A 57,671-nucleotide genomic window follows, 5' to 3' on the forward strand; every position below is an offset into this window, starting at 1 on the left:
TCCCTCGACGTCGATCAGGACACGCTCATCCCCGGACCACTGGCACAGGGCGCGTGCCAGTGCCGACAGCACGATGTCCTCGAGGCTGACGCCCAGCGCGGCGGGAGCGGCGTTCAACAGGACCGCGGCCGCCTCCGGGCCGAGCCGCGCGTCGTACCGGCCGGAGACGTCCTGGCCGGTCGCGCCGCGCAGAGCGCTGATGCCCGCGCAGGTCGGCGGCCGGGCCCACCGCTCCAGCTCTGCCGCTGCGGCAGGGCTGCCAGCGTACTCGTGCAGCCGGGTGGACCAGGACCGGAAGGACGTGGTCTTGGGGGGCAGCGCGACCGGACGGTCGGCGAGCACCTGCCGGTAGGCCACCTCCAGGTCGTCGATGATGATCGACCAGGAGACGATGTCGACGACGAGATGGTGGATCGTCAGGAGCAGGCGGCGGCCCCCTTGGTCACCGCAGTCGACCAGCAGCGCGCGCAGCAGCGGACCGGAGTCGATGTCCAACCCGGCCTGCGCGTCGTCCGCGAGTGCCGCCCAGCGCTGCTCGCGGAGCTGCGCCGGAAGGCTGGTGAGGTCCTCGTACCGCACGGCGCATGCCGGATGGTCGGGCAGGATCTCCTGCCGCCATCCGCGCGCGTCGCGGCTTCCGGCCACCATGTCGGCGTCCCGGACGAACCGGCTGCGCAGCACGTCGTGCTGGGCGACGAGCCCGTCCAGCGCCCGCGCCAGGGGTTCCGGTGCCATGTCGCCGACGGCGAGCACGGTCGACTGGTTGAAGTGGTCGGGTACGGGCGGTTCCTCGTCGAGGAACCACCGCTGGGCCGGCGTCAGGGGGACCGCGCCGGTGACTGTCCCCTGTTCGGCGTCCAGGTGTGCCGCCTGGCCGGCAGCGGTCGCGAGCTCGGCGACCGTCTGGTTGTCGAACAGGTTCTTCGGGCTCACCGTGACGCCGATCTTGCGCAGCCGGCTCACCACCCGGATGCTGGCGATCGAGTCGCCGCCGAGCGTGAAGAAGTTGTCGTGGACGCCGACGCGGGCGACGCCGAGGACCTGCGCCCACACGTCGGCGATGGTCTGCTCGACCGCGGTGCGCGGGGCGGTGGCGCCGGGCGCCGTGCCGCCGGCGGGCTCCGGGGCCGGTAGGGCCGCTCGGTCGACCTTCCCGTTGTCGTTGAGCGGCAGGGCGTCGAGCGTCACGAACGCGGCGGGTACCAGATGCTCCGGCAGCCGCTCCCGCAGCCGCGACCGTACGTCCTCGGCAGACAGCCCGGCTGTGTCCTGTGCGACGAGATAGGCGACCAGTCGCTTCTCCCCCGGCCGGTCCTCGCGTACCGAGACCACGGCCCGCGCAATGCCGGGCAGGCGGTGCAGGAGGGCTTCGACCTCGCCGGGTTCGACGCGGAATCCTCTGATCTTGACCTGGTTGTCACTGCGGCCGAGGAACTCCAGGCGGCCGTCCCGGTTCCACCGGGCGAGGTCGCCGGTGCGGTACATCCGGGCGCCGCGAGGCCCGAAGGGGTCCGGGGCGAAACGCTCGGCGGTGGCGGCTGGCTGACGCAGGTAGCCGTGCGCTACACCAGCCCCGGCGACGTACAGTTCGCCGGCGACGCCCGGCGGTACCGGCCGTAGGTACCCGTCGAGCACGTACGCGCGTTTGTGCTCGATCGGACGGCCGATGGGCAGTGACGCCGCTACGGTCTCGGCGACGGCGATGTCGTGCACGGTGGTGAACCCGAGGCTTTCCACCGGCCCGTAGCCGTTGGTGATCCGCAGCCGGGGGTGCCGGGCGAGGGCTCGTTCGACGTGTGCCGGGGACGCCGCCTCGCCGCCGATCATCACGTGGGGCACCTGGCCGAAGACCGGCGAGTTCTCGTCCACCATCGCGTTGAACAGGCTGGTCGACAGTTGCAGCAGCGTCACGTGGTGCCGGGCGCTCAGCTCCTCGATCATGGTCAGGTCAGGGCTCTGTCCGGGCTGCAGCACGCAGGCGCCGCCGTGGAACAGGGCGGAGAACACCTCGAGGGTGAACGCGTCCCACGACACCGGTGAGCACTGCAGGAGGACCTGGTGCGGGCCGTGGTCGAGGTAGGTCCGGGCGGTGTGGGTGGCGACGATCGCGCGGTGCGGCGCGACGACTCCCTTGGGCTGGCCGGTCGACCCGGAGGTGAACATGACCGCGGCCGGGTCGTCGGCCCGCACCGGGAGCAGCGGGCGGCTCGCTGGTGCCTCGTCGCGCGCCGCCGCCTCCGCCGGGTGGTGGAGATGGATCGTCGCCCCGGCGCCGCGTTCGTCCCAGGAGGCGGCGGGTTCGGCGGTCGAGGCGAGCAGGACCTCCACGCCGGCCTGCGCGAGGATCGCGCGGCGGCGGCCGACCGGATGCGTCGGGTCGAGCAGCAGGTACGCGCCTCCCGCCTTGAGTACGCCCAGCAGTGCGGCGATCAGGTCCGGTCCCCGGTCGATGTCGATACCGACCACGTTCCCGTCCCGCACGCCGTGCGCGATCAGCCGGTGCGCCAGGCGGTTCGCCGTCTCGTCGAGCTGGGCGTAGGTCACGACGTCGTCGCCGGACAGCAGCGCGGCGGCGTGCGGCGTGCGGTCGACCTGCGCTTCGAACAGCTCGTGCGCGGTGGACGCGACCGTCGCCCCGGTGCCCGGGTTCCATCGCGTGACGACGGTGTCGTACTCGTCCGACGAGCAGGCTGGCAGCTCACTGAGCCGCGTGTCGGGGCGGTCGGCCAGGATTTCCAGGACACGCTCGACGGCTGCAGCCAGGCGTTGGGCGGTGGTCGCGTCGAACATCGCCGCGTTGTACTCCACCTGCAGGTTCAGTCCGGCCGGGTCGCCCGTCGGTCCGCGTCGCTCCCGGAAGGCGAAGCCGAGGTCGAACTTCGCCGCCGCGTCGGTGTCCGCGAACGCCACAGTGGTCCGCGTACCGGGCAGAGTCAGGGTCTCCCCCGAGTGACCGCCGAGGGTCACCGAGGTCTGGAACAGCGGATGCCGGTACGCCGACCGGGCGGGGTTCAGCTCGTCGACGACCCGTTCGAAGGGGAGGTCCTGGTGTGAGTAGGCGGACAGGTCAGCGCCGCGCACCCGCGCGAGGAGGTCACGCATCGTCGGGTCGCCCGACAGGTCGGTGCGCAACACGAGGGTGTTGACGAAGAACCCGATCAGCGCGTCGAGTGCCTCGTCGGGCCGTCCGGCGACGGGCGTGCCGAGCGGGATGTCGGTGCCGGCGCCGTTGAGGTGCAGGACGGTGGCCACGGCAGCCTGAGCGATCATGAAGAGGGTGACGTTCTCCGACCGTGCCGCCTCGACCAGTCGGCGGTGCAGATCGGCGTTCACCTGCGCGTCGGCCTCGCAGCCGTGTGTGGCGGGGCCTGCCGGCCGGGGGCGGTCGGCCGGCAGCGGGATCTCCTCCGGCAGGTCCGCGAGGTTCTCGCGCCAGAAGGCGAGCTGGGTGGCCGCCAGGCTGTCGGGGTTGTCCTCGTCGCCCAGCATGTCCTGCTGCCACAGGGTGTAGTCGGCGTACTGCACGGGCAGCGGACGCCAGTGCGGGGCGCGCCCTCGGATCCTCGCCTCGTACGCCTCGCCGAGGTCCCCGAGCAGCGGTCGCATCGACAGGCCGTCTGCGGCTATGTGATGCAGTACCAGCAGCAGCGTGTGCTCGGCCGGTCCGCACGTGAACAGCGCCGCTCGCAGCGGAGGCTGGTGCCCCAGATCGAACGGGCGGCGGATCAACTCGGCCAGCTCGGCGTCCAGCTGCTGCGGCCGCGCCTCGTGTCGTTGCATGACCGGGACCTCGGGTAGCGCCTGGACCAGCTGGCAGGGTTCACCGTTGGCGTCGCCGAACACGGTACGCAGCGCCTCGTGGCGGTCGATCACGTCGCGCACCGCTGCCTCCAGCGCGTCGACGTCGGGCTTCCCGGACAGCGCGATCCGCACCGGGACGTGGTAGACGTCGCCGGGCCCCTCGAACCGGTCGATGAACCACAGCCGCTTCTGCCCGGACGACAGGGGAAGAACCGCGGGACGTTCCCGCCGTACCAGTGGCGCGATGCCGTGCCGCGGCCGGTCGAGGCAGCGTGCCAGGTCGGCGACCGTCGGGTGCTCGAAGACGTCGCGCACGGTGACGTGGGTGTCCATGGCCCGCTTGATCCGGGCGACGAGCTTGGTCACCAGCAGCGAGTGCCCGCCCAGGTCGAAGAAGTTGTCCTCGGCGCCGACCTCGGGGACGCCGAGGATGTCGGCGAACAGGCTCCGCAGGACCTCCTCCTGCGCTGTCCTGGCCGGTGCACCACCGGACGTCGTCGCGGCCACGGGCGCCGGCAGCGCGGTGCGGTCGAGCTTGCCGTTCGGCGTCACGGGTAGCTCGTCGACCACGACCACCGCGCTGGGCACCGTGTAGTCGGGCAGAGTGCGGGCCAGGGCCTCGCGAAGTTCGGCGCCGTCGAGGTGGGTCTGCCGGGTCGGTACCGCGTAGGAGACCAGCCGCCGGTCCCCGGGGCGGTCCTCGCGCACGATGGTGGCGGCGCGCCACACGCCGGGCAACGCCTGCAGGGCGGCGTCGACGCCGGCGGGTTCGATACGGTGACCCCGGATCTTCAACTGGTCGTCGGCGCGGCCGAGCAGTTCGAGGTTGCCGTCTCGCCGCCAGCGGCCGAGGTCGCCGGTGCGGTACATCCGCTCGCCGGGGCCGCCGTAGGGGCAGGGCAGGAAGCGTTGCGCGGTGAGACTCCGCTCACCGGCGTACCCGTGCGCCAGCCCGGCCCCGGCCATGTAGACCTCGCCGCTCACGCCGGGCCGGACTAGCTGAAGGTTGCGGTCGAGCAGGTAGATCCGCTTGCCGGACAGCGCCGTGCCCACGGGTACGGGCCCGGCGGTGTCCGCGGGGCGGATGCGGTGGGCGGCGGTGAAGATCATGCATTCCACCGGCGAGTAGCCGTTGACCAGGGCCAGGTCCGGGGCCAGCGTGAGGAGCCGGGCGGCGTGGGTACGGGAGACGGCTTCGCCTCCGGTGAGCACGCAGCGCAGAGTGCCGGTGGTGAAGACCTCCGGGTACTCGTCGACGAGGAAGTTGAGCAGCGAGGCGGAGACGTGCAGCACAGTGACCGCGTGCCGGCGTACGAGGTCGCCGATCAGCTGCGGCTCGGGGCGCTGTCCGGGCTGCAGGACGCAGGTGCCGCCGGAGACCAGCGGGGCGAACAGTTCCAGCAGGAACGCGTCCCACGACATCGGCGAGCACTGCAGCCACGTGTCCCCGGCGGTGAAGGGGGCGTAGTCCTGCCGGGTGAGCGTGGCGGCCAGCGATCGGTGGGTGGACAGCACCCCCTTGGGCCGGCCGGTCGACCCGGACGTGAAGATCACGCAGGCGGTGTCGGCCAGCGTCGGGGATCCTGACCCGTGCAGGTCGCGCGGGTTCCCGCCCCCGTCGCGCGGCTGTCCGTCGGCCCCGACGGTGCTCGGATCGAAGGTGGGGACGTTCGGGTGGTCCAGCCCGGTCGGCAGCGGGCCGTCGGCGACGATCGCCGCGGGGTGGGCGGCGTCGAGCACCCGGTTGAGTCGCTCTACCGGAAAGTCCACGTCCAGCACGGTGAACGCCGCGCCGGCCTTGAGGACGGCGAGCAGGCTGGTCACCAGCAGCGTGCCGCGGGCGGCGTGTACCGCGACGACGTCGCCGCGACGCACCCCGCCGGCGCGCAGGCGTTGGGCGAGACGGTCCGCCGCCGCGTCGAGGTCGGCGTAGCTGGTTCGGACGTCCTGGCACACCAGGGCGGTCGCGTCCGGCGTGCGCGACGCCCAGCCGGCGATCAGCTCGTGCACCAGGGCGAGGGTCGGCTCGTCGGTGTCGTCGCCGAACGCCTCCTCGTCAAGGTCGTCGGGACCGTCGAAGAGCGACTCGGTCTCTGCCGCCACCTCCCGCTGCAGGAGGTCCGCCAGCTCGCTGATCGTCACCGCCCCCGCCGGGAGACCGGCGGCCGGGCCGACGCCGAACTCGGCGGTCAGCCGCTCGACGAGCGCGTCGCGCACCTGGGCCGGATACCGTCCGAGATCGATCGGCTCATGCGGCGCCGTGCCTGGCCGGGCCAGTACCGCACGAACAATCTCGAGGATCGTCAACTCGGCCGCGGTGGTGCGCGACGCGGTCCGGAATTCGGGCGTGTCAAGGTCGGACAACATGCAAGCTCCTCGGTAATCAACCGGACGGGGTGTTGGCGGAGCGGCAACGGCCGGGATCCGCGCCGCGGACGCTGGAGTCCGCTGCTCGCGGGAACGGTCGCCCGCGCGACTCCCGGACGAGGCGGTGCACGCGCCTGGTGAACTGTCGGACCGTCGGCGCCTCGATCAGGACCTGCAGCGGAATCGCCACCCGGAAGCGGTCGCCGCAGCGGTCCACCACGTCGCGGGCGGCGGCGACGGTCCCGCCAAGGGCGAAGAAGTCCTGGTCCGCGGCGATGTCCCGCCGGCTGAGCTGTTCGGCCCACACCGCCGCGATCGCCTTCTCCGCCGGGCTGCTCGGCGATGTCCGCGGTGAGTCGGTGATCGCGGGGCCCCCTGGGATCCGGGGCGGGACACCGGCCGCAACCAGGTCGCTGATCAGCACCGATGGGTCGCCCGCCAGCGCATCGAACACGGCGGTGAGGGAGTCGGCGAGGTGCTGTGCGGTGGCGCGGTCGAACAGGTCGGTGTCGTAGCAGACGCGGGCCACGAGGTCACCGAGCGCGCCGCCCTCGGAGTGCCGGGCGAGGAACGCGAACTCGAGGTCGAACTTCGCGGCGGCCGGCACCACCGAGCCCGACTCGGCAGGTACGGTGCGCACGCCCGCGAGATCCAGCGCCGGCGTGCGTGCGCCGTCATAGGTCAACGACGTCTGGTACAGCGGGTGCCGCGCCGCGTCGCGTGGCGGGTTGAGCTCCTCGACAACCCGCTCGAAGGAGACGTCCTGGTGATCGAAGGCGGCCAGATCCACGGTGCGCACCTGGGCGAGCAGGTCCCGTACGGACGGGTCACCGCTGAGGTCGGCCCGGAGCACCAGGTTGTTCACGAAGAACCCGACCAGACCGTCGAGTGCCTCGTCGCTGCGGCCCGCGACCGGAACGCCGATGGGGATGTCGGTTCCGCCGCCGGCGGCGTGCAGCACGATGACGGCGGCCGCGTGGACGATCATGAACATGGTGACGTGCTCGGCCCGCGCCAGCTCGATCAGGCGCTGGTGGGTGCGCGCCTGCACGCTCACCTCGACGACGGCTTCGACGCCGCCGGGTCCCAGGGCCCGGGGCCGGTCGTAGGGCAGCGGCAGTTCCGCGGGCAGGTCGGCGAGGGCCTCCCGCCAGTAGCGCAGCTGCCGGTTCAACGCGCCGTCCGGCTCCTCTCCGCCACCGTGCAGGTCCTGCTGCCAGAGGGCGTAGTCGGCGTACTGGACCGGCAGCGGCACCCAGTCGGGAGCGGCGCCGGCGGCCCGGGCCGCATAGGCGTGCGACAGGTCCCGGTACAGCGGCCCGGTGGACCAGCCGTCGGCGGCGATGTGGTGCAGCACGATGAGCAGCGCGTGCTCGGTGGGGCCGGTGGAGAGCAGGCAGGCCCGGATCGGTATCTCGTGCTGAAGGTCGAAGACATGACCGGCCTCGTCGGCCAGCGCCGCAGCGCAGTCGGCTGGGGCGATGGCGCGTCGGGTGAGCAGGGGGCGCGCGTCCTGCGGTGGGATCGTCTGCTGGTACGGCTCGCCGTTGATGTCGGGATACAGGGTACGCAGCGCCTCGTGCCGGGCCACCGTGTCTGCCAGCGCCGCCGCCAGCGCCGCGGCGTCCACGGGACCGGACAGCATGGTGACCAGCGAGATGTTGTAGGTGGTGCTCGGCCCGTGCAGTTGGTCAATGAACCACAACCGGCGCTGGGCGGGAGACAACGGCACCGCCGGGGGACGCTCTCGCCGCACCGGGACAGCGGCGCGACCGGAACGGGCCACGGTGGCGACGCTGCAGGCCAGACCGGCGACGGTCGGGTTGTCGAAGACGTCCCGGACGCTGACGTCGACGCCCAGCGTCCGCCTGATCCGGGAGACCAGACGCGTCACCAGCAGTGAGTGGCCGCCGAGGGCGAAGAAGTCGTCGTCGATGAAGACCCGTGGCAGGCCGAGCGTCTCGGCCATCAGCCCGGAGAGCAACTCCTCCCGCTCGTCGCGTGGGCCGCGCCCGGTAGCCGCGGACTCGTAGCGCGGCGCCGGTAGCGACGCGCGGTCGAGTTTTCCGTTGGCGGTCAGCGGCAGCGCGGGCAGCGGCACGAGGGCCGCGGGCAGCATGTGCCTGGGAAGGAGCTCGCCGGCCTGTCCGCGTACGGCGGCCACGTCCACCGTCACGCCGGCCTCGGGCACCAGGTAGGCGACCAGCCGCTTGTCGCCCGGCTGGTCCTCCCGGACGACCACCGCGCAGCGGCGGACTCCGTCGATGCCGGACAACGCCGCCTCGACCTCGCCGGGTTCGATCCGGTAACCGCGGATCTTCACCTGGTCGTCGGCGCGGCCGAGGAACACCAGTTCCCCGTTGCTGTTCCACCGCACCACGTCGCCGGTGCGGTACATCCGCTCGCCCGGCACCCGGGTGTACGGGCAGGCGACGAAACGCTCGGCCGTCAGGGCGGACCGCCCGTGATAGCCGCGGGCCAGCTGGCTACCGGCCACGTAGAGCTCCCCCGGCACCCCGGGAGGAACCGGTCTCAACTGGCGGTCGAGCACATAGGTACGGGTGTTCCACACGGGCCGGCCGATCGAGGGATACTCCCCGCCGTCCCCGCCGACGAATCCCGCCGCCGCGTTCACCGTCGTCTCGGTGGGACCGTAACTGTTGATCAGGCGGATCGAGTCGCCGAAGCGGTCGCGCCAGGCGCGGATGGCGTGGCCGCTCATCCGTTCACCGCCGACGTTGGCCAGGCGCAGACCCGCCGGCCAGCCCTGGCCCTCACCCTGCGCCACCAATTCGTGCCAGTACGCGGTCGGCAGGCCCAGTATCGTGATGGACCGGCCGTCCGGCCCACTCAGCAGCTCAGGCAGTTGAGCCGCGGGGTCACGCAGCATCACCAACGTGCCGCCGGAGACGAGCATCGGGTAGGTGTCCTCGACGTGGGAGTCGAAGCTCACCGAGGCGAACTGGACCATGCGGTCCTCGGCGCCCGCGCCGAAGAAGCTCTTCAGCCACTGCGCCTGGTTGGACAGAGCCGCATGGGTGATCACCGTCCCCTTCGGCCTGCCGGTGGAGCCAGAGGTGTAGATGACGTACGCCGGCTGCGAGGGCAACGGCACCGGCAGTGCCACCCCGTCGTCGCCGTCGTCGGCCAGCGCGGCCGCGACCTCGGGGTCGTCGAGCCGCAGCAGGGTGGCGGTGTCGGGGATGCGCGCGGCGGTCTCGGCCACGGCGATGGCGCACACCGGCGCGGCGTCGGCGAACATGTACCCGATCCGGTCGCTCGGGTAGTTCGGGTCCACCGGCAGATACGCCGCACCCGATCTGAGCACCGCCAGCAACGCGGTCACCAGATCGGCGGTCCGGGGCAGGCACACCGCGACGAGGTTCTCCGGCCGGACCCCGCGGGCTCGTAGCAGCCGTGCGAGCCGGTTCGCGCGCGCCCCCAGCTCCGCGTACGACACCTCGGTGTCCCCGGAGACCAGCGCGACGGCGTCGGGCCGCTCGATCGCTCGGGCGCCGAACAGTTCGGTCACCGCAGCGTCCGACGTCGGTGCCCGCGTGTCGTTCCAGGTGTGCAGGACCCGCTTCGTGTCGACGCCGCTCACCAGGTCGGCGTCCTGGACCGGCAGGTCCGGGTCGGCGGCGAACGCGGTGAGGAGTCGGACGAACCGGTCGGAGAGGGTGGCGACGGTCGCGGCCTCGAACCGGGCGACCGCGTACTGCCAGGAGCCGCGGACCCCGTTGGCCGCACCGTCCGGCCCGTGCGTGGCGACTAGGTGCAGCGACAGGTCGAACTTGGCCGTCGGCAGGTCGACGATGAGCCGCTCGCAGTCCAGTTCGGGCAGCGGGAGCGCGACGTCGCCGACCTCGTCGTAGGAGATCATGGTCTGGAACAGCGGATGCCGCGACCGGATCCGCTGCGGGTTCAGGTCCTCGATGATCCGCTCGAACGGCACGTCGTCGTGGGCGTACGCCGCCAGGTCGGTTTGGCGCGTACGGTCCAGCAGGTCGCGGAACGTGGGGTTGCCGGTGACGTCGGTCCGCAGTACCAGCGTGTTGACGAAGAACCCGACCAGGTCGTCGAGCGCCTCCTCCGAGCGGCCGGCCACCGGTGTACCGAGGGGGATGTCCTCGCCCCCGCCGTGGCGGCTGAGCAGCACCGCCAACGCCGCTTGGAAGATCATGAACATTGAGGCGTTCCTCTCGCGGGCCAGCCGCGCCAGTTGCGCCTGTACCGGCGCCGGGACGACGAAGTCAAGGTTCTGCCCGTCGGTACCCGCCTCTGCCGGCCGCGGCCGGTCGGCTGGCAAGGTGATCTCCTCGGGCAGACCGGCGAGCTGGTCGCGCCAGAAGGCGAGCTGGGTGTGCAGCAGGCTGGCCGGATCGTCGGCGCTGCCGAGCAGTTCCTGCTGCCAGACCGTGTAGTCGGCATATTGCACCGGCAGCGGCTGCCAGGTCGGCGTGGCCTTGGCGAGGCGGGCCGCGTACGCGTGCGCCAGATCCCGGCCGAACGGGCCGGTCGACCAGCCGTCGTAGGCCATGTGGTGCAGCAGCAGAACCAGGGTGTGGTCGGCGGGACCGCAGGTGAGAAGCCAGGCCCGCAGGGGGATCTCGTGCTCCAGGTCGAATTCGTGGGTGACCAGTCCGGCGACTGCCGAGTCCAACTCGCCCGCGGTGACGTCGACCCGTTCGAGCCTGATCCCGGCCGCGCCGGCCGGCACCAGCTGCTGGTAGGGACGGTCGTCGCGCTCGATCACCCGGGTCCGCAGCGACTCGTGCCGGTCAACGACGTCCGCGAGCGCGGTCTCCAGCACGTCGGGATCCAGTGGCCCGCGGTAGCGCGTGACCACCGGGACGTTGTAGGTGGCGCTGGGTCCGTCGAGCTTCGTGACGAACCAGAGGCGCTGCTGAGCGAACGACAACGGAACCACGGGATCGCCTCCTACGCCGGGTGGGCGGGATCGGTTCGAGCGCCGGGGCACGTCTCGTGCACACCCGACTCGGTCGGATTTCGGTCGATCGCGCCGAGCTCGGCTGCGGTCCCGATTCCGGGACGTGGCGACGACCGCCTCGATGTCCGAGCCTAGGAGCGCGTGTTCGTACGGTGCGGTAGCCGGAGCGGCAGAGCGTCGGCACTTTCGCCGCCGACGCGAATGCCGCCCGACTGCCCTGCCGGATTGCCGCTTCCCGGCCCAGACGCGTCCTACGCTGACCGCTCCGGCCCGGTGAGTCACGTGCCCTGCGGGGTTGCCTCACGCCGATGCCGACGACGGCTCGCGTTGTCCGGGGCGACCAACCGAGGGCCTTTCCCGTCCACAACATTGCATCTCGTCAAGGAGTCGCCATGCCTCAGGACCCGCACCCGCGGACCGCCTCCCGTCGGCACTACCTCATGTGCCCGCCGACCTACTTCACTGTCAGCTACTCGATCAACCCGTGGATGCATCCGGACCGGCCGACGGACACGGATGTCGCCGTCGCGCAGTGGGAACGACTGCGTGACCTGTTCCTCGACCTGGGTCACCGCGTCGACCTCATCGAGCCGATCCCGGGTCTGCCGGACATGGTGTACGCGGCCAACGGGGCGACCGTGCTCGACGACAAGGTGGTCGTCGCGAACTTCCGTCATGCCGAGCGGGCAGGTGAATCCGCCGCCTACAAGGAGTGGTTCCAGAACCATGGCGACTACGACGTCGTACCGGCGGCCCACATCAACGAGGGCGAGGGTGACTACCTCGTCTCCGGGACCCGGATCCTGGCCGGGACCGGCTTCCGCAGCGACCCTGCCGCCCACCAGGAGGCCGAGGACGTGCTCGGGGCTCCGGTGGTGGGCCTGACCCTCGTTGACCCGCGGTACTACCACCTCGACACCGCGCTCAGCATCCTCACTGAGGATCTGATCGCCTACCTGCCCGAAGCCTTCGCGCCGGCGAGCCGCGAGGTGCTGGCGCAGCTGTACCCCGACGCCGTGATCGCCGATCCGGACGACGCGGCGGTCTTCGGTCTCAACGCGGTCAGCGACGGCCGGCACGTGGTCCTTCCGAAGGCCGCCGACCGGCTGGCCGCCAAGCTCGCCGAGCGGGGGTTCGAACCTGTCGGGGTTGACCTGTCGGAGCTGCTCAAGGGTGGCGGCAGCGCGAAGTGCTGCACCTTGGAGCTGCGTCACGCGGACCCGACGGGTGCCGCTCGCTGACGGAACGGCGCACGGTGCGCGTGATGCAGCTCTGCCGCCGGGTTGCCTGCTCGGCTACCCCTCGCGGCGACGACGCGTTCATACGCTCGCCAAAATCCCCTGTCGTGCCTGTGAGAGAGGGCGGTTGCAGTGATTGGGAACGACGCACGGCCGGTGGCGGCCGAATACCAGCGCACGATCAACGACTGGAACAACACCACGACGGCACCACCCACCGACGACACCCCGACCACCCTGCCCGCACTCATCGAGGCCCAGACCCGACGCACCCCCGAGCACATCGCCGTCACCAGCAACAGCGACCAACTCACCTACCACGCCCTCAACACCCACGCCAACCAACTCGCCCGACACCTCATCACCCACGGCGTCGGACCCGAATCCATCGTCGCCGTCTGCCTCCCCCGCAGCACCCACCTGCTCACCGCACTACTTGCCGTCCTCAAAACCGGCGCCGCATACCTACCCCTCGACCCCGACTACCCCGGCGCCCGAACCGAATTCATGCTCCACGACGCCAACCCCACCTGCGTCATCACCGACACCCACACCGCGCCCCAACTCCCCACCACCACCCCCCACATCACCATCGACGACCCCCACACCACCACCCACCAACCCACCACCAACCCCACCGACACCGACCGACACCAACCCCTCACCCCCACCCACCCCGCCTACGTCATCTACACCTCCGGCTCCACCGGAAAACCCAAAGGCGTCGTCATCACCCACGAAGGCATCGTCAACCGGCTGCGCTGGATGCAACACCAGTTCGGCATCGGGCCGGGCGACCGGATCATGCAGAAGACGCCCTACGGGTTCGACGTCTCCGTGTGGGAGCTGTTCTGGCCGCTGATGCAGGGAGCGGCCGTGGTGATGGCGCTACCGGGTGGCCATCGTGACCCGGCGTACCTGGCCAACGAGATCGAGCAGACCGGCACGGACATCGTCCACTTCGTGCCGTCAATGCTCCGGGAGTTCCTGGAGCATCCGGACGCCGCCGACTGCCGGTCGCTGCGGCACATCGTCTGCAGCGGTGAGGCGCTTGGCGCGCACACGCTGCGCCGGGTACACGACATCCTGCCCGGCTGCACGGTGACCAACCTCTACGGGCCGACCGAGGCGGCAGTGGATGTGACGTGCTGGGAGAGCGCCGGCGCGGCGTCCGTGCCGTCGTCGGTGCCGATCGGGCGTCCTGTGTGGAACACCCAGGTGTACGTCCTGGACAACCACACCCGCCCCGTACCCATCGGCACACCCGGAGAGCTCTACCTCGCCGGCATCCAACTCGCCCGCGGCTACCTCAACCGCCCCGCCCTCACCGCCGAACGATTCGTCGCCTCCCCCTACGGCCCACCCGGCGCCCGCATGTACCGCACCGGCGACCTCGTCCGCTGGAACCCCGACGGCACCCTCGAATACCTCGGACGCACCGACGACCAAGTCAAACTCCGCGGCTTCCGCATCGAACTCGGCGAAATCGAAACAACCCTCTGCACCCACCCCACCATCACCCACGCCGTCGCCATGGTCCGCGAAGACCAACCCGGCGACCAACGACTCGTCGCCTACCTCGTCCCCACCCCCGACACCACCATCAACACCGACGACCTCCACCACCACCTCACCCAAACCCTGCCCGAGCACATGATCCCGACCACCTACCTCACCCTCACCCACCTCCCACTCACCGGCAACGGAAAACTCGACCGCAAAGCCCTACCCACACCCCCCACCACCACCGCCACCCCCCACGGCCGCCAACCCCGCACCCCCCACGAAAAAACCCTTTGCCAGCTCTACACCCAAATCCTCAACGTCCCACACATCACCATCGACGACAGCTTCTTCACCCTCGGCGGCCACTCACTACTCGCCACCCGACTCGCCGCCAAAATCCGCCACACCCTCGGCATCAACACCACCGTCCGCGACATCTTCGACCACCCCACCCCCGCCACCCTCGCCACCACACTCACCCACCAACACCCACACCACCGCCCCACCCTCACCCCCCGCAACCGCACCACCACGGTTCCGATGTCCTTCGCGCAACGGCGCCTGTGGTTCCTCGATCAGCTCCAGGGAACCAGTGCCACCTACAACGTGCCCGTGGCGGTCCGGCTGACCGGCACGCTCGATCGGAGCGCGATGAGCGCGGCGCTGCGCGATGTCGTGGGCCGGCACGAGGTGCTACGAACCGTCCTGCGGGAGGTCGACGACGACGCCGTTCAGGTGGTGCTGCCGGTCGATTCGGCGGAGGTGCCGCTGACCTGTGAGCACGTGGACGTCGGCGAGTTCGGCGCGGCGCGGCGGCGGGCGTCGCGGCACCTCTTCCGGCTGGACACCGACGTCCCCGTCCGGGCGTTCCTGTTCTCCGCCAACGCGCCGGAGCTGGACGCGGAGCAGCAGGAGCACCTGCTCGTGCTGGTGGTCCACCACGTCGCCACCGACGGCTGGTCGCGTGGCCCGTTGCTGCGGGACCTGGCCCGGGCGTACGCCGCGCGGATCGCCGGGGGCGTGGCGGACTGGGCGCCGCTGCCGGTGCAGTACGCCGACTTCGCGCTGTGGCAGCAGGAGCTCCTCGGGGATCACGAGGATCCGGACAGCCTGCAGGGCCGGCAACTGCGGTACTGGCGGGACCGGATGGCCGGGGCGCCGGCCGAGTTGAATCTGCCCCACGACCGGCCGCGGCCGCCCACCGCGAGCCACCGCGGCGGCGGCGTCAGGTTCAGCGTCTCACCGCAGCTGCACGCCCGGTTGTTGGCGCTCGCCGCCGAGTGCGACGCGACGCTGTTCATGGTCGTGCACGCTGCCATGGCTCTGCTGCTGTCGCGGCTGGGCGCCGGGGACGACGTGGTTCTGGGTACCCCGACGGCGGGCCGCTCGGACGAGGAGCTCGACGACCTGGTGGGGTTCTTCGTCAACACGCTCGTGCTGCGTACCGACCTGTCGGGTGATCCGACTTTCCGTGGCCTGGTGGAGCGGGTCCGGGCGGCCGACTCGGCGGCCTTCGCTCATCAGGACCTGCCCTTCGAGCATCTGGTGGAGCAGCTCAGCCCGGAGCGGTCGCAGGCCCGCCATCCGCTGTTCCAGACCTCGCTGGTGTTCGAGACCGACGATGTCGACACCGACTCCGGCTCGCTGGCTGTGGAGTTTCCGGGCCTGCGGTCGGTGGTGCTTCCGGACGATCCGGAGGACACCGATGCCGCGAAGTTCGACCTCTCCCTGTCGGTGACCGAACGTCTGAGCGGCGGTCGCGATCCGGGTGGGCTGTCCGGGCTGTGGACGTACGCGCGGGATCTCTATGACCAGTCCACCGTCCGGATGTTGTCCGACCGGTTCGTCGAGGTTCTCCAACGACTGGTCGCCGACCCGGATCAGCGGGTGGGTGGGTTCGATGTCATCAGCGACACCGAATACCAGCGCACGATCAACGACTGGAACAACACCACGACGGCACCACCCACCGACGACACCCCGACCACCCTGCCCGCACTCATCGAGGCCCAGACCCGACGCACCCCCGAGCACATCGCCGTCACCAGCAACAGCGACCAACTCACCTACCACGCCCTCAACACCCACGCCAACCAACTCGCCCGACACCTCATCACCCACGGCGTCGGACCCGAATCCATCGTCGCCGTCTGCCTCCCCCGCAGCACCCACCTGCTCACCGCACTACTTGCCGTCCTCAAAACCGGCGCCGCATACCTACCCCTCGACCCCGACTACCCCGGCGCCCGAACCGAATTCATGCTCCACGACGCCAACCCCACCTGCGTCATCACCGACACCCACACCGCGCCCCAACTCCCCACCACCACCCCCCACATCACCATCGACGACCCCCACACCACCACCCACCAACCCACCACCAACCCCACCGACACCGACCGACACCAACCCCTCACCCCCACCCACCCCGCCTACGTCATCTACACCTCCGGCTCCACCGGAAAACCCAAAGGCGTCGTCATCACCCACGAAGGCATCGTCAACTACCTTCGATGGTCGGCCGACACGTTCCGGTGCCACCCTGGGGCGGAGTCCCTGGTGCTGACCTCGGTGGCCTTCGACCTGGCGGTGACCGCGGTGTTCCCCCCGCTGACGCGGGGCGGGACGGTGCGGCTCCTCGACCGCGACGAGGCTCGGGAGCCGACGCGGCTGGTGCCGCGGTTGTCCGGTGACCACGCGGCCGGGCTGGTGAAGGCCACCCCGAGCCACCTCAGGGAACTGGTCAGCGCGGTGGCGGAGGCCGGCCAGGAGTGGTCGGCGGGCGCGGCGGTGGTCGCCGGCGAGCTGTTCGCGACCGGCGACCTGCACCGGCTACGGGAGCTGCGTCGGCCCGGTTGCGGGATCTTCAACAGTTACGGACCGACCGAGGCGACGGTGGCGTGCGTCGTGTTCGACACCGACGAACCGTGGACGACCAGGGCGCGGTCGGTGCCGATCGGGCGTCCTGTGTGGAACACCCAGGTGTACGTCCTGGACAACCACACCCGCCCCGTACCCATCGGCACACCCGGAGAGCTCTACCTCGCCGGCATCCAACTCGCCCGCGGCTACCTCAACCGCCCCGCCCTCACCGCCGAACGATTCGTCGCCTCCCCCTACGGCCCACCCGGCGCCCGCATGTACCGCACCGGCGACCTCGTCCGCTGGAACCCCGACGGCACCCTCGAATACCTCGGACGCACCGACGACCAAGTCAAACTCCGCGGCTTCCGCATCGAACTCGGCGAAATCGAAACAACCCTCTGCACCCACCCCACCATCACCCACGCCGTCGCCATGGTCCGCGAAGACCAACCCGGCGACCAACGACTCGTCGCCTACCTCGTCCCCACCCCCGACACCACCATCAACACCGACGACCTCCACCACCACCTCACCCAAACCCTGCCCGAGCACATGATCCCGACCACCTACCTCACCCTCACCCACCTCCCACTCACCGGCAACGGAAAACTCGACCGCAAAGCCCTACCCACACCCCCCACCACCACCGCCACCCCCCACGGCCGCCAACCCCGCACCCCCCACGAAAAAACCCTTTGCCAGCTCTACACCCAAATCCTCAACGTCCCACACATCACCATCGACGACAGCTTCTTCACCCTCGGCGGCCACTCACTACTCGCCACCCGACTCGCCGCCAAAATCCGCCACACCCTCGGCATCAACACCACCGTCCGCGACATCTTCGACCACCCCACCCCCGCCACCCTCGCCACCACACTCACCCACCAACACCCACACCACCGCCCCACCCTCACCCCCCGCAACCGCACCACCACGGTGGAGGCGGACGACCGCTGACCGGTCGGAACGGCCCCAGGCCGTCGACGGACTCCACTTCGGATTACCGCCGACTTGCCGCACCCAGTGCCTCCGCAGCCCGCCGGTACGCGAATAGCGTGTCAATTGAGGCCGAATAAGTCGCACCGGCGAGCGCCGTCCAGAGGGTTCCGCGCCCAACGAAATCATCGCTCGTGGGCCGAGGCGCGGAATCGACACCCAATTCATCGGGAGCCCGAATCATGGCAACGACATCACCGACATCGCCGTGGACCGGCCGCGAACTCACGGCGATCCTTTCCAGCACCTCCTCCGATTCACATATGTGGAATCTGACCTACATGCAGCTCCTGCTCGAAGAGCACGGATACCGCGTGACGAACCTCGGGGCGTGCGTACCGACGGAGGTGCTGGCCGAACGATGCGCGGACGACTCGCCGACGCTGATCGTCATCAGCACGGTCAACGGTCACGGACACCTCGACGGGGCGCACGCCGTCCGGCGTCTGCGCCAGATCCCGTCCCTCGCGGCCACCCCCACCGTGATCGGCGGGAAGCTCGGTATCCACTCGGTTGATCAGGACGAGGTACGGCACCTGCGCGACGCCGGCTTCGACGCCGTGTTCGGGGACACCGCAGCCGACCTGGACGAGTTCAGCGTGTTCCTGCGCGACCTGGCTGCGGACGTCCAGACCACGGCCGTAGCACCGCCCGTCCTGCTCGACGCCGAGGCGACGTTCACCCCGGCGGCGGCCCTCCCGCTCCCGCACCAGCCGGGCGAGTTGGCATGAAGCCTGCAGGAGCCGGTACGCGACCCCAGCGACCCGACGGCGCAGCGTCACCGTTCGGTGAGCACGTCGCGCGGATGGCCGCACAGCAGCGACTAATCGTCCAACCCCGGATGGGCATGGGCGACCCGGTGGACATGCAGGCGGGTCTCATGGCCGTCAAGGCCGCTGAGGCATCGACCATCGGCACGATCACGCTCGACAGCTACACGCGGTGCAACGACGACGCCGGGGTACGACGGGCCATGGCCGGGGACGGCGAACTCAACGGCTACCCGATAGTGGCCCACAGCAGTTCGGTGACGTCGGCGATGGTGGATTCGGTACGGGACCCGTCCTTCGTCGTCCAGGTGCGCCACGGCTCGGCGGCGCCGCAGCGCATCTTCGAGGCGATCGCCATGGCCGGTCTCGACGCCACCGAGGGCGGTCCGATCTCGTATTGCCTGCCCTACAGCCGGCTCCCGCTGGCTGAGTCGGTCGTCAACTGGGCGACGTGCTGTGAGACGTTCGGTCGGCTCCGAGAAGAGGGATACGAGCCGCACCTGGAAACGTTCGGTGGCTGCATGCTCGGCCAGCTGTGCCCGCCCAGCCTGCTGGTGGCCATCAGCGTGCTCGAAGCACTCTTCTTCCGCCAGCACGGGCTGCGCAGCATCTCGCTCAGCTACGCCCAGCAGACCAACGCGACCCAGGACCTGGAAGCCATCGCCGTGCTGTCCACCCTCGCCGCCGAGTTGCTTCCGGACGTGGACTGGCACGTCGTGCTCTACGCCTACATGGGCGTCTATCCGAGCACCGTGTCCGGCACGGCCCGCCTGCTCGACGACGCGGCGCGCCTCGCGGTCCGGTCCGGCGCGGCCCGGCTCATCGTCAAGACGGCGGTGGAGGCGTACCGCATCCCGACCATCTCGGAGAACGTCACGGCGCTGGAGCACGCGGCCGCGGCCGCGCAGCGGGAGCGAAGCGTTGGCCAGCCGGAGCCGCCGACGGACACCGGCATCCTCGCCGAGGCCCGCACCCTGATCGAGGCGGTCCTCGATCTGGGAAACGACCTGGACCGCACCCTGTCCGTCGCGGTCGAGCGCGGCCTGCTCGACGTCCCCTACTGCCTGCACCCGGACAACCTCGGCCGCACGCGCACCGTCCTGGACCGCGACGGGCGCCTCTACTGGTCGGACACCGGCGCGCTGCCGCTGCCCCGACCGACCGCTTCGGCGTCCGGCCGGACCGGCTCCGCCGATTTCCGGCGCGCCCTGAACTACGTGGCGCGCAAGTACGACTCCGCGCCGCCGTCTCGCACCTACCGGCGGGTCAGGCCCGCCCCCAATTCGGCAGCTTCCACTCCTGCCGGGAGAAGAGGATCCGCATCATGACCATCGCCCAGTCCCCCCTCGTCAACACCGCCGTGATCTCGTCGGCACCCGACACCGCGCCGGACGCCGCGCCGGTGGCGATGCCGGTCGAGCCGCGCGCGCACCTGACCAACCCACGGACCCGCACCGTGCTCGGCCTGCAGAGTCGGATGATCGCCGCGGCCCGGGAGTTCCTGACCAGGGAAGGGATCACCGAGGTCCTCCCCCCGATCATCGGTCCGGTGACCGACCCCGGCGCACGTGGGGCCAAGCAGGTGGATGTGGATTACTACGGCCACCGGTACAAGCTGATGACCAGCGCGATCCTCTACAAGCAGACGACGCTGCTGACCTTCGACAAGATTTTCTACGTCGCTCCCAACATCCGTCTCGAGCCGCTGGAGACCGCGGACACCGCGCGGCACCTGGCGGAGTTCCACCAGATCGACGTGGAGGTGGCCGGCGCGACCCGGGAAGAGATCACGGACCTAGCCGAGCGGCTCGTGACCCACGTGACGCGCCGGGTACTGAACGAGTGCGCGCAGGACCTGGCCGCGCTCGGCCGGGACCGGGCCGCCCTCGAGCGCGCCTGCGCCGCACCGTTCGGGCGGATGAGCCACGCCGAGGCCGTGCGGCGTCTGCGGGAGCTCGGCCATCCGCAGAGCCCGGACGCGGAGATCGACTGGGCGGGCGAGGTGGTCCTCACCCGCGAGCACGACCAGCCGTTCTTCGTGACCGACTACCCGAAGGGCTCGCGCGGCTTCTACGACCGGGAGCGACCCGACATGCCGGACGTGCTGGAGAACTTCGACCTGCTGGCACCGGAGGGCTACGGGGAGATCTGCAGCGGCAGCGTGCGCGAGAGCGACTACGCGCGGATCGTCCCGCGTATTCGCGAGACCGGGGAGAATCCGTCGAAGTACGACTGGTATCTGCGGGTGCTGCGGGAGGGAGTGCCCGGTAGCGCCGGGTTCGGGATCGGTGTGGAGCGGCTGACCAGGTACCTCGCTGGTCTCGACGCCGTGTGGCAGGCCAGCGCCTTTCCCAAGGTGCCCGGGGTGAAGGCACCGTGATGGAGCAGATCACCGCCGAGGGCTTTCCCGCCGACCAGGTCCGTGCCCGCGCGCGGCTGGGCGCGGCCTGCGCCTTCCCGCCGCGGTCGGAGTACGGTACGTCGCTGGTCGGGGCGGGCATGTCGGGCACGTCCAGCGCACCGCCGGCGGACGCCCTGGACGCGCTGCGGCTGGCACCGCCGGTGTTCATGCCTCGCCGGCTGGAGAAGCTGATCGAGCTCGGCCGCGAGCCGTTGTACGCCGACGTGAACACGGCCTGCGCGGTCGGCGGGTTCCGGTCGCTGCTGCCGCTGTTCGTCTCCGCGCTCGGCTCGACCAAGGTCTCCGGCGCGGACCTGGGTGAATGCGTTGCCGAGCAGGCGGGACGGCTGGGCCTGCCGATGGTGATCGGTGAGAACGTCGTGCCGGTCACCGGCTACGGCCGCTCCGGGGCGTGCGCCGCGGGATCGATGCTCTCCCGGTTGCGCCGCTACTCCTCGGTGCTCGCCGACGGGCACGGAGGGGTGGCTGTGCAGCAGAGCACGCAGGACGCCGACGCCGAGGTGTGGAACCTGGTGTACAGCGATCCCAGTGCCGCCCCGCTGCTGGACTCCGGACGTCTGGCCTTCGAACTGAAGGTGGGTCAGGGCGCGAAGCCCGGACTCGGCGGCATGACCATCGTCGAGGCAGAAGCGGCCCGCACGCTACGCGGCCAGTTCGCCCTCGATCCGATCTTCGCCGGCGCCGACGACGCGGCTGAACTCCTGCTGCGCAGCGCCAGCCCCGGCACCTTCACCCAGGAGATCCTGCGTCAGCAGGTGCACCTGATGCGCAACAACTTCCCGCGGGCCAGGATCTGGGTCAAGCTGCACCCCGGGCGCGACGTGCGGGAAGCCGCCGAGGTCTGCTGGGAAGCCGGGGCGGATGCGGTGACCGTCGACGGCGCGGAGGGCGGCTCGGGCTGGGCGCCGTTGGGTTTCCTGGACCACGTCGGCCTGCCCCTGTCCGACTGCTTGCGGGAACTCGGCGAACGGCCCGAATGCCTGCTGGTCACCGGCCGGATGTGGGAGGGCGCCCGGGTCGTCAAGGCCCTCGCCCTGGGGGCACGGGCGGCCGGGCTCGGCCGGGCCGCGTTCCTCGCCGCCAACGAGGACCCGAAGGAGGGCCTCATCCGTCTGGTCCAGTGTCTCGCGCTGGAGATCAAGCTCCTCGTCAGTGCGCTCGGCAAGTACGCCTGCGCCGATGTCGGCGCCGAGGATCTGTGGCCGGTGCCGCCTCCCGCCAGCGTCCCGCCTGTCGTGGAACGGCGGCAGCCCGCCGCGGCGCTGCCCGCCTCCTGATCGTCGCCGGAGCTCGCCGCGACCGTCCCGGGCAGCTTCCCTACCGGTTCTACCCACCACCACTACCTGGAGAAACAATGTCGACCAATCCGTTCGAGGACGACAACGCCAACTACGTCGTCCTGGTCAATGCCGAGAACCAGCACTCCCTGTGGCCGGAGAACATCCGGGTTCCCGACGGCTGGACGGTTGTGCACCCCAGTGACAGCCGCCAAAACTGCCTGGCCTACGTGGAGCAGCACTGGACCGACATCCGCCCGGCCAGCCTCATCGCCGCCGTGTCGGCGAGCGAGTGAGCCGGGGGTGACCATGAGCCCGGCACACCTGGCCGGCACAACGCGGCCGCTGCGCAGGCGCGCGGCTGGCGAGCCGGCGGATCGACTCGACCTGGTACGGCGCCACTTCGACCTGATCGACGCCGGCGACCCGGAGGCCATGGCGGAGCTGTTCGAATCGGACGCCGTCTACCTGCGCCCGGGGTACGAGCCATTCCTCGGACGAGCTGAGATTCTGCGGTTCTACCGCGAGGTGCGCACGATCCGCGAGGGTCGCCACACCCTGGACACGGTCATCGGGGCGGACGGCCAGGTGGCGGTACGCGGCAGTTTCACGGGTCGCCAGAACGACGGCAACCCCGTCGACCTGCGCTTCAGCGACTTCTTCGACCTCGGCGACACAGGCCGGTTCCACCGGCGGGAGACTTTCTTCGCCGCACCGCTCATCTGAAGGATGTGGACGACATGACCAACACCGACACCGCCGTCGCGCTCGGTGCGGCCAGGGTTCAGCCGCCGTCGCCGCGGTCGCAGGCGCCGCCCCACGCGTCGAGCCCGGCCGGCCAGCGCCCGACGGCCGCGGAGGCCGCCTCCGGCCATGGAGATCGCTTCACCGGCCACATGTTCAGCATCGAGTACGAACCGGGTGCCGGATGGCGGAGGCCGGAACTTCTTCCGCTGGGGTCCGTCCCCCTGCATCCGGGCACCGTAGGGCTGCACTACGGCCAAGCGATCTTCGAGGGGCTGAAGGCGTTCCGGCAGCCGGACGGGTCGATAGCCGTTTTTCGCCCGCGCGACAACGCGCGACGATTCCAGCGCTCGGCCGCCCGGCTGGCCATGCCGCCGCTGCCCGAGGCGATGTTCCTCGACGCCATCGAACGGCTGGTCGCCGCAGACGCGTCAGCTCTGCCGGCAGACCCCGCACAGAGTCTCTACCTTCGGCCGCTCATGTTCGCCACCGACACGAACCTCATGCTCAAGCCATCGGAACGTTATCGGTTCCTGCTCATGGCCTTCGTCGCGGGCGGCTTCTTCGGAGCCGGGGTCGACGCCATATCCGTGCGCGTCAACCACAACCACGCCCGCGCGATGCCCGGCGGCACGGGCGACGTCAAGATCGCGGGTAACTACGCACCGACCTTTCCGGCCCAGATCGAGGCTGAACGCGCCGGCTGTCAGCAGGTGCTGTGGCTCGACTCGACCGAGAACCGGTGGATCGAGGAGATGAGCGGCATGAACCTGTTCCTGGTCGCCGGCCGCGGCCACCGCACAGAGATCGTCACGTCGCCGCTGACCGGCACGCTGCTGCCCGGAGTCACCCGGGACACCGTTCTGCGACTTGCCGCACGCCTCGGCTACGGGGTGCGGGAGGAACGGATCGCGCTGTCGCAGTGGCGTGACGGAAGCGGCCCGGGCGGCCGTTTCACGGAGGCGTTCGCCTGCGGCACCGCCGCGGTCATCACCTCGGTGCGCGACGTGCGGGACGCCGGCGGCGACTGGATCATCGGCGACGGCCAGCCCGGTCCGGTGACAACCACACTGCGCAAGGCGCTGACCAACGTGCAGCGCGGCCGGGTGCCGGACACCGAGGGCTGGCTGCATCCCGTACCGAGGACCGATCTGTCGGTCCCGGCCCGGACTTGCTCCCCGTAGCGGGTGAGCGATGTCAGCCGGCTGTCCCCGCCGGCCGCCGCAGCTCGTGGCTGCGGTGTGTCGGATGCACACCGCAGCCAGGTTCCCGGGATCACCACGTCGGGGGTGGCTCGGCGACCGCACGCAGGGAAGACCGCTGCTCGGCAACGGCAGTCACCGGATCGGCCGGCGTCGCAGCGGGCCACGCGCCGCTGTCGGCCGTCGCCTCGCCCTGGTCGACGACGGGCCCGCCGGGTAGGGGGGAATCGGCGCGGTCGGACCCCGCTGCGGCTGGCGCCGGACCGTCAGGGGCGGACGAGAGCTCGTCTCGCGCGTCCTCGACCTCCGAGCGTTCTCTGGCGAACAGACGCACGAGGTCGCTGACGACGTAGTGCTGCGGCTCCCACGACGTGGGGTGCGGCACCGCGACGAGGTGCAGGTCGAACAACTGCTCGAGGCACTGCTCCGCCACGAGGGCGGAGACCACCATCATCGCCGCCGCCGACCAGGCGCTCACCTCCGCCAGGCCGAACCGGCCGACCAGCCGCAGCAGCCGCTGGGCCTCCGGCGCCAGTCTCCGGTAGCTCGCCGCGATGCTGGCCCGGACGTTGAGGTGGTTGCCCGGGGACAGCTCGTCGAGCCGTCGATCCTCCTCGCGCAGACGGTTCGCGAGCTTGCGCAGCGGCCAGTGTGGCTTGGCCGCCAGCCGGGCGCCCGCAATGCGCAGCGCCAACGGCAGGAAGCCGCTGTACCTGGCGATCTCGAGAGCCGCCTCGGGGTCGTCGGCGACGCGTTGCGGCCCGGCGATCGCGGAGAGGAGTTCGACGGCGCGGTCCGGTGAGAGCCGGTCGAGGTCCAGGTTGTACTGGCCGATGGCCCGGCCGAACCGGACGGGACTGTTGATCAGCACGGCGCAGGAGGTGCAGCCGGGGATGAGCGGTGCGACGTGATCCGGGCCGGGAGCGTTGTCGACAACGATCAGGATCCGCCGGTTGGACACCAGGTCGCGGTAGAGGTCCACCCGCCCCTCCAGCGTCGAGGGCAGGTTCGCCGCCTCGACGCCCAGAGCGATCAGAAATCTGCCCAACGCCTCGGCAGGGGTACGTGAACTGCCGGCTGCCTCGCCGTAGCTGACGTAGAGCTGGCCCTGATCAAATTCTGGCCTGAGAAGGTGCGCCACGTGCGTGGTCAACGCCGTCTTGCCGACACCTCCTTCGCCGGAGATGACGATCACCCGGTGGGGGCCGTCGCGGAGAACTGAGGACACGAGCGCAATCTCGTCCTCACGCCCGGTGAAGTCAGCGATGTCTGCCGGCAAAAGCTGCGGGGGCTTGTCGTCGACAATGGGCACGCCCTGGCGGGGTTCCTCGGCGCGGCCGGCTCCGGCGGGCCGCCGGAGCCCGGCTGACTCGTCGAGCGTCTCCAGTGTCGCGGTGACCGCCGCCAGATCGTCCTGCAGGATGGCGCGGTGGATTGCCTGCGCCTCGCGGGCCGGATCAGTGCCGAACTCCTTTGCGAACCAGCGGCGGCGCCGGTCGTACTCCTGCAGCGCCTCGTTGCCCCGGTCCACCCGGTAGAGAGCGGCGAGCATCTGCGCGAACAGCCGCTCCCGGAGCGGATTGCGGTTGGACAACGCGACGAGCTGGTCGACCACGGCTGCGGCGCCGGACTGGCGCAGTCTCAGCGCGAAGAGGTCCTCCGTGGCGGTCAGGCGCCGCTCGACGAGATCACGCCAGCGCTGCTGGTGGACTGCGCACAGCCGCCTTCTGCCGAGCAGCGGCCCGTACCATCGTCCGAGCGCGCGGGTCAGCAACTCGATCGCGGGTTGGTCGGAGGCGGCTTCGCGAGCCTGCGTCACCTCCGAGCTGAACAGGCCCACGTCCACCTGGCCCTCTGCTAGGCGCAGCAGGTAGCCGCCGTCCGCGGTGGTGAGGCACTGCTCGACTCCGAGTTCGGTGAGGACCGCCCGGATCTCCGAGACGCGGGTCTGCAGCACGGCGCGCGGCTGCTTCGGCTGACCGTCCGGCCACAGCAGCTGCACCAGGTCGTCGAAGGAAACCACCTGGTTGTTCTCGAGCGCCAGGACCCCAACGATCAGGCGATGCTGCAGACGCCGCAGCGCCACTTCCTGACCGGCGAAGCGGACCTTCACGGGGCCGAGGACCCGGATCTCGAGCCCCTCACCCCTCGTCACCGTTCGATGCTAACAGAGGACTGAGAGTGATGAACGGTGCGCGCATGCGGCGACAATCCCGCCCGCGGCGAGGTCGACGGGAAGGGCGCCCTCCGTACACTTCCCGCCTTCCCAAACGTCTCCCATTGCCTTACACCGCGTTGACCCCACGACCCAACCCTGCAACATTCGGAAACGGGACAAGGCCGCCCGGACATGCTGGGCTGATCAGCTGCGCCCGAGCGAGTACGACGGCGGGAAGCTTCTCATCGCGGGCCGCGCCGGCGACAGCGGGGGCATCCGCGGCTCTGCAGGCGTCACCCCCTCCTTCCTGGGCGCAACCGGCGCCCGGCCTGTCTCGGTCGCGCCAGCTCAGAGCCTGCGGGGCCGTGCGCCGGCCGATCCGCTCCCTTCACCGATGCACTGGCGCCTGTCCCCACCCGCGCCGCACCACCCGGCACCTGACCTGACGCGGCAGCGGTGAGGCCCTGCTGCACTCTCCCACCCCTCCGAGGAGACTTCATGACGATCGAAGCGACCAGCGCGACAGAGTTCGGCACGCTGCTGCGGCACTTCCGTGACCGCGCCCGGCTGACGCAGAACGAGCTCGCGGGCCTGTCGGCGGTCAGCCCTCGGACCATCAGGAACCTCGAAGCAGGCCGAGCGATGAGCCCGCGAGCCGACACGGTGCGCTTACTCGCCGACGGGCTGCGCCTGAGCGCGGAGTCCCAGGCCCGGCTGAGCCTCGCCGCCGGGCAGTCCCCTGTCGGCGCCGCGTTGGATGCGGCACAGGGCCACCTGCCTGCCTGGGATGCCGCCCTCGACCGGGATCCGTACGGCCGCGAGCAGGACCTGCGCTCGGTGCTGGCCTGCGTGCACGCTGACGGCTCCTGCCTGGTTTCTCTGAGCGGATTCGGCGGTGTCGGCAAGTCCCGACTGGCCGCCGCGCTGGTACGAGAGGCAGAGCACACCCTTCACACTCGCTGGCTCTGGCTTCAGCCATCCGAAGCGGAGGGTGCCGCCGCGCGGTCACCGGTAGAAGCGGCCTTTGAGCAGTGGTATCGGGATCTCGCCGGCGGGCAGTCCGACGCCGCCGACACCCTCGCACGCCTGATCGGCGACCAGCAGTATCTGATCGTCGTCGACGGCGCTCACCCTGCCACCGACTCGCTCGAGTCGAATCTTCGCGAACTGATCCGGCGCTGCCCCCGGCTGACGGTGATCGAGACGACCAGACGTCCCCTCCTGCTGGAGGGGCGTCACCTGGTGCCACTGACGCCGTTGCGGCTGCCCGCCGAGCACAGTCGGGTCGACGCGACGCTGGTCGGCCACCCCGCGATGCAGGTACTACTGCCGCTGGTACGCGCTACCCAACCCGACTTCCGGGAGTCGGAGGAGAATCTCCGGTACCTGCTGCAGCTGTGCCACTCGCTCGACGGCCTGCCGCGCGCGCTCGAGTCGGCCGCTACCTGGTTCGCCTTCTGCCCGCCGGCGATGGTGGCCGAAGCGGCCCGCGAGAATCCCCGTCCGCTGGCGGCACCCGGGCAGGACGACGCAGCGGCGGACTGGCTGAGTGAGGCGGTCGACGACGCGTTGCGGGACCTTCCTGACTCCCAGCGGTGCCTGCTGTCCGAGCTGGCGGGCCGGACCGCTCCGTGGACCATCGAGGATCTCACCGAGGGTTCCGGTCCTCCCTGCGGCGAGATCGTCGAGTCGCTGAAGAATCTGCTCGCCCTCGGCGTGATCCGGCCGTCCGACGACTCCGACGCGCGGACCTACACCGTCCTCAACCTGCTCCGTCCCGCGCTGACCTGACCTGCGCCGCCGGGTCGATGCCACCGCTCTCGGTCCCCGGAGGTTCCCCCTTTCGGTGACCGAGGCCGACACCGGCGGTGGCCGACTCCCACCGTGCCGCCGGACCGCTCCCGATCTACCGGAGCTACCGGGCCACTACCGGGAAGCTGCCGGTCGCGCTACCGCATCCGACTCTCGTCACCGGTACTCGCCGGCCGGTTGACTACGTGGCACCTCGGGCACTTCACAGCGCCGTCCACCAATCCGCTTAGGTGTGCCCGAACGAACTCGGCGGCCATGACGCCCGGAGGGTGCAGGCTCAGTGCCTGCTGCCACAGCGTCCGCGCAGCCCGAGGCTCGCCCGCCGCCCAGAGTACGTGCGCTCGGCCCTCGACAGCGCGCACCCGCTGCGACCGGAGCCGGAACTTCTCAGCCACCGTCTCGGCCTGCTGGAAGGATGTCTCCGCCCCCGCCAGGTCCCGCGCGGACAGCAGGGTCTCACCCATGGCGTTGAGCGCGTCGCACTCGATCTCCGGCTGTACGAGAATACGGGCCAGGCTCAAGGCGTGCCGCGCATCCTCCGTGGCACCCTCCAGGTCGCCCAGCGACCGGGAGACGACCGACCGGAGAGAGCAAGTCCACGCCTCGGCCGTCAGGGAGCCGGCGTCCCGAGCATCGGCCACGACACGATCGAAGATGTCGCGCGCCCGCACCTCACGACCCCGCAGGTAGTTGACCAGGCCCACGTTAAGGTCGATCAGGAGGCCGGCGCGCGTCGTGTTCACGCCTCTTCCGACCGTGGTCGCCTCGTCCAAGTGCCGCAGGGCCTCGGCGTACCGGCCCAGTTCCAGAGCGATGACGCCGAGGTTGGTCGCCGCCGCCGCGGTGAGCCACCTGTCGTCGATTGCCGCCGCAAGCTCCTTGACCTGCGCGAACGTCCGCTGCGCTTGGTACATCCGCCCGCCGCTGCGTTGCGCCATGCCCAGATCCGCAGCCAGGTAGGCGTGCGCGCCGTGATCGCCTTCCCGGACCGCGATCCTGATCGCCTGTTCGAACAACTGTTGAGCGCGCTCGGGTTCCTTCTCCCGGTCGCGCATGACGAAGGCCATGGCGGCCATGGACATCATCTCGCCACGAGGGTCCCTACGCTCGATGGCCGCAGCCAGCGCGATCTGGAACAGCGGATACGAGTCGGCCGCGTAGCCTCCGCGGGCCAGGAACGGCATCATCGAGCACGCGATCTTCCACGCGTGGTCGTGCCAGCCGTGCTTGGCGGCGTGTCTCGCGGCCGCGACCACACTTCGTTGATTGGCGCGGATCAGACGGATTCGCGCCAGGTCGTCGGCCGGTGTGTCGACCGCCTTCGGCCGGTGGGTGACCTCGATGTCGAACCGGAACACCCCAACGGCATCGGGGCGACTCCACGAATGCGCGGAGTAGAGGTAGTGGTCAAGGACGCGGTGGGTTGCCTTGCGCTGGGCCTCCTGACTGTCGTGGCGGCGCAGCAGATCGAACGCGCAGTCCCGAAGCAGGCCGTGCAGCACGAACCTGTCAGCGGTGGGCTGCAGCACCAGGTTGTCCTCAAAGAGCACCTCAAGGCACTCCTCGGTCTCCTCCAGTGTCATGCCGGCGAGCGCCGCGGCGGCCGGGGCATCGAACTCCGCAGCCGGATGGAGGCTGAGCAGCCGAAACAGGCGACGCCGCGGCGGGGTCAAACGTTCGTAGGAGGCTGCCAGGCGTGATATCACGTTCTGGTCGCCGACAGCGAGGAAGCGGACGCGTTGGCGGCGCGGCCGCATCTGCTCCAGCAGGTCAGCTAGGCGCCAACTGACCCGGTCGCGGAATCGCGCGGCGGCGGTCCGCACGGCATGCGGTTGCCGGCCGCACAGGTCGATCACTTCTTCGACGTCGGCGGAGCGGCCGTCCACCCGGTGTTCGCCGGCGATCCGTACGAACAGGTCCACCGCATCCTCACGGGGCAGGATGTCGAGTGAGAACGGCACCGCTCCGTCCAGCGCGCTGAGCCGGCGCCGGCTCGTCACCAGCACGAGCGATTCGGGCGCCCCGGGCAGCAGGTCCCTGATCTGCGCCTCGTCGGCGGCGTTGTCTAGGACGATCAGCGCGCGCTTGCCGGCCAGCCGGGTGCGCCACAGTTCACTGCGCTCGCGACGGCCGGGCGGCACCATGTCGCGGGGTACCCGGCTCTGCAACAGCAGGACATCCAACGCGTCCTCGGCCGTCATCGGGGTGGCCCCCGGCGTGAAACCGAGAAGGTCGACGAAGAACTGCCCGTCGGGATAGCGCTCGACGAGGTGATGGGCGGCCCGCACCGCGAGGGCTGTCTTGCCGATGCCCCCAACACCATCGATCGTCAGGACCCTCAACGCCGTCGTTGACGCCGTCGGCGGCGCGGTCAGCTCACGTATCTCCCGGGCGCGCCCGGTGAACTCGTTGGTGTCGCGAGGCAGGTAGTTTATGGAGGGCGTGGCTATGTCAGTCGCCGACCGCCCCGACCCGGCGAAGGTGACCGGTAACAGCGATGAGCCAGAAAGTCGCTCCACCTCACTTTGCGTATTCTGAGAGTGTCGCGCGGGTGGGCCGAAAGCCGCTGTGCGCTCTTCGGCGGACTGGCTCCGGCCGTACTCCTCGGCGCGGCCCGTCGCGTCGTGCCGGTCGCGCTGCCGAAGGATCGTCACGCTAGGGCGGACGGCTTCGGACCACGGGGCCCGAGCCGGTTGACCGGTCGACCCAGTATCGGCCGCCACGGCGGCGGACGGCATCTGCCCCAGTGTCATGAGTCGGTCGGACGCCACGGCCCGCTCCTGCTCGAGGCGGGCAGCGATGATCTGCAGCGGCGCGCTCCTCGTGAGCAGGCCAGAAAGGGCAGGCCCACGCCACAGGTCGAGTGCTGCTTGAAGATGCGCGGCAGCCGCTCGCGGGTCCCCGTTCGCCTGGCATTGATCCGCAGCGGCGACATTCGCGCGGAATTGATAGGTGTCGACCGCCATCTCTGGCACGTGGATGGTGTAGCCGGTCCCCGACCTGACCAGACTTACACTGCCGAGATCAACGAACGCGCGGCGCAGACCGTTGACAGCGTTGTACACCTGCTGACGAGCCGACCGGGGAGGCTGCTCCCACAGCGCCTCGACGATGAGGTCATCCGGCACCGCACTTCCGACGTCTGACAGAAGGATCGCCAGCAGTCGAGCCTGACGCACTCCGCCCAGTTTGAGCGGTACACCGGCGGCCTCGACCGTCACGGTCCCCAACAGGAAGAACCGCACGGTCTGCCCGACGGCGCGCCCTGAGGCTTCCGCCGATCCCAACTGGCCCCCCGTCCTCGGGGCAGACCACCCCGCCCTTCTTACCCATTGTGATCAAGTCTTACCACATAGTCGCACCCATCGCCGGGCGTCGAATCACTCCTGCTCTACACAGCCCGTGAAGGCAAGCACGGCCGCATGGAGAGCCGGCCGTGGGCGCAGGCACTGGTCGACGTGTCCGACGCCGAGGCCAGCGCCGGCGCCGCCGCAGGCCTGCTTGCTTGCGACCTGCGGGTTGGAACGTCTGCAGGAGCTCGACCAGTAGCCGCTCGCGCCTTTGCCGAAGGGTCCGGTGACCGTAGCCAGATGCAGCTCAACGCCACAGTCATGCAGCGCGGCCTCCATGCCGCCCAGCCATGCAAAATCTGAGTCAGGCCGGGCCGCCCTATTGCGGCCGGACAAGTGCCGGGCAGGGACATGCCCGGCTTGGCCAATTGTCGATGTCTATCTTCCGAGCTACGGTTGAGAGCACGGTGGCCCCGCGCCGCCGGATTCTCCTGTCGCCCGCCGGCCCACGCCTGGCACTGGGGACACCGAGGGACATGGCGTTGATCGTCACGCGGGTGCGGTAGCTCCGGCACATCCCCTGTCGCCGGCGGTCGCGTGGGGTCCGCCGGAGGATGGATTGATTGTGAGCACGGACAACCGGGCCAAGAAGCTGGCCAAGCAGGAAGGCATCGCTTATGCCACCGCGCTGCGTCTCACCCGCGATCAGCAAGACGACGAGCGAAAGCGGAAGGCCCACGCGGAGATGGAGGCGCTGTTCCCTTCGCTGGACAGTCTGCTGCCGGAAGCGGTGAGCAGCGCATGTCGCACGATGGCGGGCAACAGCATCGGGCGCTATGTCGGGAAGAACAGCGAGAACTGGACCGCCGGGCTGACCTTCGACGACGTCGACCTTCCCACGGACATCCTGCGCGAGATGGTGATCGACGTGGTCACGCCCGACCTCGACACGATCAACTGGCATGTGGACGACGACCCCGACGAGCAATACCCCGGCTCGGTCGAGGCCGTAACCGAGGTGACATTCACCGGTTGGGGCAGACTGGCCGCTGTTGCTGGGCGGCACGACCTGCGGTTGGTCGACCCGGACGTGGACGGCAACGCCGAAGTTACCTTCACGAGCCGCGTGCGACTGGAGTGGCACTTCGTCTACCACCCGGGGATGAACTATCTCGACCTGCTGTACGCGGGCGCGTCCGAGCTGATGCCGACCAACCCGCACTACTAGGTACGGGCTAGGTGTGCTGTCCGGGGAGGTTGGTTGAGGTTGTGTGACGACACGGTTTGATGTCGTAGGTAGGTGAAGGCCTGCGGTTGTGGAGTGGAGCTGTCGAGGAACCGCTCCACAACCAGGAGGCCTTCATGTCCCACGCTAATGCTGCTTTGACTCCTCGCGCACGTCTGCGCCTGGCGCGTCTGATCGTGGATGAGGACTGGTCAGTCGCCGCGACGCTGAATCTCAACAAAGCCGAGTACCATCTCGGCGAGATGTTGGGAGAGCACGCGCACCGCCGGCCCGTGCGGGGATAAGCCGCTAACCGCGCGTCACGCATTGTCCCCGTCGGTCGAGCGGATGCTCGGTATGCCAACACAGTGCACAGACCGACTGCCACCGACTCCAGCCCGACAGTCCTTCGACCAGCGCCAGCGGACTGCTTGTCCGACTCGACCGCGAAGATCCTTCGTAGAAATATCGGCGTGTCGGACAACCAGCGTGACGATCTCGAGGATCCCCTGACTCGATGGCTCAACGGGCAGTCGCAGGCCAACCCGCAACTGCCTACCGAACGGCGACGTGGTCTGCGGTTTGCGTTCTACGGTCGGATGTCGACCGTCGAGCACCAGGATCGGGTGACCTCCCGGCACTGGCAACGCGACTGCGCCACAGACCTCGTCGCCGCTCACGGGGTGATCGTCGCCGAGTACTTCGATGTCGGCTGCTCTCGCCGCCGCGGTTGGCGGCAGCGCCCGCAGGCCGCTGCGCTGCTGGCCGCGCTCGACGATCCGGATCGCGGGTTCGACGCAATTGTGGTCGGCGAGTACGAGCGGGCGTTCTCCGCTAATCAGCTGCAGCACCTGGCGCCGGTGCTCGAACAGCACGGCGTGCAGCTGTGGCTGCCCGAAACGGACGGGCCTGTCGATTACCACGACCCGGCCCATCAGGCGCTGATCATGATGCTGGGCGCCCAGTCGAAACGTGAGGTGCAGCGCGCCCGGTTCCGGGTCGTCACGGCGATGCGGGTCCAAGCGCGGGAGCAGGGACGGTATCTCGGAGGCCGGCCGCCCTACGGCTACCGACTCACCGACGCCGGCCCTCATCCGAACGCCGCCCAGGCGCGCTGGGGTCGCCGGCTTCAACGCCTCGAACCGGATCCGGCTACGGCCGTACACGTGCGGTGGATGTTCGCCCAACGCCTCGATGGCCAGAGTCTCGCCAGCATGGCGCGCGCCCTGAACGACGCCGGCATACCGTGCCCGTCGGGCATCGATCCCGACCGCAATTCACACCGCAGGGGCGACCGGTGGACCCTACGAACAGTCGCGGCGATCCTCGCCAACCCTCGCTACACGGGCCGGCAGGTCTGGAACCGGCAACCCGCGCACAACCACACCGATGCCAGCCGCTCGGAGCGAGAACCCATCCGGCGGAACCCGACCGCGGACTGGGTGGTCTCCACGCAACAGGCCCACACCGCGCTGGTCAGTGAACAGGACTTCGTCGCGGTCCAGATTATCCGCTCCCACCGCAGCGCCCACGACGGCACCACCCGCCGCTACCTGTTCACCGGCCTACTGCGCTGCGGACCCTGCGGACGACGATTGGAATCTCACTGGATCAATCAACGCCCCGGCTACCGATGCCGCCACGGCCACACCAGGACCCGACAGCCCACCAACCCCCGACGCAAGATCCTCTACCTCAGAGAAGACCACATCATCGCCCGACTCGCCGACCATCCCCGCCTCCCCAGCGGGATCCAGACCCCACATGACCTGGTCGCACTCCTACACAGGAGGAAGATCACCATCATCTGCGACCAGGAGCATTGCACACCAACCACAGAAAGATCCGCGCAGGCCAACCTGCGCGGATCATGATCAATATGTGGTAATGATGTGTCCGAGGGGGGACTTGAACCCCCACGCCCTATACGGGCACTAGCACCTCAAGCTAGCGCGTCTGCCATTCCGCCACCCGGACCTGCTCGTCCAGCCTACCCTGTCGGCCGCAGCGGTTTCGCACCCCGTCGGCCGGCCCGGCGGGCCGCACGGGGCATTACTTTACACGGCAGATCTGGATCATGCACATCGCCGTACCGCCACCCGGTGGCGACACCGTTTCCGCAGCTCAGAGCCGTGGTGACATCGACAGCTGCGACCCGCCGGCTGGTCGACGGTTCAGCCGGGTGGCGCCTGGGCGGTGAGTACCGGCAGCATTACCGACGTGTCCCACCCCTCCCCCCTCGCCGCGACGCAGCACCAGGCGCTCGCCCTGCGCTCCGCCGGCGATCTCGGTAACGCCCGTCGCCTGCTCGAGGACGCCGTCAGCTCGGCCCGACCGACGTACGGCGAGGACCACCGGGAGGTGCTGAGCGCCACCCACCTGCTGGCCAGGCTGCACCGGGAGGCCGACGACCCGGCGGCCGCCCGCCGCATGCTGGAGGAGGCGTACGCCGCCGCGGAACGACGGTGGCCGGCCGCCGACCCGTTGATGCTGGCCCTCTCCTTCGAGCTGGCCTCCGTCGCCGAGGAACTGGGCAACCGCCACGAGGCGCGCCGCCACTACACCAGGGTCGCGGCCGTCGGCCCCGAGGTGCTCGGCGCGGAGCATCCCGCCGTCCGCACCGCCCGGCAGTACCTCGGCGACGCCGCGCCGGTCCCGCCCCGGCCGGCGCCACCGCCGGTCCCGCCTCAGCCGGCACCACCGGCGGTCCCACCCCGACCGGTGGAATCGACCGCCCTGTCCGGGCCGACGGTTCAGCTGGCCCACATGTCCCGGCCGCGCTCCGCCCCGCTGCCGCCGGCACCACCGGTCCCCACGCCCCCGTCACCGCCGGCACACCCGCAGCAACAGTCGCCGTGGGCGCCGCAGGTCTCTCCCCCACCTGTCGTCCCCGCGCCGCGGACGCCCCACGCCGCGCCGCCACCGGCGCCGCCGATCCCCCCGGCTCCCCGGGTCACGGCTCCCGTGCACGGCGCCGGCCCGCACCCCGTACCCGAGCCGGAACTGGCCACCGCCCTGCCCCCGGCACCGGTGATCAGCGCGCCCCCGGCCCACGGCAGCGCCGGGCCCTCGACGGCGACGGCGTACCCGATGCCGAGCGCTCCCGCGCCGCAGCTGCCGCCCGCCGACCCAGCCCGTCCGGCGGACGGCCCTTCGCAGGCCGGGGCGACCGCGCCGGACGAACCGCGCTGGGACCGGCCGACGATCCAGGTGCAGCAGATCGCGCCGCTGCTCGAGGAGGAGGCCGCCCGCGCCGCGGCGGCGGGCGGCCAGCCGCATCCGGCCGCGCCGGGTCCGACCGGGCCGACCACGGCGCCGGGCCCGCCGGGCCCACCATCGACGGGTACGCCCTCGACCCCGACGAGCGGGCCGGCCCCTGACCCGGCCCCGGTCAGCGGGGCACCGGTGACCGGGGGCCCGGTGAGCGGCCCCGGCATGGTCAGGCAGCCCGTCGACCCTCCCGTGAGCGGCCCACCCGCCAGCGCAGTCCCGCACAGCGGCCCACCCGCCAGCGCAGTCCCGAACGCCAGCCCGCCGATCAGCGGGGTCCCGCACAGCGGCCCGCCGATCAGCGGGGTCCCGTACAGCGCGCCTCCCGTGCCTGTGCCGCCGGTCAGCGGGCCGCCGGGGTCGCCCTTCCCGGGGACGTACCCGCACACGGCGCCCACCAGCGCACCCTCGGCCAGCGCGACCCCGGTCAGCGCGCCGCCGTTCAGCGCGCCGCCGGTGCCGCCGCCACCGATCAGCGCACCGCCGGCCGCCGCGCCACCGTGGGGAATGAGCGCGCCGCCATGGAGCAGCATGGCACCGTCCCAGCCGCTCGCCGCCCCGGCGTCGGACGAGTCCGACGACGAGGGCCCGGACACCGACCTCCCCGCCGACGGCATCCCGGCCGACGGTCTGCCCGTGCCCTACCCGGCACGGGCCACCCCGGACATCGAGCCGGCGCCCTCGTCCGCCGCCCGGCCCACCGCGCCGCAGCCGCCGGCGCCCCACAGCCACCCACGGCCCGTCGACCAGCCCTCACCTGGCTTCGGCCCCCCGGCTCCGCAGCCCCAGCCGGGCCACCACCCGGCGATCGGGCAGCCGGAGCAGAGCCACGGCCCGGCGACCGGGCACCTCCGGCCGGCCTCGCAGGGACCGGCGGCGCCCGGACCGGGGACGCAGCAGGTCGGGCCGGCGCACCCGCCGGCGTACCCCGAACGGCCCGCACCGGCCGGGTACCCCGCACCGCAGGGCCACCCGGCCGACCCGTACGTCGCCGCGCCGGCGTACCAGCAGCCCTCGGCGTACCCGCATGGCGAGCCGGAGCGGGACGGCCGCAACCGGACGGTGGTGGCCGTGGCGGCGGGTGCGGCGGTGGTCCTGGCGGCCGTGATCGGCGTCGGCGTCGTGGTGCTCAACCGCGACCCCGCTCCCCCGGCCGCGGCGCCGACCACGGCCGCGCCGAAGGCCGGCGGCCCGAGCGCGGCGGCCGGCGCGCCGCCCGGGGACCTGAAGCTGCGCGACGACGCCGCCACGATCACCCTCACCTGGACCGACCCGACCGACGGCGCGGTGCCGTTCATGGTGGCCAGTGGCCGGTCCGGGCGTCCACTGAAGGTGATGGCCACGGTGGACCCGGGCACGACCCGCTACACGGTCAACGGGCTCGCGTCCACCGTGGACTACTGCTTCACCGTGCTCGCGGTCTACTCCACCGACTCGTTCGCCACCTCCGGGCAGGTCTGCACCCAGCGGGAACGCGGCACCCCCACCGGCTGATCGTCCACGTTGCCACGCTGGGTGTGCAACGGCGGACCCTGCGGGTTCTCCGCGCCATCGACCGGACCATATGATGTGCCGGGCTCAGGGGAAGGTCGGCGGCAGCCGGCACCACGAGACGGGGGAGGCAGCCGGTTGTGGCGACCAACGACGAGGCCGTGAGCACCGGCGCGGCGCCGGCCCGCCCGCGCAGACGGCTGCGGGGTGGCCTGGTCACCATCGGCACCGTGACCGCCCTGCTCGCCGCCATGGGGTTGACCGTGCTCGGGCTGGGCGCGGCCGACAACGCGGTCGCCAACTACGACGCCAGCTCCTGGCTGTGGAGCGCGGCGCGCAGCGAGATGGCACGGGTCAACGGCGTCACCGCCCGGGTCGACACCCGGGTGGAGATCCCGGGCGCCCGCCGGCACCCGATGCAGGTCACCCAGACCGACCGGATGCTGATCCTGCGCGACCTCAACACCGGCCAGGTCAGCTCCCTGGATCTGGCCACCCTCCAGATCATGGCCACCAGCAGCACCACCCCCGGGCTCGGGGTCAACGTGGCGTTGCACGAGGACTCCGCGTTCGTCGTCGACTCGGTGCAGGGCGTCGTCCGGCAGCTCGACCCGCGCTCCCTGGCGCCGGTCGGCCAGCCGGTCCGCTACCCGCCGGGCATCACCGGCGGCTCCTTCGACGACGAGGGCAACCTGTGGGTCGCCGTGCCCAGTGAGGGCACCGTCTCGGCGATCACCCCCGCCGAGCTGCCCGACGAGCCCGGCTCCGCGGCCCCGCCGGACGCCGGGCTGAGCCCTCGGCAGGTCCGCACGTACGACGTCGCCGGGCCGAGCCACGAGCTGGTCGTCTCCACCCTGGACGAGGGGGTGGCGGTGCTCGACCGCACCTCGTCGGCACTGGTGACGGTGCGCGGTGGCGAGACGCGGCGGGCACCGCTGAAGCTCTCCGGCACCGGCACTCTTCCGGCGCACACCACCGGACCGGTCGTGCCCGTCACGGTCACCGGCCAGCGGCGGGTGCACGTGGTCGCCGAGGACCGTGAGGTGCGGCGGTTCACCGTGCCGGGCACCGGCGAGCGGCTCAGCCCCGCCGTGGCCTGGGCGGACCGGTTCTACTGCGCCGACGAGGCCAGCGGCGCGGTCTACTCCTTCGACGCCGGCGGCAAGCTGGTCGACACCATCCCCGGCAAGGGGGTGACCGGTCCGCTGGAGCTGGAGGTGCGGGAGAACCACCTGTTCATCAACGCCCCGGACGCGGCCACCGCCCGGGTGGTCGACGACCGCAACCAGGTGCGCGAGGTCGACAAGTACGCCAACGACGTGCTCGGTGGCGACCCGCCGAAGCAGGCGCCCCCGCCCCCGCCGCCGCCGAAAAAGAAGAAGAAGCTGCCGACGGTGCTCAAGCCGGGCGCCCCGGCCGCGGTGACGGCCGCCGCCGGCAACGCGCAGGCCCGGGTCACCTGGCAGCCGGCGGCCAGCAACGGCGCCGACATCATCCGGTACGTGGTGGAGGGCGCCGGGCAGCGTCACGAGGTCGGCACCAACCAGCGCGCGGTGGAGATCACCGGCCTGACCAACGGTCAGACCTACACGTTCTCCGTGTACGCGGTGAACGCCAAGGGCGCCGGGCCGAAGCGGACCAGCGACCCGGTCGTGCCGACCGCCGCGGTCCCGGACCCGCCGGCCACGGTGACCGCCCAGGAACGCCCCGACGGCACCGTGCTGGTCAGCTGGCCGGCCGCCAACGGGCAGGGCAACGCCATCGCGAAGTACACGGTCACCGCCACGTCGACCGGCGCCAACGCCCCGGCCGGCGAGTCGACGAAGACCGAGCTGGTGGTGCCCGCGGGCGCCCTGACGTACGGCACCCAGTACGCGTTCACCGTGGTCTCGGTCAACGACAGGGGCGCCGGCTCGGCGGCCTCACCGGTGAGCAACACGGTGGTGCCGTTCACCGCCCCGGCCGCCCCGACCGAGCTGCGCGCGGCGACCGTCGCCGACCAGGCCGGCACCGTGACGGTGCAGTGGACACCGGCGGTGGACAACGGCCGGCCGGTGACGAAATACCTGGTGGACGTCGGTGGGAAGACCAGCGAGGTGACCGACGTGCAGACCAGCGTCGGCGGGCTCGGCGACGGGCAGAACGTGACGGTCAAGGTGACGGCGGTCAACGAGGCCGGGGCCGGCCCGGAGGCGACCACCACCGCCCGGACCGTCGCGCCGCCGCAGGTCACCGTCACCGGGTCGTCGGCCACCAGCACCTCGGCCACGGTCTCGTTCACCGTCGACGCCGGTGGCGGGCAGGCCACCTGCCAGCTCAGCGCCACCGGGGTGGCCCCGAAGAGCGGGGACTGCGCCAGCCTGACCGCGACCGGGCTGGCCCCGGGCACCGGCTACACGTTCACCGTCACCGCGACGAACGCCGCCGGGCAGGGCACCGCCACCCGCACCCAGACCACCGACCCGATCTACGGGATCGCCACCTGCACCAACGGCACCTCCGGGGCCGAGGCGACGTACTGCAACAAGGACGTCTCCGGGCGCAACGGCAACGAGGTCTTCTCCGTGCCGCAGCAGGTCAACGCCAAGCAGGTCGGCTGGGCCAAGCCCGGCACCCGGCTGCGGACGTACTGCAAGAAGCAGGGCGAAGAGGTCTACGCCTACATCTACAACAACGACAAGCGCAGCACCTGGTGGGTGCAGGTCGACTACTCGGGTCGCAACTACATCCCGTGGGCCTGGCTCAACCTGGAGGGCGGCGACGACATCGCCCTCCTGCCCACCTGCTGACCGCGCCCGGCGAGGAGCGACTGAGGCACGTGAACCACCCCGAACCGTTGAGCCAACCGGAGGTGCAGGGCTTCGCCGCCCTCGCCGCCCGGCTGGCCGACAACGTCAACGCCGTCGTGCTGGGCAAGGCGCAGGTGGTCCGGCTGGCGTTGACCGCGCTCTTCGCCCAGGGGCACGTGCTGCTGGAGGACGTGCCCGGGGTCGGCAAGACCACCCTGGCCCGGGCGATCGCCGCCACCGTCAAGGGCCAGTGGCGGCGCATCCAGTTCACCCCCGACCTGCTGCCCTCGGACGTGTCCGGGGTGACCATCTTCAACCAGGCCACCCGGGCCTTCGAGTTCCACCCGGGGCCGGTCTTCGCCAACATCGTCATTGCCGACGAGATCAACCGGGCCTCGCCGAAGACCCAGTCGGCGCTGCTGGAGGTGATGGAGGAGCACACCGTCACCGTCGACGGCGTCCGGCATCCGGTGCCGCAGCCGTTCCTGGTGGTCGCCACCCAGAACCCGGTGGAGATGGACGGCACCTACCGGCTGCCGGAGGCGCAGCTCGACCGGTTCCTGGTGAAGCTGTCGGTGGGTTACCCGGACGAGGCCGTCGAGGTGGAGGTGCTGCGCGGCGCCACGCTGCGCTCCCCCGACTCGTTGCAGGCGGTCACCGACACCGCCACCGTCGGCGAGATGGTGCGGATGGCGCGCCGGGTGCACATCGCCGAGCCGCTCTACGCGTACGCGGTGCGGCTGGCCGCGGCCACCCGCAGCCACCCGCAGGTACGGGTCGGGGTCAGCCCCCGCGGCGTCATCGCGTTGACCCGGGCGGCGTGCGCGTACGCGCTGATCGACGGGCGAGGCTGGATCATGCCGGAGGACCTGAAGACCCTCGCCGAGCCGGTCTTCGCGCACCGGCTGCTGCTCACCCCCGACGCCCAGGTCCGTGGCGTCTCCGCCGCCGAGGTACTGAGCCAGGCGATCGCCTCGGTGCCGGTGCCGCTCCCCTCCGGCCAGGCGACGCCGGTGCACGGCTGAGGCGACCAGTGGGGATCACCGCCCGAGGCGCCGGGTTGCTCGTCGCCGCCGTCGTGCTGCTCGCCGCCGGTTTCCGGTTCGCGTACCCGGAGCTGACCGTGCTCGGCGCGGCGGCCGCGGTGGCGGTCGGCTACGCGCTGCTGACCGCGGCCTGGCGGCCCCGGCTGACCGTGGGTCGGCGGGCCGACCCGGACCGGGTGGCCCGTGGCGAACCGGCCCGGATGACGCTGACCGTGCGCAACACCGGGCGGCTGCGTGCGGCGAACCTGGTCGCCGAGGACCGCTGCGGCGACCGGACGGTGCCCGTGCCGGTGCTGCGGCTGCGCCCCGGCCGGGACACGGAGGTCAACTACGACGTGCCCACGGAGCGTCGGGGGGTGGTGCCGGTCGGGCCGCTGCGGGTGACCCGCCGCGATCCGCTGGGCCTGGTGGCGCTGGCCCGCCGCTACGGCGAGCCGGTGCCGGTCTGGGTGCACCCCCGGGTGCACCCGTTGAACGCCGTCCCCACCGGCGCGGGACGCAGCCTGGACGGCCGGGTCGACAGCGTCGCCCACGGCTCGATCACCTTCGACTCGCTGCGGGAGTACGTCGTCGGGGACGAGCTGCGCCGGGTGCACTGGCGGACCAGCGCCCGGGTCGGCGAGCTGATGGTCCGGGAGAACGTGGACACCAGCCTGCCCCGGATCGTGGTGCTGCTGGACAACCGGGCCGGCGCCCACCCGGACGTCGTCGACGGGGTGGCCGAGTCCTTCGAGGCCGGTTGCGAGGCCGCCGCCTCGGTGGTGGTCGCCGCCATCCGCGCCGACCTGCCGGTGGCCCTGCTGACCGTGGCCGCCGGGTCGGCCGACGACGGTCCCCCGCTGGACCGGCTGGCGGCCGTGCACCTGGTCGACGACGGAGCGGACGCGCTGCGCGACGCCACCGCCCGGCTGCGCCAGGAACGCCTCGGCGACACCCTGGTCTTCCTCACCGGTCCGGGTGGCCGAGCCGACCTGGGTCGGTTGGGCACGGTGCGCGGGGCGTACCCGTCGGTGGTCGTCGTGGTCTTCGCCGCCGGTGGGCCGGCGCCGGCGGGCGCGGCCGGCATGGTGGTCATCGACGCCGCCGACGGCGCCGCGTTCGCCGCCGAGTGGGACGGGATCCGCCGGTGGTGAGGGCCGTCCGGACGCTGCGGGCGCTGCCCGTCCCGCTCGCGCTGATCACCATGGTCGCGCTGGCCGGTGTGGTCCTCGGCCGGGTGTACGCCGGGCCGCTGCTGACCCGCACGGTGCTCGGCGCGGCGATCGGCTCGGTGCTGGTCGGGGTGGCCGCCCGCCGGCTGCCGTCCTGGTTGGTGGCCCCGCTGTCGCTGCTCGCCCTCACCGGCTGGACGGCCTGGTCGCTGAAGGTCGCCGCTGCCGACGCCGACCTGCCCGGCGGTCTCGGCGCGGTCACCGCCGACGCCGCCCGCAACGGCATCCCCCGGCTGCTCACCGCGATGATCCCGGTGGAGCCGACCCCGGACACGGTGCTGGTGCCGCTGGTCGCCGCCTGGCTGGCCGGTCTCCTCGGCACCGAGGTGGCGCTGCGGGCCGGCCGGGTGCTGCTGGGCTACCTGCCGCCCACCCTGTTCTACGCAGGCGCGCTCTACGTGGTCGGTCCGAACGCCGACCCGGCGGTGTGGCCGACCGTCGCCTTCGCCGCGGTCGCCGCGCTGGGCCTCGCCGTGCCGGCCGCCGCGCCGGCCGCCGACCCGACCGACGGCCTCACCCCCGGGGTACGCGCCGCCGTGCGGGCCCGCCTCGCGGTCTCCGCCACCGCCGGGGTGGCTGCCGTGGTGGCGCTGGCCGCGCTGCTCGGGCCGGCGCTGGCGGCCCGGGTCGACGAGCGGCCGGTCGACCCCCGCCGCTACGTCGAGCCACCGCGGGTGGAGTCGCTGGACGAGAATCCGCTGATCCGGATCTCCGGCTGGGCGCTGAACCCGCGGCAGAAGCTGCTGGACGTCCGCACGGACGACGCGCCGGCCGGCGGCAGCCGTAAGGGCGCCGGGACGCGGATCCGGCTGGCGGTGCTCAGCGACTACGACGGGGTGACCTGGCGGGTCGGTGCCACGTACCGCAACGCGGGCCGGATCCTGCCGGCGGGCGCGGCGCCCGTCGGGCCGGTGGAGACCGTCCGGCAGGAGATCACCGTGGCCGGGCTGACCGGCCGGCTGCTGCCGGCGGTGGCCACCCCGCGGGAGGTCACCGGCGCGCGGGTGGCGTACGACCAGGCCACCGGGACGCTGATCCGGCCGGAGGGGCTGACCCCGGGGCTGCGTTACACGGTCACCTCGGCTCGGGAGCGCGTCGACGGTGACCGGCTCGCCACGGCGAACGTACCGGCCGGTGACGGGGTGGCGCGGATGCTGCGGGTCGCCGACGGGGCGCCGGAGCAGCTGCGCCGGCTCGCCGACCAGCTCGCCGCCGACAGCGCCGCCCCGTACGCCCGCGCCACCGCCATCGAGGAGTTCCTCGCCACGCACTACCGGCTGGCGGCCGACGCGCCGAGCGGGCACGCCTACCCGAACCTCGGGTTCTTCCTGTTCGGGCCGCGCAACGGCGGTGGCCAGCGCGGCACCTCGGAGCAGTTCGCCGCGGCGTACGCGGTGCTGGGCCGGCTGACCGGGCTGCCCACCCGGGTGGTGGTGGGTTTCCGGACCCGCGGTGACGGTCCGGTCCGGGCGGCCGACGCGTACGCCTGGCCGGAGGTGCTCTTCACCGGGGTCGGCTGGGTACCGTTCGACCCGCTGCCGCAGCCCGACGAGCGGCCCCGCCCCGTCGAGGAGGACTTCCGGCCGAAGCCGGAGACCCCGCCGCCGTCCCCGTCCCGGGCGCCGACCCCCGAACCGACCGCCACCCCCACCGCGGCCGCCGTGGCCGAGCAGCCCGCCCGCTCCGGCCGGGTGTCGACGGTGGTGCTGGTCGGCGGGGGCACCGGCGGTCTGCTGCTGCTGGTCGGGGGCGTCCTGCTGACGCTGGTCGCGTTGCGCCGGTCCCGCAGCACGGCCCGGCTGCGCAGGGGTGACCCCGCCGACCGGATCGCCGGCGCCTGGCGGGAGGTCACCGACGCGCTCCGGCTCGCCGGCGCCCCCGCCCGCGGTGACCTGTCCGCCAGCGAGGTGGCCGTACGGGCCGACCGGACGCTCGGCGACGCCCTTGCCGCTCGTCCGGCGCAGGACGGCGGTCCCGTGCCGACGGTGGCGGAGCTGGCCGGGCTGCTCAACCAGGTGGCGTTCGCCCCGGGCACGGCGACCGCCGAGCAGGCGGGCCGGGCGGTGGGGGTGGCCGGTGGATACGTGACGGCGCTGCGGGCGGCCCGGCCGTGGTGGCGGCGGCTGCTCTGGTCGGTGCACCCGGGACCGCTGCGCTGGCGGGACTGACCGCCTCGGCCCGGGCCGCGGCCGCTTGCGGGCGCGCGGCGGGTCTGGCGAGTTCCGGGGCTGAAACGCCTTCGCCGCTACACCCGCCCGCCGGTGAAGAGCCCGTCCGTCCGCCTACCGACCTGAGAGCACGGATGACTCAGCCACCGGCCGTCGCACCGGTTCCCGTCGCCATGGCGACGGATCGATTCCGGCGCAGAATCGTCCTGCGGGAGACGCCTCCGTTCCGGACCCGGTGAGTCGTCCATGCTCTCAAGTCTGTAGCCACCCGAACTGGTCAGCAGGCTGCCACCACCGACGATCGGTCCCGCGTCGGCCAGGACGGTGGCGGGGACGGCCGGGCACGAACCGAGGGGCGGGAACCGACGGGCGGGCCGGTCAGGCGCGCAGGCGGCGGACCAGCTTGCGCAGCCCGGCCTGCCAGCCGTCCGGGTCCTCGGCGCGGCGTCGGGCGTAGTCGGCGACCTCCGGGTGCGGCAGGATCAGGAAGCGCTCCTCGGCCAGCCCGGCGATGGTGGCGTCGGCGACCTGGTCGGGGGTGAGCACCGCCCCGGAGGCGGCGATCACCCGCGCGCCCAGGTGGCCCGCGGCGAGCCCGTCGGCGAGCATCGGGGTGTCGACGCCCTGCGGGCAGAGCGCGCTGACCAGGATGCCCTGGTCGCGGTAGGTGATGGCGAGCCATTCGGCGAAGCCGACGGCAGCGTGCTTGGTGGCGGTGTACGGGGCGTCGCCGACCGCGATGAGCACGCCCGCCGCCGAGCAGGTGAGCAGCAGGTGCCCGTGGCCGCGGTGGAGCATCGCCGGCAGCGCGGCCCGGGCGGCGTAGACGTGGGCGAGCACGTTGACCCGCCAGGCGCGGTCCCAGTCGGCGTCGGGCGCCTCGATGCCCTGCCCGGTGGCGACGCCGGCGTTGGCGCAGAACAGGTCGATCCGGCCGTACCGCCGTTCGGTCTCGTCGACCAGTTCGCGGACCTGCGCCTCGTCGGCGGCGTCCAGCGCGGCGGCGTGGGCGACCGGGCCGATGCCGTCGGCCACCGCCCTGGCGGCGTCGGCGTCGAGGTCGGCCACCACCACCGTGGCGGCGCCCTCGGCGGCGAAGCGGCGCGCCAGCGCGGAGCCGATGCCGCCCGCCCCTCCGGTGATCACGGCGACCTTGTCGGTGAGGTTCATGGTCAGCTCCCGTCGGTGTCGGGTCGGCCCAGCCGGGCGATCAGGGTGCCGAGCGCGGCGGCGCCGCCGGCGGCCAGCTCGGGGGTGGGCAGCAGCGCCAGCACCGGCACGTCGACCCCGGCGTCGGCGTAGCGGCGGACCTGCTCGCGGCAGCTCTCCGGCGAGCCGTGCAGGATCAGCGCGTCGACCACATCGTCGGGGACCGCCGCCCCGGCGCCGCGCCGGTCGCCGTCGGCCCAGGCCCGCCACATCGGGTCGAGCACCTCCGCCCGGCCCAGCCAGCGGTGGAACTCGGCGTACGCGGGGACGGTGAGGTAGCTGGTGATCAGCCGGCGGCCCAGCGCGCGGGCGTGCCCGGCGTCCTCGGTGGGGCAGACGAAGATCCGGGCGGTGATCTCGAAGCCGGGTCGGCGTTCGCCCAGCTCGGCCACGGCGCGGGGCACGTCGTCGGCGGCGAGCCAGTTGAGGATCACCCCGTCGGCCTCGGCGGCGGCCAGCCGCAGCATGCCGGGGCGCAGCGCGGCCAGTTGCACGGGCGGCGGCACGGCGGGCGGGCGTTCCAGGGCGAACCGGCGGACGGTGAAGGTGTCGTAGACCTCGTCGACGGTCTCGCCGCGCAGCGCCGCCCGCAGGAACCGCAGCATGTCCCGGGTACGCCGGAACGGCTCGGTGAAGCGGACGGCGTTCCAGGCCCCGACCACCACCGGTGAGGACGCGCCGATGCCGAGGGTGAAGCGGCCCGGGGCGGCCTCGGCGAGCGCGGCGGCGGTCATCGCCAGCAGCCCGGGGCCACGGGTGAACACCGGGGCGATGGCGGTGCCGAGGCGCAGCCCGGGCGCCCACGCGGCGGCGAGCGCCAGCGGGGTGAACGCGTCGGTCCCGTTGACCTCGGAGGACCAGACGTCGGTGAAGCCGGCACGGTCGAGGGTCGCGTAGACGGCGGCGTGGTCGGCGAGCGGGATGCCGCTCATCGGCACGGTCATGCCCCATCGGTTCGTCACCCGGTCGATCGTGCCCGCTGACCGCCGCCGCGAGCAAGATCCGAATCGGCCGGGGCCGGGGCGATACGCGCGATACCAACCGCTACGACCGGAAAGAGTGTTACGACTGCGGGGTGGGCGGTGCCGGAGACGGGAGACGGGCGTGAGGAGGACGCCTGAGCCGGCGGCGCTGCTCCCCGCCGAGAGCGGCCAGCGGGCCACCTTCCTGGAGCTCTTCTTCGACCTGGTGTTCGTCTTCGCGCTGACCCGGATCGGGGCCCGCGCGTTCGAGGACCTGGCGATCGAGCCGGGACACGCCAACGGTTGGGCGGCGATCACCGGCGGCGGCAAGACCCTGCTGCTGCTGTTCGCGCTCTGGGCCGTCTGGCAGGGCACCGCCTGGACGACCAGCCGGTACGACCCGTACCACATCTGGTTGCAGGCGATCGTGATCACGGCGTTGGTGTGCAGCATGGTGATGGGGGTGGCGATTCCCCGCGCGTTCACGAGCACCGGGCTGGCCTTCGCCGTGGCGTACGTGGTCGCCCAGGTGAGCCGGCCGGGAATCCTGCTGCTGACGTTGCGCCGGTACCAGTACCGGCAGCTCAAACAGCGGATGCTGATCACCTTCGCGGCCAGCGGGGTGCTGTGGATCGTCGGGGCGTTCCAGTCCACCGCCCCCCGGGTGGCGCTCTGGAGCGCCGCGCTGCTCCTGGAGTACCTCGGGTCCCGGTTCGGGTGGCCGGTGCCCGGAATGGGCCGCTCGACGGTGTCCCGGTGGGACATCCACGGTGAGCACCTCTCCGAGCGGTACCAACAGTTCTTCCTGGTGGCGCTCGGCGAGACGATCCTGGTCGCCGGGCTGTCGTACAGCCGGGACCCGGCGAGCCTGACGAGGACCGGCGCGTTCGCGGCGGCGGTGGTCACCTCGGTGCTGCTGTGGCGGATCTACGTGCAGCGGGCCGGGCAGATCCTCGCCGAGGCGGTGACCCGGGCCGCCCACCCGGCCAACATCGGCCGTTCGGCGGCCGACACGCATCTGGTCATGGTTACCGGTGTGGTCGCCATCGCGATCGGCTACGAGCTGGTCAACGAGCACCCGACCGGGCACAACGAGATTCCGTGGATCGCGATGATCATGGGCGGACCGGCGCTGTTCCTGGCCGGCCGGGCCCGCTTCGAGTACGAGGTGTTCGGCCGGGTGTCCCCGTCCCGGTGGATCGCCATCCTGGCCCTGGTGGTGGCGGCGCCGCTGCTGGTGCACGTGGCGCCGCTGTTCTCCGCGGCGCTGGCCGCGCTGGTGCTGGGCGCGGTGGCGGTGGCCGACGCCCGCCGGGCCTGGGGCCGGCCCCCCGAGGCCGCGGCCCCGCCGTTCTGAGCCCGGCGCAGCTACGATCCGCGGGTGACCTTCTCGATCGTCGCCCGCTCCGCCGACGGGCGGCTGCACGGCGTGGCCGTGGCCAGCCGGTTCCTCGCCGCCGGGGCGCTGGTCCCGGCCGCCGAGGCGGAGGTGGGCGCGGTGGCCACCCAGGCGCACGTCAACCTCGGCTACCGGTCGCAGGGGCTGACGCTGCTGCGTACCGGGGTGGCCGCCGCCGACGTGGTGGCCGGGCTGGTCGCCGCGGACCCGGGCCGGGACGACCGGCAGCTGGGCGTGGTGGGGGCGACCGGCGCGGGTGCCACCTGGACCGGGCCGCGCTGCCACCCGTGGGCCGGCGGGCAGGCCGGTGACGGCTGGGCGGTGCAGGGCAACATCCTGGCCGGCCCGCACGTCGTCGACGCGGTCCGGGACGCCTGGTTGGCCGGCGTCGAGCTGCCCTTCCCCCGCCGGCTGCTGGGGGCGCTGCACGCCGGGGACCGGGCCGGCGGGGACCGGCGCGGCCGGCAGAGCGCCGGGCTGCTGGTGGTGCAGCGGCACGGCGGGTACGCGGGCACCGGCGACGAGCTGGTCGACCTGCGGGTGGACGACCATCCGGATCCGGTGGCCGAGCTGGGCCGGCTGTTGGACGTGCACACCATGCTCTTCGGCAGGCCCGACCCGGCGACGCTGCGGGACCTGACCGGCCCGCTGGCCGCGGAGGTGGGTGACCTGCTGGCCGCCGCCGGTCATCCGGTCGGCGTCGCCGGCCTGGACGACGCGCTCGCCTCCTGGGCCGGGGTGGAGAACCTGGAGGAGCGGCTCGTCCCCGGACGGATCGACCCGATCGTGCTGGCGCACCTGCGGACGACCGTCGGGCAGGTGCCGGCGCCGCGCGCCGCGTCCTGACCCTCAACCGGAGAAGGACAGCCCGCCCAGGCCGGCCGCGTCGCACCGGGCGGCCTCGTCGCCGGTGAGCGGGGCCCGGCCGGTGACCTTGCGCAGCAGGGTCACGTCGTCCCAGGCCAGGGCGTCGGGCACGAGCCGGCCGCCGGTGAGCACCGCGGCGGTGACCCGGGCCGCGGCAGGCGTCAGCCAGGGAACGCGGTCCAGCGCGTCGGCCAGGTCCAGGCCGTGCACCGCCAGCTCCACCACCCGGGTACGCAGGAACTCCGTCACGGTCATCGGTTCGCCGTGCCGGGTCCGGACCACCCGGCCCGGCGGCACGGCCGCCACCGCCTCGTCGGTGGCCCGCCACGCCCGCGCGAAGTCGGCCACCGTCGCGGGTACGCCGGGCAGCGCCGCGCCGTCCCGGCGGGCCGACTCGACCCGGTCCCGGTCCACCTCGGGGGTGAACTTCGCGGCGCCGAAGTAGGTGACGGCGTCCACCTCGGCGGCCGGTGGCGCGGGTTCGGCGAGCATGCCGGCCAGCCGGCCGGCGCCGGTGCGGACGTGCGCGACGAGGTCCCGCACCTTCCACGGTGGACAGGGGGTGGGCCGGTCGAGGTCGGCGGCGGTCAGCTCACCGAGCACGGCCTCCAGCCGTACGCACTCGTCCCGGAACGCCTCGCGTACCGTCTCCACGTCGTCGCCTCCCCCGCGCCGGTCGGTCGGCACAGCCTCGCATGGCGGGCGGGCCGGGGTCGCCCCCCGTTTCGCCGGTCGCCGCGCGGGTACCCGCGGCCGACGAGGAGAAGGGGGCGACCGATGGCCGGCATCATGCTGCGCAGCACCGCGTTCACCGACCACGACCTGCTACCGGGACGCTTCGCCCAGGACGGCGAAAACCTGTCACCGCCGTTGCAGTGGTCGGACGTGCCCGACTCGGCCGAGGAGCTGGTGCTGGTGGTGGAGGACCCGGACGCGGGCCGGGCCCCGTTCCTGCACTGGCTGGTGACCGGGATCGCGCCGGAGTCCACCGGGGTGGCCGAGGGCGCGGTGCCCGACGGCGGCCGGGAGTGGCCGAACGCCACCGGCAACACCGGCTGGTCCGGACCGCTGCCCCCGCAGGGCGAGGAGGCGCACCGCTACTTCTTCCGGCTGTACGCGGTGAACCGGCCGTTGGAGCTGCCGGCCGAGCCGCAGGCGGCGGACGTGCACGCCGCGCTGGCCGGCAGCGAGCTGGCCAGCGGCACGATGGTGGGCACCTACCGGCGCTGAGCCGTCAGCCCTTGATCCGGGGTACCAGCCGGTGCACCGTGACCAGCACCAGGGCGGCCACCACGGCCATCACCCCGGCGATACCGGCGGCGCTGCCGGCGTACCCGGCGAAGAGTTCCCGGCGGGACAGTTCGTCGACCGGGACCTGCGGCAGGTCCATCAGCCAGGACAGGGCCAGGCCGGAGGCGACCATGGCGATCAGGCCGCCCAGCCCGAGCACGGTCGCCGAGACCCGGTGCGCGTCGCCGGAGTCGACCTGCGCCCGTTCCCGCTGGAAGACCAGGAGGAAGAAGCCGGCCGCGGCGGCCCACGCCCCGGTGACCAGGTAGGCGGCGACCGCGTCGCTGGGTCGGTGCCAGCCGGCGGAGAGGGTGGCCACGCCGGCGGCGGCGGCGTACGCGGCGCCGACGAAGGCGCCCAGGACGCGGACCTTGCGGGGCAGCACCAGGATCAGCGCCAGCGCCACCGAGGCGGCCACCGCGCTGTGCCCGCTGGGCAGGCTGTTGCCGGCCGCCGCCCGTTCCGGGTCGATGCCGAAGTCGGGCCGGGTCAGGAAGTGCTTGAGCAGTTGGACGGTGGCGTTCGCGCCGGCGATCAGCAGGGTGGCCGCCACGGCGAGCGCCTTGCGACCGCGGGCCAGGGCGATGAAGCCGAGCACGCCGGTCGCCACCAGCAGCGAGAACAGCGACATGGCGTTGAGCAGCCGGTCGACCGGACCGTCGATCCGGTCCTGCCCGATCCGGTTGCCGGTCAACGCCACCGTGTCCAGCCACTGGCCGGTCCGGGTGTGCAGGGCGAGGCGCCAGACGACGAGGAAGGCCGCCACCTGCGCCAGGCCGAGCACGACCAACCAGACCGCGGTCCAACCCCTTGCCGTCGTTCGCACCCGCACACCGTACTGGTGGCGGAACGCTCCCGCAGCGGTGGGCGGCATCCCTCGGCGGGCCTGACGGGATTCCCACTGGAAGACATTGACGCGCATAGAATTCACAAGCTGGTCACCAGCGGTCAGGTGAAGGTGTACTACAACGACGTGCTGCAGACCACGATCACCCGCACGCCCTCACCGTCAGCCACTCCTGAGCCCCGCACCCGGGCGCCCCGCCGCCGCGCTCCGGCGGCGGGGCGCTCAGGCGTGGTCGGGCCGATCGTCGACGAGCAGGCCGGTGAGCAGGATCCGCAGCGTCCGGTCGAAGAGGTCGGCGCGCGGCGGCGCCCCGACCGGACGGCTGAACGCCGCGGCCAGGTGCGGATACGCGGTGAGGTCGACGCCGGCGACGGCGAACGAGCTCGAGCCGGCCTGGTGGCGGGCGAAGAGGCCGACCACGCCGGTGGTCATGGCGATCGCCTCGAACTTGGCGGCGGTGGCGCAGTCGACCGGTTCCAGGATCCGCAGGCAGGTGTCGAACCAGGCGAGGCTCTCCGGCCCGGCGGCGGAGGTGTGGGGCAGCACGTCCAGCAGCCAGGGGTGGCGGCCGTACAGGGCCAGTTGCCGGTGGGCCAGCCGGAGCATCGCGGCCAGCCAGTCGTCGTCTCCCGACGGGTGGGGACGCAGCTCACCGATCGCCCGGTCGGTCATCAGCTCCAGCAGGTCGTCCCGGGAGGACAGGTACCGGTAGAGCGATCCGGCGCTGGTGCCCAGCGCGGTGGCGACGGCCCGCATGGAGACCGCGGCGATGCCGTCGGCGTCGGCCAGCGCGATGCCGGCCGCGGCGATGGCGTCCCGGCTGTGCGCGGGCGTCGGGCCACGGCTGCCGCGTTCGGGCCGGGCCCAGATCGACGGCGGGCCGGGCGCGGCATTCGCAGGTGCGTCGCTCACCGATCAAGTCTAAACTGCAAACAGCGTTCGCGGTTTAATGACGGAGGGACGGACGATGACTGCTGTCACGGCACACGACGGCGCGACGATCACACTGCACTCGACGGGGGACGGGCCCGACGTCGTCGTGGTGCACGGCGGCGGCGTCACGGTCGGCGTCTACCGCCGGCTGGCCGACCGGCTGGCCGACCGGTTCACCGTGCACCTCTACAACCGGCGGGGCCGCGCGGACGCGGCTCCCCGCCGCGAGCCGTACACCTTCGACCAGGACATCGACGACCTGGCGGCGGTCCTGGAGCGGACCGGGGCGCGCAACGTCATCGGGCACAGCTCCGGCGGCTTCATCGCCCTGCAGGCCGCGCTGCGGCTGCCCATCGACCGGCTCGCGCTCTACGACCTGGCGATCAGCATCGACGGTGGCTTCCCCGGCGACTGGATCGACGAGGCCCGCCGGGCGGCCCACGACGGCGACGTCGCCCGCGGCATGGCCATCACCACCGGCGGCATCAACACCCACTCCCCGGCCGCCCGGCTGCCCCTCGGCGTACGGACCGCCGTCTCCCGCGCGTTCCTGCGCACGCCGATCGGGCGGACGATGGGCGAACTGCTGGCGAAGACCCTCGACGAGACCCACCAGATCCGGCTCCACGACGGCCCCGCCGAACAGTGGTCGGCGGTCACCTCCGACGTGCTGCTCATGTACGGCGCCGCCGGTCCGCCCTACTACGCCCCCCTCAACGACGCCCTCGCCCGGGCCCTGCCCCGGGCCCGGGTCCTGCCGATCCCTCGCAGCGGCCACGACGGCATCAACCGCGCGCCCGCCCGGATCGTCGACCCCCTCGCCGCGTTCCTCGCCGCCGGCTGACCGGCGGCGGCGTCCAGCCGGCACGGCCGGCGGGGACGCGGTCCCGGCCGGTCGACCGTCCTACCCGGAGTCGGCCGGCCCGGGCGGTACCGTCGTTCCCGGAGCTTCCCGAGGGGCGGAGGAGGTGACGGTGACCGGGACCGCGTCCGACCGGCCGGCCGCGCCGGCCGACGCCGGGCCACCGGAGTCCCTGACCGAGCTGCTCGGCGGACGGCGGGGCGCGGCCGACGCGACCGGGCCACCGGTGGCGTTCGCCGTCGGCTGGCTGGCCGCCGGCCTCTGGGGCGGGGTGGGCGCGGCCGTGCTCACCGCCACCGGCCTGGCCGGCTGGCGGCTGCGCCGCGGCGACCGCCCCCGAGCGGTGCTGGTCGGGCTGCTGGCGGTCTGCGTGGCCGCGCTGGTCGCCCTGCGCACCGGCCGGGCCAGCGACTTCTTCCTGGTCCAGCTGGTCTCCAACGCGGCCAGCGCGCTGGCCTGGACGGTCAGCATCGCGCTGCGCTGGCCGCTGCTCGGGTTGGTCGTCGGCGCCGCGCTGGGCCAGCGGAGCCGGTGGCGCCGGGACCGCGCGCTGCTGCGGGCGTACTCCCGGGCCAGCTGGATGTGGGTGGCGACCTATCTGCTGCGGCTGGCGGTGTTCGTCCCGCTCTGGTTGGCGGGGCAGGTCGTCGGGCTGGTGCTGGCCCGGGTGGCGCTCACCTGGCCGCTGGTCGCGGCGGCGCTGGCGTCGAGCTGGCTGGTGATCCGCCGGTCGCTGCCACCGGGCCACCCGGGGCTGCGGCATCCGGTCACACCGGACCCGGTCGCACCGGTCGAGAAACGACGGAACGCCAAAAATTAATGGAGAGGCCGCCACGGGGGGAGCGGCCTCTCCGTGAAGTACGTTACTCCGTCCACGGGGCCCCGTGTGATCCCACGGGGCCTGAATTTTCCGGGCTTTTTCACGCCAGGTTCCACTCCGGGCAACGGGGTGGGCCGACCGGCCCGGCGCGTCGGCCGGACGGTGACCCACCCCTGGCCCGACCGTGGGTGTCAGGCCGCCCGCCGGCCGGTCCGCTCGTTCCCCCGGGACCCGCCGGCGACCGGGTGGGCGGGGCAGTGCCGCCCACCCGGAGACATCCCGGTCAGCCGTTCGGGAACAGGTTCCCGTAGTCGGCGTACGCCATGGCGACGTCGGCCTGGGCCCAGAACCGGTGGTAGTTGAACACCGGCTCCGCGCCGCCCTTGAGGTACGCGTCGACCTTCGGCCAGTCCGGGTCGTTCTTGTAGAAGGAACGGATGTCCACGAAGCTCTTGCCGGCGGCGATGGCGTCACCGTTGGGCATCTTCCCGGTCCAGCCCGGCGGGACGTAGAGACCCTGCCCGTCGGCGGCGTTGTAGACGTCGTCGAAGCGCTTGTAGTCGCCGCGCTTCTCCGGCCTCGACACGCCCTTGGCGTCGCTGGCGGCGTAGAGCGCGTCCAGCAGGCCCTTGGCGGTGTCCTTGGCGGCCACGTTGCCCGACTTGGCCGCGTACGCGATGAGGGTCCGCGCGTAGGCGGCGGCGACGCCGACGTCCTGGCCCTTCACCGTGACCTCGACGTGCAGGTTGGTGTTGGCCTGCGGCGCCGTCGGGTTCCAGTTGTTCGGCTGGCCGGTCCACTTCATGTCCGACGGGATGGACCAGTTGGCGCCCAGCGTGGTGTTGGCGATCGCCCACGGCACCCACTTGTCCAGCAGCGCCTTGGCCTTCGCGTTGCCGGTCTGCAGGTAGAGCTCCGCGATGCGCTGCATCGACCAGGCCTGCATGCCGAACCACTGGTTCGACGGCGGGTCGTTGTAGACCGGGTCGACGTCGTAGTACATGCCGTAGAAGGTGGCGGTGCCGGCCGGCGGCTGGGCGTAGCTGCCGTCCCAGCTGTTGGTGGCGCCACCGGCGATGCCGCCCTCGGCGGACTGCAACCAGGTGTAGAACTCCAACTGCCGGTCGAAGCTCTTCTGCCAGTCGGTGACCGCGGTCGGCGACTTCGGCTTCAGCTCCGGCACGTTGGTCAGCGCCCAGGCCGCGAGCGGGTTCTGGTAGCCGAAGTGGTTGTGGCTGGAGCCGATCCGCCAGGACCAGTTCTGCTGCGGGTCGTACGCGCCACCCCAGGCGTAGTACCAGGACATCAGGTAGTGCGCCGAGTCCTTGCCGCTGCCGGCCGGGCAGGTGCTGGCGCCGACGCAGTTGCCGATCTTCTTGAAGTACTTGTCGAACATGGCGTACCGCAGGTAGTCGCCCATCTTGGCGGCCTTGGCCACGGTGGCCGCGACGTCGGCTTCCTTGCCCTGCGCCTTGGCCCAGGTCAGCGCCCAGTACGCGGCCTGCACGGCGCGGGCGTCGGCGTCCGGGGCGTTGGTGTACTTCCACTGCTTGGCGGGGGCGTTGGACTCCTTGACGAACAGGTCCAGGTAGCCGTACTGGCCGCCGTGCTTGAACGTGTCGCAGGACGGCTGCGGGACGGTCTCCCAGACCGACTCCTGGGTGCCCCGCTGGAAGGTGTTGATGTACGCCGGCTTCGTGGTGCCGTCGCCGCAGCGGCCGAAGCCGTAGGTGTTGTCCACGTCGAGCAGCCAGTGCATGCCGTAGATGTCGCCGGTGCCGTAGGTGGACTGCAGCTCGCCGCGCAGCGGGTCCTGGCCGACCGGCACCGACGGCTGGAGGGCCGACGGGTACTGGCTGGGCAGGTTGTACTCGGCGGCGTACTGCGCCGTCCCGGGAGCCCCAGCAGTGGGCTGGTCTGAATGATTCGGAATTATATATTTTTCCATGACCGTCCACGCGTTGTTGAACGGGGCCCAGTTCTGGGTGACCCGGCCGTACTGCGCCTCCAGCCAGAGCCAGAAGCTGAACGCCTCGGACGTGGTCTCGTGGCCGTGGTCCGGCGCCTCGACGATCAGCGTCTCCACCGAGTGGTACGGCACGCCCTCGGGGCTGAAGTAGCCCGAGTTCTTGATCTTGCCGTACTGGTCGAGGAACTTCTTGATGTACGCGTTGTCCCCGCCGGGGGTGTCGTTGTCGATCTCGGTGGCGGTGACGGTGAGCGGGGCGATGCCGGTGGCCGAGGCGGTGACGGTGGCGGTGCCCCCGACGGTGTCGGCGTCCTCGGCGGCCGCGACGGTGGCGGTGACCCCGGTGTTCCAGTTGGCCGGGGTGAGGGTCAGCGTCGTCGGCGAGACGGTGATGTCGCTGTCCCCGGTGACGGCGAGGGTCACCGGGACGTTGGCGGTCGGCGCCGCGCTGAGGGTGTACCTGACCGTGGCGGTGCCGCCCTCGTTGACGCTCACGGCCGACGGGGTGGCGACCAGCCGCGGCCCGGTGGCCGGGTTGACCGTGAAGGACTTCTCGGCGATCGCCGAGCCGCCGGCGTTGTCGTACGCCTTGGCCTGCACGGTGTAGCTGCCGGCCGGCAGGCCGAGCAGGTCGTAGCCGTACGGGGCGGTGGTGTCGGTGTTGACCAGCAGGCCGTTGCGGTAGAACTCGACCTTGCTGATGGTCCCGTCGGGGTCGCTGGCGGTGGCGGTCAGCGGCACGTCGGCCGGTGCCGCGAAGGGCCCGGCCGGTACGCCCAGCGACACCGTCGGCGGCTGGTTGGCCACCGCCCCGTTGCAGGCCACCCCGTTGAGGGTGAACGCGGTGGGCTTCGGGTTGCTGCCGGAGTAGGCGCCGTTGAAGCCGATGGTGGTGGCGGCGCCGGTGGCGAGGCTGCCGTTCCACGACTCGTTGGTCGCGGTCACCTCGCTGCCGCTCTGGCTCCACCGGGCCGACCAGCCCTGGGTGACCCGCTGGCTGCTGGTGGGGAAGGCGAACTTCAGCGCCCAGTTGTTCAGCGCGTCGCCCAGGTTCTTGATGGTGACGGTGGCGGTGAAGCCGGTGTCCCAGTCACTGGTCACATAGGTCACGTCGCAGGCCGGGGCGGCCTGCGCGGCGCCGGCCGGCAGGGTGATCCCGCCGATGGCCAGCGCGGTAGCGGCGAGCATCGCCGTGCGGCGACGTCGTGCCAGGAGTCTCATGTGCGCGGTGTCTCCTCGGACCGGGCCGGGGCGTACGGGCCCCGGCGGGACACCTCCACGCGGTGCACGCGGGGGGACGGAGGCGTCCGGAACGGTGGGGTCGTCGGGGGCGGGAGCACGGCTGGGTGCCGCCGGTCCGTTCCCTCGGGGCGCGCCGCGCCGGATCTCCGGCTGCCCTCGGCGGCCCGCCTCGCGCCAGCTGGCTCCGCTGCGGTGATTCGACAGTGTGCCATGGAAGCGCTCCCACGACAACCACCAGGGCGCTCACGCACATCCATGTTTCGATCTCATTTTGGGGCTTTCACAAAGCCGTGACGGGCGTTACAGTCGCTGCATCGCCGATGGGAGCGCTTCCATCGACGATGGTGCGAAGAAAGATCGCCCGGGGCGCCTCGGCGTCCCGGCGGACCAGCCACAAGGCTGACGACGGGCCAGCCCGGACGCCGCCGTCAGCCGTCACCCACCGGCATGGAGGGAGGTGGAACCAGAGCCACTCGCGTGGCCCGGCTCCCGCGCGACACGCACGGCCGGAGACCCAATCCACTCGTGCGTGGTTGCATCGCGGTGGGGACGGGGGTTGCCCTCCCCCGTCCCCACACTAAACCCCCGCCCCCGGCGGGAAAAGAGGCCGACGGGACAGGCGTACGACGCCACCCGGACGGCCTCGTTCGCTGCTCGGGGCCCGTGGAC

Annotated in this window: 32 protein-coding genes, 1 tRNA gene and 1 pseudogene (1 of these 34 cut by a window edge); 22 read left to right on the forward strand and 12 right to left on the reverse strand. The window is 72.0% G+C overall.

Annotation, left to right across the window (positions count from 1 at the left end; genetic code table 11):
- Window positions 1–6,018, reverse strand: partial view of a non-ribosomal peptide synthetase gene (locus GA0074704_RS20995; protein WP_172880672.1) — the 5' portion only. Its footprint begins 570 nt before the window's first position; only the first 6,018 of its 6,588 coding nucleotides appear in the window; it begins with the start codon at window positions 6,016–6,018; its stop codon lies off the left edge, out of view.
- Window positions 6,019–6,184: 166 nt separating this feature from the next.
- The gene (locus tag GA0074704_RS21000) at window positions 6,185–11,149 is read right to left on the reverse strand and encodes a non-ribosomal peptide synthetase (protein WP_172880675.1); all 4,965 of its coding nucleotides are present in this window, start codon (window positions 11,147–11,149) and stop codon (window positions 6,185–6,187) included.
- A 362-nt stretch (window positions 11,150–11,511) separates the two neighbouring features.
- Between GA0074704_RS21000 and ddaH the strand changes: the two genes are divergently transcribed.
- The 9 genes from ddaH (at window position 11,512) to GA0074704_RS21045 (ending at window position 24,124) form a co-directional block, all read left to right on the forward strand.
- Complete coding sequence (gene ddaH, locus GA0074704_RS21005; protein WP_088972086.1) at window positions 11,512–12,360, forward strand: dimethylargininase; 849 nt, start codon at window positions 11,512–11,514, stop codon at window positions 12,358–12,360.
- Window positions 12,361–12,513: 153 nt separating this feature from the next.
- Window positions 12,514–17,688, forward strand: coding sequence for a non-ribosomal peptide synthetase (locus GA0074704_RS21010; protein ID WP_172880678.1), 5,175 nt, complete (start codon window positions 12,514–12,516; stop codon window positions 17,686–17,688).
- Window positions 17,689–17,909: 221 nt separating this feature from the next.
- The gene (locus GA0074704_RS21015; RefSeq protein WP_088972088.1) at window positions 17,910–18,458 is read left to right on the forward strand and encodes a cobalamin B12-binding domain-containing protein; all 549 of its coding nucleotides are present in this window, start codon (window positions 17,910–17,912) and stop codon (window positions 18,456–18,458) included.
- On the forward strand, window positions 18,455–19,825 hold the full coding sequence (locus tag GA0074704_RS21020; protein ID WP_172880681.1) for a methylaspartate mutase: 1,371 nt from the start codon (window positions 18,455–18,457) through the stop codon (window positions 19,823–19,825). The genes GA0074704_RS21015 and GA0074704_RS21020 overlap by 4 nt, the downstream gene beginning before the upstream one ends.
- The gene (locus GA0074704_RS21025) at window positions 19,822–20,877 is read left to right on the forward strand and encodes an asparagine synthetase A (protein WP_231926619.1); all 1,056 of its coding nucleotides are present in this window, start codon (window positions 19,822–19,824) and stop codon (window positions 20,875–20,877) included. Before GA0074704_RS21020 ends, GA0074704_RS21025 begins: the two co-directional genes overlap by 4 nt.
- Window positions 20,877–22,196: a glutamate synthase-related protein gene (locus GA0074704_RS21030; RefSeq protein ID WP_088972090.1), complete on the forward strand. Its 1,320-nt coding sequence runs from the start codon at window positions 20,877–20,879 to the stop codon at window positions 22,194–22,196. Before GA0074704_RS21025 ends, GA0074704_RS21030 begins: the two co-directional genes overlap by 1 nt.
- A 77-nt stretch (window positions 22,197–22,273) precedes the next feature.
- Window positions 22,274–22,492 (forward strand): MbtH family protein, encoded by a 219-nt coding sequence (locus GA0074704_RS21035; RefSeq protein WP_088972091.1) that lies wholly within the window; start codon window positions 22,274–22,276, stop codon window positions 22,490–22,492.
- Window positions 22,493–22,505: 13 nt separating this feature from the next.
- Window positions 22,506–22,922, forward strand: coding sequence for a nuclear transport factor 2 family protein (locus GA0074704_RS21040; protein ID WP_088973857.1), 417 nt, complete (start codon window positions 22,506–22,508; stop codon window positions 22,920–22,922).
- Window positions 22,923–22,936: 14 nt separating this feature from the next.
- Complete coding sequence (locus tag GA0074704_RS21045) at window positions 22,937–24,124, forward strand: branched-chain amino acid aminotransferase (RefSeq protein ID WP_088972092.1); 1,188 nt, start codon at window positions 22,937–22,939, stop codon at window positions 24,122–24,124.
- Window positions 24,125–24,215: 91 nt separating this feature from the next.
- On the opposite strand, the gene GA0074704_RS21050 is transcribed toward GA0074704_RS21045, so the two are convergent.
- Window positions 24,216–26,297 carry an AfsR/SARP family transcriptional regulator gene (locus GA0074704_RS21050; protein ID WP_088972093.1) on the reverse strand — a complete coding sequence of 694 codons (2,082 nt, stop codon included), beginning with the start codon at window positions 26,295–26,297 and terminating at the stop codon, window positions 24,216–24,218.
- 501 nt (window positions 26,298–26,798) lie between these two features.
- Between GA0074704_RS21050 and GA0074704_RS21055 the strand changes: the two genes are divergently transcribed.
- Entirely contained in the window at window positions 26,799–28,091 is a 1,293-nt protein-coding gene (locus GA0074704_RS21055) for a helix-turn-helix domain-containing protein (RefSeq protein ID WP_088972094.1), read from the forward strand.
- 158 nt (window positions 28,092–28,249) lie between these two features.
- On the opposite strand, the gene GA0074704_RS21060 is transcribed toward GA0074704_RS21055, so the two are convergent.
- Together GA0074704_RS21060 and GA0074704_RS28900 are read right to left on the reverse strand one after the other, a co-directional pair.
- On the reverse strand, window positions 28,250–31,357 hold the full coding sequence (locus GA0074704_RS21060; protein WP_088972095.1) for an AfsR/SARP family transcriptional regulator: 3,108 nt from the start codon (window positions 31,355–31,357) through the stop codon (window positions 28,250–28,252).
- 135 nt (window positions 31,358–31,492) lie between these two features.
- Window positions 31,493–31,741 (reverse strand): hypothetical protein, encoded by a 249-nt coding sequence (locus tag GA0074704_RS28900; RefSeq protein WP_157743756.1) that lies wholly within the window; start codon window positions 31,739–31,741, stop codon window positions 31,493–31,495.
- Between the two features lie 286 nt (window positions 31,742–32,027).
- Here GA0074704_RS28900 and GA0074704_RS21065 point away from each other — a divergent pair, with 286 nt between their 5' ends.
- Both GA0074704_RS21065 and GA0074704_RS21070 read left to right on the forward strand, forming a co-directional pair.
- Window positions 32,028–32,630 carry a hypothetical protein gene (locus GA0074704_RS21065; RefSeq protein ID WP_088972096.1) on the forward strand — a complete coding sequence of 201 codons (603 nt, stop codon included), beginning with the start codon at window positions 32,028–32,030 and terminating at the stop codon, window positions 32,628–32,630.
- A gap of 470 nt (window positions 32,631–33,100) precedes the next feature.
- Entirely contained in the window at window positions 33,101–34,501 is a 1,401-nt protein-coding gene (locus GA0074704_RS21070) for a recombinase family protein (RefSeq protein WP_088972097.1), read from the forward strand.
- A gap of 19 nt (window positions 34,502–34,520) precedes the next feature.
- Here GA0074704_RS21070 and GA0074704_RS21075 read toward each other — a convergent pair.
- A tRNA-Leu gene (locus GA0074704_RS21075) sits at window positions 34,521–34,604 on the reverse strand.
- A gap of 243 nt (window positions 34,605–34,847) precedes the next feature.
- Between GA0074704_RS21075 and GA0074704_RS29785 the strand changes: the two genes are divergently transcribed.
- The 5 genes and pseudogenes from GA0074704_RS29785 (at window position 34,848) to GA0074704_RS21100 (ending at window position 44,602) form a co-directional block, all read left to right on the forward strand.
- Window positions 34,848–37,391, forward strand: coding sequence for a tetratricopeptide repeat protein (locus GA0074704_RS29785; RefSeq protein ID WP_331716639.1), 2,544 nt, complete (start codon window positions 34,848–34,850; stop codon window positions 37,389–37,391).
- 137 nt (window positions 37,392–37,528) lie between these two features.
- Window positions 37,529–40,177: a fibronectin type III domain-containing protein gene (locus GA0074704_RS21085; protein ID WP_377470548.1), complete on the forward strand. Its 2,649-nt coding sequence runs from the start codon at window positions 37,529–37,531 to the stop codon at window positions 40,175–40,177.
- 29 nt (window positions 40,178–40,206) lie between these two features.
- Window positions 40,207–41,202, forward strand: a complete 996-nt coding sequence (locus tag GA0074704_RS21090; RefSeq protein ID WP_088972098.1) for an AAA family ATPase — start codon at window positions 40,207–40,209, stop codon at window positions 41,200–41,202.
- Window positions 41,203–41,210: 8 nt separating this feature from the next.
- Window positions 41,211–42,356 carry a DUF58 domain-containing protein gene (locus tag GA0074704_RS21095; protein WP_088972099.1) on the forward strand — a complete coding sequence of 382 codons (1,146 nt, stop codon included), beginning with the start codon at window positions 41,211–41,213 and terminating at the stop codon, window positions 42,354–42,356.
- A pseudogene (locus tag GA0074704_RS21100) lies at window positions 42,259–44,602 on the forward strand (transglutaminaseTgpA domain-containing protein). The gene GA0074704_RS21095 and the pseudogene GA0074704_RS21100 overlap by 98 nt, the downstream one beginning before the upstream one ends.
- Before the next feature lie 378 nt (window positions 44,603–44,980).
- Here GA0074704_RS21100 and GA0074704_RS21105 read toward each other — a convergent pair.
- Both GA0074704_RS21105 and GA0074704_RS21110 read right to left on the reverse strand, forming a co-directional pair.
- Window positions 44,981–45,772 (reverse strand): SDR family oxidoreductase, encoded by a 792-nt coding sequence (locus tag GA0074704_RS21105; protein WP_088972100.1) that lies wholly within the window; start codon window positions 45,770–45,772, stop codon window positions 44,981–44,983.
- A 2-nt stretch (window positions 45,773–45,774) separates the two neighbouring features.
- Entirely contained in the window at window positions 45,775–46,755 is a 981-nt protein-coding gene (locus tag GA0074704_RS21110; protein WP_088972101.1) for an LLM class F420-dependent oxidoreductase, read from the reverse strand.
- 160 nt (window positions 46,756–46,915) lie between these two features.
- Here GA0074704_RS21110 and GA0074704_RS21115 point away from each other — a divergent pair, with 160 nt between their 5' ends.
- Both GA0074704_RS21115 and GA0074704_RS21120 read left to right on the forward strand, forming a co-directional pair.
- On the forward strand, window positions 46,916–48,130 hold the full coding sequence (locus GA0074704_RS21115) for a low temperature requirement protein A (RefSeq protein ID WP_231926621.1): 1,215 nt from the start codon (window positions 46,916–46,918) through the stop codon (window positions 48,128–48,130).
- Window positions 48,131–48,154: 24 nt separating this feature from the next.
- The gene (locus GA0074704_RS21120; RefSeq protein ID WP_088972102.1) at window positions 48,155–49,018 is read left to right on the forward strand and encodes a DUF1028 domain-containing protein; all 864 of its coding nucleotides are present in this window, start codon (window positions 48,155–48,157) and stop codon (window positions 49,016–49,018) included.
- A 3-nt stretch (window positions 49,019–49,021) separates the two neighbouring features.
- Here the strand turns inward: GA0074704_RS21120 and GA0074704_RS21125 are convergent, their stop codons facing one another.
- Window positions 49,022–49,693 (reverse strand): maleylpyruvate isomerase N-terminal domain-containing protein, encoded by a 672-nt coding sequence (locus GA0074704_RS21125; protein WP_088972103.1) that lies wholly within the window; start codon window positions 49,691–49,693, stop codon window positions 49,022–49,024.
- A 123-nt stretch (window positions 49,694–49,816) separates the two neighbouring features.
- Here GA0074704_RS21125 and GA0074704_RS21130 point away from each other — a divergent pair, with 123 nt between their 5' ends.
- Window positions 49,817–50,269: a YbhB/YbcL family Raf kinase inhibitor-like protein gene (locus GA0074704_RS21130; RefSeq protein WP_088972104.1), complete on the forward strand. Its 453-nt coding sequence runs from the start codon at window positions 49,817–49,819 to the stop codon at window positions 50,267–50,269.
- A 4-nt stretch (window positions 50,270–50,273) separates the two neighbouring features.
- On the opposite strand, the gene GA0074704_RS21135 is transcribed toward GA0074704_RS21130, so the two are convergent.
- Both GA0074704_RS21135 and GA0074704_RS21140 read right to left on the reverse strand, forming a co-directional pair.
- Window positions 50,274–51,161 (reverse strand): phosphatase PAP2 family protein, encoded by an 888-nt coding sequence (locus tag GA0074704_RS21135; protein WP_172880684.1) that lies wholly within the window; start codon window positions 51,159–51,161, stop codon window positions 50,274–50,276.
- Between the two features lie 237 nt (window positions 51,162–51,398).
- Complete coding sequence (locus GA0074704_RS21140) at window positions 51,399–52,088, reverse strand: TetR/AcrR family transcriptional regulator (RefSeq protein ID WP_088972105.1); 690 nt, start codon at window positions 52,086–52,088, stop codon at window positions 51,399–51,401.
- Window positions 52,089–52,143: 55 nt separating this feature from the next.
- On the opposite strand from GA0074704_RS21140, the gene GA0074704_RS21145 reads away from it, so the two are divergent.
- Both GA0074704_RS21145 and GA0074704_RS21150 read left to right on the forward strand, forming a co-directional pair.
- Window positions 52,144–52,953, forward strand: a complete 810-nt coding sequence (locus tag GA0074704_RS21145; RefSeq protein WP_231926623.1) for an alpha/beta fold hydrolase — start codon at window positions 52,144–52,146, stop codon at window positions 52,951–52,953.
- A gap of 130 nt (window positions 52,954–53,083) precedes the next feature.
- The gene (locus tag GA0074704_RS21150) at window positions 53,084–53,791 is read left to right on the forward strand and encodes a DUF3159 domain-containing protein (RefSeq protein ID WP_377470554.1); all 708 of its coding nucleotides are present in this window, start codon (window positions 53,084–53,086) and stop codon (window positions 53,789–53,791) included.
- A gap of 283 nt (window positions 53,792–54,074) precedes the next feature.
- On the opposite strand, the gene GA0074704_RS21155 is transcribed toward GA0074704_RS21150, so the two are convergent.
- Window positions 54,075–56,972, reverse strand: a complete 2,898-nt coding sequence (locus tag GA0074704_RS21155; RefSeq protein WP_172880956.1) for a glycoside hydrolase family 48 protein — start codon at window positions 56,970–56,972, stop codon at window positions 54,075–54,077.
- Window positions 56,973–57,671: the final 699 nt, after the last annotated feature.

The sequence above is a fragment of the Micromonospora siamensis genome, from assembly GCF_900090305.1.
Lineage (GTDB): Bacteria > Actinomycetota > Actinomycetes > Mycobacteriales > Micromonosporaceae > Micromonospora > Micromonospora siamensis.

What these genes read in the sequence shown, in the direction of transcription:
- ddaH (WP_088972086.1), top strand. Translation starts at nt 11,512, where the DNA reads ATGCCTCAGGACCCGCACCCGCGGACCGCCTCCCGTCGGCACTACCTC.
- GA0074704_RS21015 (WP_088972088.1), top strand. Translation starts at nt 17,910, where the DNA reads ATGGCAACGACATCACCGACATCGCCGTGGACCGGCCGCGAACTCACG.
- GA0074704_RS21020 (WP_172880681.1), top strand. Translation starts at nt 18,455, where the DNA reads ATGAAGCCTGCAGGAGCCGGTACGCGACCCCAGCGACCCGACGGCGCA.
- GA0074704_RS21025 (WP_231926619.1), top strand. Translation starts at nt 19,822, where the DNA reads ATGACCATCGCCCAGTCCCCCCTCGTCAACACCGCCGTGATCTCGTCG.
- GA0074704_RS21030 (WP_088972090.1), top strand. Translation starts at nt 20,877, where the DNA reads ATGGAGCAGATCACCGCCGAGGGCTTTCCCGCCGACCAGGTCCGTGCC.
- GA0074704_RS21035 (WP_088972091.1), top strand. Translation starts at nt 22,274, where the DNA reads ATGTCGACCAATCCGTTCGAGGACGACAACGCCAACTACGTCGTCCTG.
- GA0074704_RS21040 (WP_088973857.1), top strand. Translation starts at nt 22,506, where the DNA reads ATGAGCCCGGCACACCTGGCCGGCACAACGCGGCCGCTGCGCAGGCGC.
- GA0074704_RS21045 (WP_088972092.1), top strand. Translation starts at nt 22,937, where the DNA reads ATGACCAACACCGACACCGCCGTCGCGCTCGGTGCGGCCAGGGTTCAG.
- GA0074704_RS21055 (WP_088972094.1), top strand. Translation starts at nt 26,799, where the DNA reads ATGACGATCGAAGCGACCAGCGCGACAGAGTTCGGCACGCTGCTGCGG.
- GA0074704_RS28900 (WP_157743756.1), bottom strand. Translation starts at nt 31,741, where the DNA reads ATGGAGGCCGCGCTGCATGACTGTGGCGTTGAGCTGCATCTGGCTACG.
- GA0074704_RS21105 (WP_088972100.1), bottom strand. Translation starts at nt 45,772, where the DNA reads ATGAACCTCACCGACAAGGTCGCCGTGATCACCGGAGGGGCGGGCGGC.
- GA0074704_RS21110 (WP_088972101.1), bottom strand. Translation starts at nt 46,755, where the DNA reads ATGACCGTGCCGATGAGCGGCATCCCGCTCGCCGACCACGCCGCCGTC.
- GA0074704_RS21130 (WP_088972104.1), top strand. Translation starts at nt 49,817, where the DNA reads ATGGCCGGCATCATGCTGCGCAGCACCGCGTTCACCGACCACGACCTG.
- GA0074704_RS21145 (WP_231926623.1), top strand. Translation starts at nt 52,144, where the DNA reads ATGACTGCTGTCACGGCACACGACGGCGCGACGATCACACTGCACTCG.